Source organism: Streptomyces sp. NPDC032472 (assembly GCF_040636955.1).
GTDB lineage: Bacteria > Actinomycetota > Actinomycetes > Streptomycetales > Streptomycetaceae > Streptomyces.
This window is the reverse complement of sequence record NZ_JBEZVK010000017.1, coordinates 1-54627: the sequence shown is the minus strand read 5'-3', so window position 1 is coordinate 54627 and position 54627 is coordinate 1. Positions and strand designations below refer to the sequence as shown.

Below are 54627 nucleotides of genomic sequence, written 5' to 3'. Positions count from 1 at the left end.
GTGACCGTGACCTTGAGCGGATAGGCCGGCTTGCCGTCGGCGACGCGCTGTGCACGGCGCTCGTCGCTGTTGACCAGGAGGCGCGGGTTGTCCTTCCGCATGGTGTTCGCGCCGATCAGGATGGCGTCGGACTCCGCGCGGACCTGGTCGACACGGTCGAAGTCGGCGGCGTTGGACAGGAGCAGCCGGTTGGGGCTGGTGTCGTCGAGGTAGCCGTCGACCGACATGGCGGCGGAGAGGATGACGTACGGACGCGTGGTCATTGGGGTAGTGATCCGTTTCTCTCAGGCTTCGTGAGCGAGGATGGCGTCGAAGTTCTCGCGGAATGCGGACACCTCGGGCTGGCGCTGCCACGGGACCAGCGTCCTGTCGAGCCGGGCGAGTTCCCGCATGATTCGGCCGGAGCCGGTGTCCTTGGCAACGGTCAGAGCCTGAAGCCCAACGGTGGCGGCCTCTTCAGGCGAACCGGCGCCGGCGTGGGCAACCGCCGCGCGGGCGAGGTACACGCCTCGATCCCGGTGGTATCCCTCAGGCAGGGCCTTGATGGCGTTGGTGAAGATTTCCGCGGCTTGCGCGTGCTTCCCAAGCACCTCCAGGCCCTGAGCGCGGTGAACGTCGACGTACTGCTCGTTCAGCCACACGCCCCACGGGGTCGTGTCGCTGGAGACCCGATCGAGGGCGTTGCGGACGTCGTCGATCGCGCGCTCGCTGTCGGTGGAGTCTCCTCGCAGCGCGTGGCCGTACGACTCGTAGGTCCGGGCCACCGCCGCGAGGCGGCTACGCGGGCGCGCCATGCGCTCGGCTGCTTCAGCCAGGTCCACAACGTCGACCAGGTCCCTCTTCTCCCCGGCGAGTTGGGCCTTGCGTGCCATGACGTAGGAGGTCAGGTCACCGTCGCCGACGGTGTGGCTCCACTGGAAAGCCCGGTCGAGCCAGAACTCAGCGCTGTCGAAGTCGCCCAGGTCCTGGTAGAGCCATGAGGCGAACTCCGCGTACTGGGTCTGCAGCTCCATCAGCTCCTGTCGGTCGACGCCCTGAGCGTCGCGGCGCAGGTCCTTGATGGCGTCGATGTGCTCGCGCACGGCTGCGATGGCGTGCCGTGGTCCGAGCAGATTGTCGTTGTCGATCAGCAGTCGGCGGGCACGCTTGAGGTGCTCGATTGGCGTGCCGCTGTACGCCGAGGCAGACCGCGCGGGCTGCCTCAGGCCCTCCAGGACTTCCGAGTCCGCGACCGCCGGCGTACCCGTGCCGAATGCAGCTGCAGCACCGATACCCACCCCACCACGCAGCATTGCGCGTCGACCGAGCGCCACGAAAACCACCGATCCATCCCGTAGACGAGCGGGGACAAAGATCCCCTCATGCTCAGACGCTGCCTGCTGAGTGCCAGCGATGGCCAGCCCGAGCGACGCATCGGATACATGGGGAGCGGAATCGGATACATGGCCCCGCGCGGATACAGCCGGGGCAAGGCGCTCCCACAGGTCGACCAGCACGCCGCCGGCCTGGAGTAAGGAATCGATCAGCTCGACTTCCGCCGGGTCCTTCGGTGGGCGTGTCGCGTTTTCCCATTTCTGCAGCTTGGAGTGCGACATGAAGGACTTCGTAGCAAGCTCGCGAAGCGACATCTTCTGCGCCTGACGGAGCTTTCGAAGCGTGTAGCCGAAGCGGTGCAGAGGCGACTGCTCCGGCGTCAGCACCTTCGGCTGCTGCCCCACTTGGTGATCCCTCCATGTCTCCACTCGGCGTATCCAGCGGCTGGATACACGCCCGATCTAGAACTGGCTCCCGGGGCGGGCCTACAACTTTGCTAACGAAGTTGAACCCGCCGAGGAGGGACGAACATGCGCAACGAGACGCGAGAAGGGACGTCAGTCGCTGCGCCCTTTCTCGATCCGCTCAAGGCGTGCAGCGAGGTCGGCAACCTGCTCCTCAAGCGCCTTGAGGGCGCGGGCGGTCGAGTCCTCGCTGGAGTCGGAGGCCGTGTCCGTGATGAAGGATCCGCGGCCCTGGTGGGAGTAGATGAGCCCGGCTGTGCGCAGCTCGGTCAAGGCCCGCTGTACGGTGCCGGCCGCGACGCCGTACTGCTCAGCCAACTCCCGTGTGCTGGGCAGCTTCGTGCCGGCGGTCAGGCGACCGGATCGGATCTTGTCGCGGACATCCTGAACGATTCGCTGGTACGGCTGCACGGCCTCGTTGCTCATGAGCGACATCGTAGATCGACCCCCTCGCCTTAGCTAGCTTCCATAGCTTCCTCAATCAAGTGCTTGACACGCCCCCAACTGTATCAGCTAAGTTATGTGTGTCGACAAAGTGAGCGGGCGCGGCAAAGCCCCCACCTGCCACTTCTCGGGATCACGCAAAGCCACTCCGAAGGGAGCACACCCCATGAACGTCACCCGCCGCCCCGCCGCCAGTTTCGCCACTGAGCATTTCGACGCTGAGACGCTCGCGCTCCTGGAGGCGGTCGAGGTGCCGCTCCCCGCCTTCGCCGACCTGGACCTGGACGTCGCCTTCGGCACGCCGCTCGAGATGTACGCCGCCGGCCCCCTGGCCCACGAGCGGCTGGACGGCCTGGACATCACCGCCGCCGTCGCCGCGATCGAGGCCCGCGAGAACCGGATGCTCGCCGCCCGCGACATCGCCGCCGACCCGGCCGTCACCGACTTCGTTCGTGAGCGCCTGGTCGACGTGCTCCTCCCCTACGCCGCGCAGCTGCGCATTACGCGGCGGCCGGCCGCCGCGGCGCCCCTGCCGCTCGCGGCCTGATCCTCCCCGCCCCCACGCCGGGTCTTCGGACCCGGCTCCTTCACCCGGAACCGCCCCTGGCGGCGCCGGATGTGGGAGCCGAAAGCGGCCCCGACACCATCCGCCCGGACCTGAACGCGAAAGCGGGAGGGAAAGGCAGCGGCCGGTCCTTGAGAACTCAACAGCGTGATCCACCACCGCAGTCCCGGCCGTGACCACACCAGCCGGGGGTGAGTGGAAACCCGTCGTGTGGCGCCATTACCCCTGGTGATGGCAGTCGGCACGTGCGATGACCCGTCAGGCGCTTCAGTTCTGGCGACCTGGAGGCGGTAACACCCGCCAGGTGCTCATTACTGATGGAGAGCCCGGAGGGCTGACATCCACACGACGTAAAAGAACGACGCGACACGCTCCCAGACCCTCGGCACCCGGTCCCAGCCGAGGCGAGGAGTCGCGTCGGGACTGAGGGCACCTCGCCTCCCTCCAGCACGACAAGGCGAGCAGCGCGGCGGCAGAGGCCGCGCCCCTTGTTTTTGCAGCCCCGCGCTGCCCAGTCGCGCACTACCCGATCTTCGGGTCGGTCGGTGGGCGGTGGAGAGCGCGGAGGAGCAGTCCCACACCAGCCACTGACGAACGACCACGGCCGCCGCCACCCGCGAGATGCGGGTGGCGGCGGCCGTGGCTGCTCGTACAGCAGTCAGAAAGCGACGAACCCCCGGGGGCCTAAGCCCGGGGGTCGTCTTTGCAGTCACCCTCCGGAAAGGGAAGACGCACATGCACAGGATGACATCCACTCAGGCCCGCCGGATGCGGCGCCCGGTACTGCAGGCCGCGATCGACGCCGGTGCCCGTTGCAGCCAGGCTGACCCCGACCTCTTCTTCCGGGCCGACGGCGAGCCGCCGGCCACCTGGCAGGCGCAGCGCGCCCAGGCGATCCGCTTCTGCCACGGCTGCCCCGTCCGCACGGCCTGCGAGGAGCTGGCCCTGCGCGACGGCGACGGCAACGACCGCGTCGACGACCTCGTGCGTGGCGGCCGCTCCGGCAGCGAGCTCGTCGCCCTCCGAGAGCTCCAGGCCCAGCGCCTCGCCGCCGCGATCACCGCCGACGAGGCCAGCGACCAGGAATGGAACAAGCTCACGACCCTCGCCGTGAAGCTGAACCGCGAGGCCCGCAGGATGCCGACCAAGAGCGCCGGAGTGAGCCACCAGGCCGAGCTCCTGAGGCAGCAGAACGAGCGGATCGCCGAGTTCGCCGCCAAGCTGGCTGTGGTGCGCACCGCCCGCCGCGCCCGTACCGGCTGGGAGGTCACAGCATGACCACCACCCTGACCCCGCGCGCCGGAAAGATCGACGACATCGAGCGCAGGGACGACGAGCGCGGCTTCGAGCGGGACGAGACCGACTCCCTTCACCAGCTCGGCACCCTGCTGCTCACGATGGCCGAGCGGGACGACGCCCTGATTCCCGAAGGGCGCCGGGCCCGGCGCACCCTCGCCGAGATGGCCCCCGGCTACGTCCGGCCCCCGCTGCTCACCTTCAACCTGCCGGTCCGCGCGGCGGACGACGCCTGCGTCCTGTGCGGCTTCTGGACCTGCCGCTGCGGCCAGACCGCCGCCGTCCCGGCCCGGCCGCCGAGCGCGACGGGCACGGTCCGGTGAGTGGCTGCGGCCACCCGCCGACCCTGGTCACCGTGAACTCGGTCGGCGCGGACGGCAAGCCGTACCAGTCGATCCGGCACGATCCCTGCACCTGCGGAACGCCGCCGCAGCCGCAGCCCGAGAAGGAGTAGGACCGCTTGCACACACCGGCCGCCCGTACCGCCCAGCATCACGCGGTACGGGCCATCGCCGCGCGCGGCCTGACCCACCCCCTCACCCAGGCGCTTCTGGCGGCCGCCGTTCTCACCGCGGCGGCCGCCTGGGAGGCCGGCCACCGCGTCACCGACATCCACCCGCCCCTCACCAGGCGCGGCAAGAGCTGACCGACGCTGTCCCGCCTGGCGGGCCCGGAGGACAGGTTCTCGACCGCAGCCCTGGCCCGCCGCGTACCCGCCGCCCGCACCACGGGCGGCCGCCCTTTCACACGCCCTCGGTCCGGGAGAGTCTCGGGCCCGCCCCCTGCCAGGAGAGCTCATGCAGCGCAGCACCCAGCTCGACACCGCGACCACCACCGGCACGGCCCGGCGGATGCCGGAGTCCCTGTGCACGCACCGGCCGACGTGCCCGACCGCCGACAGCCCCGACCGCGAGGCCGCGCACACCATCGCCTCCCACCCCGAACAGGGCTGGAGCCTCCTCTGCAACTCCGTCCTGGTGTTCGAGGTTATGTCGATCTCTGTGATTTCTGGCGCCTGTGACCTGGTGGTTTGCGAGACGGACATGTCGATGTCAGGTGATCGAATCGTCTCCAGTGGCGCAGCTGGAAACGCTGCTCGCGATCGTCTGCGCAACTTGGGTGGGCGAGAGGTGAGTGGTGTCGATGACTTCGGCTTCTCGACGCAGCCAGGTCAGGGCGTCCTGGTAGCGAGGAATGTGGTCCAGGCGCCATTGCCGAGCGCCGGTTTCGACCATGTCGCTCTCGATGCGGTGGGCCAGCGTGTCTGGATCGGTGTGCAGCACGAAGTGCCGCACCGGAATGCCAGCCTTCGCCAACCCGGCGTGGATCTCTCCCCAGTACTGCTCGACCAGCACCGACTGGGGGATTACGAGTACTCCGCCGACGAAGTCGAGGACCTGCGACGCGGTCTCCACGACCAGACCTCGCCATGGTGGCCAGTCCTGGAAGTCGTTGACGGGAACGGAGTTGAGGACAGGCCTCAGCATGAAGCCGACGGTCTCGGAGTCGAAGACCCTTGCGTCTGGAAGCCGCGCGGCAAGTTCCTTCGAGGTCGTCGTCTTGCCGGCGCCGAAGGTCCCGTTCAGCCAAATAATCATGCCGGTGACCCTATCTGGGGGAACGGAGTCACTGCTGGCGTCCCGGACAGGACCGGTCTGCGCAGCACCCGCGCCGACGCGTCGCGAGAGTCAGCGGTGCTCAGCACCTCCATTCGATGGCGCGGCCGTCAGAGTGCGGAGGCGGCGAATCTCGCCGTGGGCGGTCTCGAGTTTTCGGGTGAGGTCGGCGACCTGATCACGGAGTTGCCGGTTGCGTTCGAGTGCGGTCTCCAGCCTGCGTTGCAGGGAGACGTCGCTGGCTGCGTGTCGAAGACTGCGGTGGGGAGCCGGGTCTCGCTGCTGGAGCTGGTTGATCGCGGTGATGAGGTCGGTCTGCGTGTATAGCCAGGACCGGGAGACACCAGCCGCGTTCGCGACGCCGACGACGGTGGGCCGTTCGCTGCGGCGGGCAGCCGTCCTGATGGCATCTTCGGCGCGCTCGCGTGCCTGCCGGCTGCGGGCCTTCGAGGCTTCGACGAGGAAGCGGGAGTTGTCAGCCGGCGGCATCGAGATCGGTCACCTTTCCGCCGGCCACGATCTGCTGCGGTCCGGCCTGTTCCAGGGCGTCGATGATGGTGTCGAGCTTGCCGAGCGTGCGGGTGTTCTTCTCCGCGATGCGGGAGAGTCCGGCCCTCGCCGCGTCGTCGATCAGCCTGCGTGTCTCCTCTCGCTGGCGCCGGTGCTGGTCGAGGAAGTCGCCGGTTGTGATGAAGAAACGGCAGTCCAGACAGGGGTTGGCGAATTCGCAATCGGTCTGGATGGGGGCTCCGCAGTAGCCGTTGGGGAGACTGACCTTGGCGCGCACGAGGGACAGTCGCATCCAGGTGGCGTCGGCAAGCGGGTGGTCGGTGGGCAGTGCGACTGGTTCGCCCTCGGCATTGACCTTGAGGGCTTTCTCCCAGTGCTCCCGCAGCGTCTTCTGGTGGAACCTCGCGTAGACGGCCGTCATTTCCGGCGACATGTGGTCGAGCAGTTGCTGGACGACATGCTGCGGGACGTCGGCGTTGATGAGCCGGGTGCCCAGGGTGTGCCGGAACTGGTGGAAGGTGACCCTGGCGGGGCGTCCATGCTCGTCGAGGAGCCGGATGCGGTGCAGCCAGATCTCCATGGTCCTGCGGCACCAGGTGTCCGAGACGGGCTTGCTGCCGTTGAGGTTTGCCTGCGAACCGGGGAACAGGAAGCGGCTCCCGGCCGGGAAGCGCGACCGGACGCGGCGCTGTTGCGCGGCGATCTCGTCCGCCAGGTCCTGACTGATCGGGAAGAACGCCGCACGTCCGTGGATCTTGTGGTTGATCCAGGCCAGGTAGGGGGCTCCGGTGTCGTCGCGGGTGACGCAGTCGAACCGCAGACGGCGGGCGTCCTTCATGCGCAGACCACAGGAGATCAGCAGCGGAACCATGAGGCGGAGATCATCAGCGGAGATCAACGCCAGGTTGGCGGGGTCTTCCAGCTGGCGCATGAGGTGCTCGGAAATCCAGCGCGGCTTGGCCGGCGGCAGGGCTGGGGCGTCGTTGTAGATGACGGCGTCACGGGGAAGGTCCGGCTGCCAGTCGTGAGCCCGGGCGTCAGCCAGAAAGCGGCCCAGCGCGTTGATGGCCGTCCGCCGGGTGAAGACGTCCGGGTAGTCGATGCTCAGGGCGGCAATCCACCCCTCGATCCGTGCGCGTGTCAGGTCAGCGGGTGCCGCGTCCGGACGAAGGTGCCGGGCCAAGTGGGTCAGGGCACGCAGGTTGTTCGCGACGGTGTTGACGCTGATGTCCGTGCTGATGCGCCAGCGGCACCACCGCTTGACCACCTCCCTGAACCACAGCTGAGGGATGCTCCCGAAGCGCAGGTAGCGCGACTCGCCCTCTGCCAGGGCCAGGTGGCGAAGGTCCCAGGTGTCGCGCGGATACTGGTCAGCCCACGGGTCATCGGCGATGAGCAGGTGCTCCAGGGCGAAGCGGGTGTCCGCGATGAAGCGGAAGGCCACGACGTTGTAGCCGTGGCGCCGTCCGCTGGGCCCGACGGGTGCTGCGTGATCACGCCAGTGGTCCTCGCTCCAGTCCAGAAGGCTGGTGACCGGCGCCTGACACACCCAGGTGACCGCGCGCCGGACATCCCGGGCGGGCGTGAAACGCAACCCTTCGTCGAGGCGATGCTGGAGTCCGAACTGGAACTCCAGACGGAGTCCGGCGTCGAGCTGGCCCAGGCGGATCTTCGGGTCGCCGCGGTGGACGAGGCCGTCGTACCAGCTGACGAGATCAGGGCGGCCGTGCTTGCGCCAGCGGCTGTAGTGCGTGTGACACAGCGGCGCGTTGGTGCTGTCGGTCCAGCGAGAGCAGTCCGGGAACTCGCAGGCCCGCTCCGCTGCCCCCGTCTGCGGCGGCTGGTAGGGGGTCCGTCCCACCCACTCGTCGAGGGGTGGCCGTCCCGCACGGTTCCACCGCCAGGCATGCCGGTGACACAGGCCGCGGGCTGCCCTCGCCCGGTTGCAGCCGGAGAGCAGGCAGTCCAGCACCTGGTTGCGCTGGTGCAGTCGCGTGTCCTCCTCCGCGGACCAAGTGTCCAGGTCGGCTGGGCGGTCCGCGGCCGCCCAGCGGTGATGGTGGGTGCGACACAGCAGCAGCCGGCCCATGGTCAGCGCGGACGGGCAGGACGGAACACGGCACTCGCCGGGAAAGAACGTCGGGCTGTCGCGAGGCGGACAGAACACTTCGGCCCGGAACTCCGGCCGCACCGTCGCCATCAGCTTCGCCAGAAGCCCCGTAGCGGCCTGCCGCTTCTGCGGTGCGGTCACTGGTCAGGCACCCCGTCCTTGATGATCCCAGCCGAGAGGAGCACCCTGCGATGATCTTCGACGTCGAGGTGGCTGTAGACCTCCGCGGTCGTCTGCGAGCTGGAATGACCGAGAAGCTCAGCCACGACCTCGATCGGAACCTTGGCCCGCAGCAGTCGTGTGGCGTAGGTGTGCCGGCAGGCGTGCGGCGAGAAGTGGGCAATGCCGGTTCGCTTCTGAAGGCGCTCCACCAGTTCGTTGACGTTCGCCCGGGTCATCGGGGAGCCGATCGGTGCTCGAAAGAGGTTGGCGAACACGAAGTCGCAGTCCAGGGCACCGTACTCGGTCTCCATGTAGGTGGCGTATCGGTCGAACAGTTCCGGGCTCACCGGGACGGTCCGGCCCTTCATGCCCTTGACCCGAGCGTGGTTGGCATTGTTCTCGCGCGGAACGACGTGGATCTCGCCCCTGCGGAGGTTGAGGTCGGCGTGACGCAGCCCCAGGGCTTCGCTGATCCGCAGACCCGAGTCGTCCAGCAGAGCGATGAGGAACCGGTCTCGTCGCCGGTTGCAGGCTGTCATCAGCCGCTGGACCTCGTCGTTGCTGAGGGTCTTCGGGGGTTTGCGGTGCGCGGGGATGCGGATCGGGCTGTGCTCGACTTCGCCGCCGCGCCGGGTGTGCGCCAGCATCGGCACGAAGCGGCCGGTCGGCTGCCTGGCCAGCAGGTTTCCCAGCAAGGCGGGCACACGCTCGTCCCGTCGGGCATGGAACCGGTAGAACGACGCGAGCGCGGCCCGCTTCCGTTGCAGGGTGGTGTTCTCCAGCGCCTGGCCGACATCCGGGAGCACGAACACTCCCGCCGCGCGGGCTGGCTTCGGTCGCCGCAGCCACTCGAAGAACTGAGCAAGGACCTCAAGCCGCACCCGCCGGAAGTCCAGGCGTACCTGCTCCAGCCAGACGAAGAAGTCCCGCAGGTCGTAGGCGTAGCCCTGCACCGTGTTCGGCGACGCGCCCGTCGCGGCCAGGTACGCAAGGAAGTCCTCCACCGCAGCGACGGGCAAGCCGTCGCCCCCCACCACGGTGTACGAGAGCGGACCGTCATCGGTCAGCCGCAGCCTCTGCACAGCGAACGACACACCACACCCCAGGCCGACATGGACACGCGAACAGAACCCGTCCATGAAGCACCGAAAGGCCATTCCATGACCGCGAGTTGGACATCAAAGACACCCGGAAGACGGATCGGCATAGTCGAGGACACCGGCAAGCTGCTCCCCGATGGCCGGATCGTCGCCCCGCACCGGCCCACCGGCGCCGTGGCCAGTCCGCTGCCTCTCCGGCTCGCGGATGCCCACGCGCTGATCGGGGGCACGGTCGGCAGCGGCAAGACCAACGCGGTCACGCTCCAGGAGGCGATGGCGACCCTGGCCAACTCCTCCGGCACTTCGCCGTCGGCCTGACGGCTGCCTGATCCGCCCGCACGGACCGCCGAATCCTGGCGGTCGGTGCGGGCGGTGTTGGGAGCCGGACAGCCCGGACGACCACGACCGAGGAGTTGCCGTGCGCGACACCGCCCAGAGCACCACCCCCGTGATCACCTACAAGCGGGGACAGTACGTCCTCTACCGCAACCCGGAGATGTTCTGGACCGGCCAGGAGGGCCACACCTTCGTCTGCCGCGTCGAGCGAATCTGTGTGGGCGGCGTCACCTACGACCTGACCCCGCTGCCGTCGGGCCGCCAGGTCAACGCCGCGAGCCCCGACTACATGCGGCCGCTGCCGGCCGTCGACGCGATGCGCGACATCGACACCGCCCCGCTGAACACCGCGGGCGCGGCGGACGAGATGACGGCGGCCGCGATGGCCTGGCTCACCCAGCAGCGCCAGATGGCCAACCGCCGCCCGGAGCTGCCCGCCAGCGACTGACCCACCAGCCCCCGCAGCACAGCGGTCCTCCGAGTCCTCGGCATTAGAGCTGCCGGGGCCTCGGAGGACCTGGTCCTGACCCTACCGACCGACGCTGCCCCGCGGTGCCCTTCCTCACGGAGGCGCCGGAACGTATGAGAGGACATCCCCCCGTGGCCACCAAGACCACTGCCCGTCGCCGGGGCCAGCCCAAGAGGCCCGCCAGGCCCCGCACCATCACCGCAAAGCCGCAGACGCCGCCGGCCCCCGCTGCGGATCAGGACGAGGCTCCGGTCGCCGAGGAAGCCGCGCCGCTGGTGCACGAGGAGGCCGACCCGGTTCTGGCCGACGCCGCCGACCGTGCCGCCGACCTCCGCGACCAGGCCGTCGCCGACGCCGCCCGGATCGTCGCCGCGGGCGAGGCCCGCGCCGCCGAACTGCTGGACGGCGCCCGCACGCAGGCGGCCACCCTCACCGAGGAGGCCGCCGCCGAGCAGTCCCGCATCCTGGCCGACGCCGCCACGGCTGCCGACCAGGCCCGCACGGACGCCGAGGCCAAGGCAGCGCAGCTGCTCGCCGACGCCCGGGAGCAGGTCGAGGCCCTCACCGCCGAGGCCACCGGCAAGGCCGACGAGCTCCTGGCCGACGCGGCCAAGGCCGCCGACCGGCTCCGCGAGGACGCCGCCAGTTCTGCGGCCGCCGACGCACAGCAGGTCCGCACCGACGCCGAGGCGACGGCGCAGCAGCTGCTCGCCGACGCGCGCGGCAAGGCCGACGCCCTCACAATGGCCGCGGCCGGGAAGGCCGAGGAGGTCCTGGCCGACGCGCGCCGCCAGGCGCAGGACGCCCTGACCGACGCGGCCGCCGATGCCGAGCGGGTCCGCACGGAGGCCGGCCGGGAGGCGGCGCAGGCCCTCGCCGACGCGACGGACAAGCGCACCGAGCTCCTCGCCGAGGCCGAGCGCACCGCCGCCGACACCCGCACGGGCGCGGCCAAGGACGCCGAGCAGGTCCTGGAGCGCGCCCGTGCCGACGCGCAGCAGACCCGCGAGAGCGCGGATAGGCAGGCCGCACAGGTGCGGGCCGGGGCGGAGAAGCTGGCTGCCGGCCTTCGCGCCGACGCCGACCGCGCCCTGGACGACGCCCGCACTGCGGCTGAGGAGCTGCGGGCGGCGGTCGACAAGGATGTCGCCCGGCTGCGCGAGCAGGCCGGGACGGACCAGACGTCGGCCCAGGAGGCGGCGGCCAAGGCCACGGCCGATCAGGCCGCCGCCGCCCTGGCTTTGGCCGAGGCCGAGCGGATCCTCGAGGCGGCAACGCAGCGCACCGTGCGGCGGGCGCGGCGCCGGGAGATCCGGGCCGAGTCCCGCGCCGAGCGGCGCAGGATCCGCGACGAGGCCCGGCCCGCCGGCGGTGTCCCGCCGCTGTCCGGGCAGGAGCTGCTCCTGGTCGTCGGGATCGTCCTGGCGGCCGCGGTCGTCTCCACCCTTGGCCTGCTCTCCTCCTACACCGCACTGGAGACCAAGGCGGCAGGATGGGGCTGGGAGTGGCCGTGGCTGCTGCCGGTCGGCATTGACGTCGCCATCCCGGCATTCACCGGCGCCAACCTGGTCCTGATCCGCATGGGGATGGAGCTGCGCTGGATCCGCTGGGTGCCCCGGGCGCTGACGGCGGTCACCGTGTACCTGAACTGGAACGCCTCGGACTCCGCGTCGGGCCGCATCGGGCACGCCGCCCTCACCCTGCTGTGGGTCGTCTTCTCCGAGATCGCCTCCCACGTGTACGCGACGAGGATCGGCGCGGTCACTGGCAAGGTCCGGATGGAGACGGTGCGGCGCAGCCGCTGGCTGCTCGCCCCGATCCCGACCGCCCGGCTGCGCCGCCGGATGATCCTGTGGGAGATCACCTCCTACGCGGAGGCGCTCACCCGTCTCCAGGAGCTCACCTACCTGCGAGCGCAGCTGAAGGAGGAGTACGGCTGGCTCTGGCGGTGGAAGGCGCCGCTGGACAAGCGGATGGCGCTCAAGCTCGACACCGCGCCCGCCGCGCTCGCCGACGCGCTCACCCCTGAGGACGCTCACACTGTGGAGCGCGCGGACGTGAGCGCCGACGCTCACCCCGAACAGGGCGACGCTCACCCCAAGGTGAGCGCGCTCACCTCCGGCAACGGGGAGGGCGAGCGCGAGCGCCCGGCGCTCACCATGGGCGCTCACCGAGGTGAGCGCGCGGTGGAGGACGACGACGCTCACCGAGCGGAGAGCGCTCGTACGCGCAGCGAGCAGGGTGCGCTTACCGAGCGCCGCCACGAACGGATTCGTCTTCTTTACACCGAGCTCGGGCGCCGTCCGCAGTGGACGGAGATCCGCGACGCGCTCACCAAGGCTGGTCTGTCCGATGAGCCGGTCTCCCGCCCGACCGCCCAGCGCCTGCGCGAGCAGGTCGAGGAGGGCACCCCGAGCGCCCCGGCGAGCGCGAGCGTGAGCGCCGAGGCGAGCGTCCCGGTCAACGCCTGAGCGCCCGCCCGGCGCTCACACTCCCTGCCGCTCATGGCCGCCCCCGGTCCGCGCCCACGCTCCCGAGGGTGAGCGCGGACCGGTGACGGCCACGGCCGGCAGGCCCGCGGTCCGTACCCGCCCCGAGCGGGGCGCGGACCGCCCGCCCGAACCGAGCACCACCCCGGCCCCGCACGCACGCCTCGGGGACACGGACCCACGAACCCTTCCCCCATCCCCACCCCCGAGACCTGGAGGTCTTCAGCCATGCCCGAGAACAGCAACCGGTGGACCTCGGACCACCTGATGAAGCCCGGCGGCACCGCCGTGTACGCCGCCCAGCAGCGCGAGCGGCTGCGGCAGATGGCCGACGAGGTCAGGGCCCTGCTCGGCGAGTACCGGTCCGACCTGGAGAACATCAAGTTCGACGGGGACAAGCCCTTCGAGGCCCGAATCCGGGCCTATCTCGCCTCCCGTCCGCTCGCGCAGCTCGAAAAGGACCTGCGGGACGCGGTAAACCACGCCGGAAAGCTCGACGCCGAATTCCAGCGGCGCTACGTCGAACTGCCCGCGAGGCGCGAGGAGAAGGCGGAGAAGAAGGAGCTGGAGAAGGTCCAGAAGAAGGGCTTGGCCACCGCCCGCGCGGTCAACACTGCCGGGCACCTCAACGGCCTCACCAGCGCGCTGGTCGAGCCGACCGGCGATGGGAAGGGAGTCGTGCAGAAGACCGGCACGGACGGCGGGCAGAACACCTTCCTGGACTTTCTGGAAAAGAGGGCCTGATAAGTGGCCCCGCACCTTTCCAAGGGTCAGACGGCGCGTTGGAATAAGCGCCTGGCGGAGACAACCACGAACAAGGCGCGGGCGACCGCGCTGTGGGACCTGGCCCGTCTCCTGGCGGGCACCGACGACCGGGCGTGGGCCGACTTGGTCCTGCTGCTCCAGGGCTGGACGACGGAGCAGCAGGGCCGGCCGCCGTCGCCGTAACGCTCCGCGCTCATCACGGCTCATCATCACCGCCTCACCCCGTGAATCCGGGGGGCCCATCATGCGCGCCTATACGCGCGCGTGAGGCCCCCCGGATTCGTGACCGGGAGTGACTGATCGAATGGAGACGGCCGATGGCCGACGACGACGCCGGGGGGACCGTCCTCGGCTTCCCCGGCGGGCTCACGATCCCGGGGCCGGTGGGCAGCGCCCCGCCGGCCCCCGGGGCCGACACCCCCACCCTGACCGCCCTGCCCACCCTGGCGCCCCCGCCCTCGCTGCTGGTCGCCGGGAATTCCGACGTCGGCGGAGGCGGCGACACCGCGGCCGCACACGCGGACCCTGGAATCCCGGACAGCCCGCAGGGGCAGGAAATCGCCGCCATGTCGGTGGTGATGATGGCCGGTATTACCGTCGCCGCAATGCGCGGCGCGTGGAATGCCGCCGCTTATCTGAAAGCCCGCCACGAACACCACCGGGCCATTGCGGATAAGCAGCAGGCGGCAGCCGATAAAGCCGCAATCGGTTTGGAAGCGGCCCGCCAGAAAGGCCGCTTGCAACCCGGCCCGGAATTCGGCCGAAGCACCCGCACGTCAGGCGGCGGAGGAGGCCGGACAAACTCCGGAAAGAATTCCCCGCCCAGCACGTTCCGCTCCCTCAGCGGTTCCAAGTCGCCGGGCGCCTCCGGATCCAAGGCGCCCACCAAGGGCCCTGGCGGGGCCTCTGGTGGCCGTACGCCCTCGCTGGGCACCGGCGGGCGTGGAGGCGGCGGCGGGGGCCGCAGGGGCGCGCTGGAGACCCCCGGGGCAAAGGGCAGTGGAAAGCCCGGAGTTGGGGGTGGAAAGACCCTGTCAACCGGCACGAGGAACAGCTCCGGAAGCCTCTCCGGAGCCGTCCGCGACCGGGCCGCCGACCGGATCCGCAACGGCCGCAAGCCGAAGAACGGCACCGGCACTTCCGGCTCCTCCGGCAAGTCGGGCGGGGGCGGCGGCGCCACACCGTCCTCCGGCTCGAAGCCGGGCCGCGGGCCCGGGTCGAAGACCAGCCCGTCCGGATCCAAGCCCGGCACGGGCTCGGGGACGAAGCCCAGCGCGGGCACGGGTACGAAGCCGGGCTCGTCCGGCACGAAGCCCGGGACGGGTTCGAAGCCGGGCAGCAAGCGGCCGTCCTCGCCCGCGCCCTCCAGGGGCCGCAAGGGCAAGGGCAAGAAGGGCGGGCGGAAGCCGGGCGCCGGCGGCCCCCCGAGGCGCACGGGCAAGGGGCGGGTCACCCTCCCGGCAGCCATCGCGGCGGAATCGGAGCGGCGGCTGAACAAGCGCCGCAAGCACCTGACGCCTGTCCTGACCACGGTCCCCAAGGGCAAGAAGAAGGGGAAGAAGAAGCCGGCCCCGGCCGGGACGGCGACGCCGGGCACGCCGAAGGTCGACCTGACCAAGAAGCCCAAGCCCCCCACGAGCACACCGGGCGGCACGGCGAAGCCGAAGGTCAGCCTCACGAAGAAGCCCAAGCCCACCACTGCGGCCGGTACGGCCCCGAAGGTGAACCTGCGCAAGAAGGTCAAGCTCACCAAGAAGCCCCGGAAGCCGGGGCCGGGCGCGCCCGCCGGTCCGGCGCCGACGTCGAAGGTGAACCTGCGCAAGAAGGTCCGCCTCACCAAGAAGCCGCGGAAGCCCGGACCGGGCCCGGCTGCCGGTCCCACCGGCAGCACGGGCACGACCGGGCCGACGCCGACCGGCCCGGCCTCCAAGGGGAAGGGCGACCGGCGCCGTTCACTGCGCGGCTGGTGGGAGCGGGCGGGTGCGCGCCGCTCCGGGAAGCCGGAGTCGGACTCGTCCAGCTCCACCAGCTCGGCGACGACTCCCGGCCCGGACCCGGCACCGGCCGGGGGGTTCGGGCCGCCCCCGGGCTGGGGCTACGCCGAGGGCACGACCATCACCGTCGAACAGGCCGGCGGCCAGGTCTGGGAGGCACGCCAGCGCGAGGCCCGCCGCCGCGCGGGGGTCGCGGCCGGAGCGATTCCCGCAGCACGAAAAGGAGGAACCGTAGTGACCGTGCCCGTCCCGACGAAGGCACCGAACACCCAGTACGCGGACAGCGACCTGACGATCTACGACGTCATCGACTCCGACGCCGACATGGCCGAGGAGATCATGGCGGGCGTCGACGAGGCCCGCGCCGCCGCGGACGGCTGCGAGACGATGATGACGCGGCTGGAGGCCCTGCACGAGAAGATCGTCGACCTCAAGGTGCCCGGCGTCCTGGAGGGCTGGGTCCTGATCCTCGCCGAGAAGGCGGTCAGCGTGAAGGCGAAGGCCGAGGCCCTGGCGGAGAAGCTGCCCGCCGCTTCCGAGGCCATCGCCTCCGCGGGTGAGAACGCGGAGCGCCGCCACAAGCCGCTCGCCGACGCCGTCCGCGACGCCGGACACGCCGCCCCCGCCGAGCGCGACTACCACGTCGAATAGGAGAACCACCGTGTCCGACCTCGTACCCGTCATCGGCGGCGCCCTCCAGAGGACCGGCTCCGCCATCGTCGGCGCTGTCCGCTTCGGCATCGTCGTCGCGCAGCTCACCGCCGCCAGCGCCACCATGGCGGGCCTGTCCAACCAGGTCCGCTCCACCTTCAAGTACGTGGAGGACTGCGCGAAGTCGGTCGACAGGCTCGCCGACCAGGCCGCCGCCCTCAGCGTCGACCAGTCCACCGTCAACGAACACCGCGAAGCGGCGACCGTGATGCGGTCCTGCAAGGACGAAGCCGAAGCCATGGCCGTGGAGTGCGAGGAGATGTCCACGCTCTTCCACGAGACCGCCGACGGGCACATCGCCGACTACGGCTCGGTCGCGGACGCCGCCAACAACATGCCCGACGGCATCGAGATGGCCGACCGCACCTTCTACAGCAACCGCTGACCACCCCCCGCACCGCACGAAGGGCGGCGAACCCCGAAAGGTTCGCCGCCCTTCCCTATGCCCTCGAAGGAGAGCCCACCGATGATCCGCCTCGGACCCCTGCGCAGCCGCTTCGCCCTGGCCCGCAACGCCGTCGGCCGCGTCGCCACCGTGGTCGGCACCGGCGCGCTCGCCACCGGCGCCTTCACCCACAACCTCTACGCCCCCTCCGTCCTGGCCGCCCTCGGCTGCGCCGGCTGGGGCGCCGCCTGGTCCCTCACCCTGCGCCGCGACGCCACGGGCAACACCGCCATGGGCCTCTACATGGCCCCCTCCGTCTCGATGACCGTCCTGCTCACCGCGCAGCGGATCATCCCCGGCATCGACTGGTACTGGGAGCTCCTCGCCGACGCCGGCTGGACCGCCGCCGTGCTGTACGTGCGCCCCGCCCGCGTGGCCCGCCTCCTGGTCGGCCGCGAAAAGTCCCTGACCCCCGAGGCGATCGAGCAGACCCGCGCGCTCCTGGTCCAGGACGACGTCCAGGCCGGTCCGCAGCACCCGATGGCCGCGTACTGGGCGCAGCAGGTCGCCATCGAGGGCGGCGCCGCCGCGAACACCCTGCTGGAGCAGATCGAACGCACCGGTGAGCACTCGATGACCGCCGTCATCCGCTCCACCCTGCCCGGCAAGCCGGTCCCGAAGATCGACCTGCTGGAGCTGTCCGCGGCCATCAACTGGCCCGAGGACGAGATCGCCATCACCCCCGTGCCCCGCCAGGGCGCCGGAGTCCGGCGCCTGACCGTCGGCCAGGCCCCCGAGGAGGCCCTGGACATCTACACGGCCTGGGAGAAGCTCATCGCCCCCAAGGGCATGCCCTCCACGGTCATCACCGCAATCCGCACCGTCGACATCCCCGACGAGGAGACCAAGGAGCTCCCCGCATGAGCAGGATCTACGAGCTCACCGTGGAAGCGGCCGAGCCCGGCGACATCATCACCTACCACCCGCAGCGCCTCGCCGCGGCGCTGCACATCGCGGACGTCAACCGACTCGCGGTCGAGACCAGCGTCATGGGCACCAAGGCCCTGGTCACCATCTACCCGCACGACCCGCTCGCCCGCGTCATCCTCGCCGACCCGCAGATGCTGGTCATGGACGCCCGCGGCCGCATCTGGATCGGCCGCTACCACAACGGCCGGCCCTCCCTGCTCCGGCTGTACGACCCGGCGTCCGGGTCCGCGCAGCGCCTGCTGCTGTTCGGCACCACCGGCGCGGGCAAGTCCACCGCCGGGCAGATCATCCTCGCCGCGATGAAGCGCTCCGGGATCGCCGTCCTCTACGCCGACCTCAAGGGAGGCCAGTCCGCGCCCGAGGCGTTCGGGCAGGCCGGGCCCGGCCTGGACGGAAACGTGGCCTGGCGGGTCACCACGCAGGAAGGGACCATGGCGCAGCTGCGCACGACGTGGCTGACCATGATGGACCGCCAAGAGCGCTACGCCCGCCTGGGCCGCTCCAAGTTCCTGCGCGACCGGCCCGACCCGCTGATCTACCAGATCATCGACGAGGCCAACAGGTTGCTCGAAAAGGGCGCCCCATACAGGGACGAGGCCACGTTCTACATCAAGGACATCGGCCGCACCGGCCGCTCCCTCGGCGTCGGCATCGGCCTGTTCGCCCAGGCCGGCCACCTCGAGGAGATGGGCGGCAGCGACACCCTCCGCGCGATGCTGAAGGAGGGCGAGGTCGTGTTGCTCCGTTGGACGTCCAGCATGATGAAGCAGCTGGTGACCGACGGCCTGCTGCCCGCCGGGCAGGTCCTCGCGCCAATCCCGAAGTACGCGGGCGAAGTAGACCTCGTCTCACAGTTCGACGAGGAGCACGACGACAGCGACCTGCCCGGCACCCAGGGCACCGCGTACAACGTCAACGGCCGCTACCCCACCAGCAAGATGCGGTTCTGGAACATCGGCTCCAACGAACCCACCGAGGGCCTGGACCCGGAGGTCCTCGACCTCTACGGACCCGGCGCCCCGCCCGAGGTCGAAGAGGACGCCTGGGGCCTGATCGGCGACGCCTACTGTCAGCGCCTGGACGGCATGGAGGCGTACCGGGCCGTCTTCCCCGAGCCTGAGGAAGACGAGGACGGCGAAGGCGGCGACAAGAAGAGGAGCGGCGGCGGCGCCAAGGCGGCACCCTCGCCGGTCCCGGCCGCCGCGGCCAAGCCGAAGGCCCGCACGCTGCGCGACCGCATCCAGGCCGTCCTGGACGCGCACGACGACCCGCTGGACGCCCTCCAGATCCTGGAGCTCGTCAACGCCGACGGCGGCCGCGAGGTCAAGCTCGGCAGCGTCCGCAACACCCTGACCGCGATCAGGAACTGACCTCCCCCACCGCCCGGCCGGGCCGGGCCCCGAGCCCGCCCGGCCGCCGGCCTTCCCGAAGGAGCTCCCCACCGTGGCGTTGACCATCTCCCTGGTCTTCTTCGCCGGAATCATCGTCGTGATCCTGGTCCGCACCGGCAACCTGCGCCTGTGGCCCGCGCTCGCCGCCATCCTCTTCGGCTTCTCCCTCGCCTCCACCGGCATCGCGCCCGCCATCAACAACGCGATCAGCGGCATCGCCGGATGGATCAGCACCCTCGGATAACCCGCCCCACGAACCGATCGGAGCCCGCCATGAACCGCCCCCTGTTCGTCGTCGACGAAGCCGCCACCGTCCTCGCCACCGACCCCGAGGCCCGCCGTCTGCTGAACCAGCTGCTGCTCGCCGGACGCAAGAACGGCGTCCAGGAGCAGCCCGAGCCGGAGACCGGCCCGCGGGCCACCCTGCGGTTGCAGTACCCGACGCTCGCCGAGTTCGAGGCCGCCGCCCACCGGCAGTAGCCCGCCCCGCTCCCCACCCTTCGCGCCCTCCCCGCCGCCCCGGCCGGGAGGGCGCGGCCGTACCCGAACGGAGAACACCGTGGACTTCCACCCCACCGCCGGCCGCCCGATGTCCGACTCCGAGGCCGCCGCCGAAGCCAAGCGGATCATGGACGCGAGCTTCCGGACCGACCAGCCGGGCCACTTCCCGACGTCGTACCGCGACCACTCTCCCGTGCCCGCCTACGGCGACACCCCGCCCGTGCCGCAGCCCGACCACCGGATCGTGCCCGCCTGGGCGGCCGGGATTGCGGTGGCCTCCATCGGCGTCGGCGCCGGGGTCACCGGCATCGGCTGCGGCGCCTGGCTGGTCCTGCAGGGCCTCGCCTCCGTCAGCCTCGCCGGAGTCCTGATGGTCACCCTGCCGGTCGTCGGCCTGGCCATGGCCGCCACCGCGATCGGCGGCGCGATCAACCGCGCCCGCTCCGCCGTCACCAAGAACGTCTTCGAGGGCCCGGTCACCATGCGGACCGAGATCACCAGCAAAAGCACCACGCGCGGCATGTTCTTCGCCCGCACCCGCAACGACATCCACCACTGACGGACACCCTGCGTCGTACTCGAACCCCGCTCAGCCGGTCGGGAGTCGAGTACGGGGCAGGCCGCCCAGGCAGCCCCCGCGCTCAGTCGTCGTCCAGGTAGATCAGCAGGCGGCCGTACTCATCGACCTCCGCCTCATAGATCACCCCGTCGACGATCGCGTGATCGACGACGACCTCGTAGTCGTCCTCGTCGTCGATCCACAGCACACCGTCGTCGTCCGTGAACGCCGGATAGATCACCCCGTCGGCGATCACCGATTCGAACTCCACCGCCATCGCGCCCCCTTGCTGCTCACTGACCTCGCCCCAGCCTGTCGCACCACCAGGCCCGGCAACAGAGCCATGCCCATCCGGTACGCGCCGTCACCGCTTGAAGGAGAAGCCGACCGTGGCTGACCACAACGACCGCACCCCGAACATCCCCGGCCCGCGCCAGGAGCACCCGGCCGCCACCCACGGCCAGGCAGCCGGCCTCCCCGCGGCCGCGCCCCTGCTCGAAGAACTCGAGGACAAGCCGACGCGCACGGAGGCCCTGCGCGCCTGGTGGGCCGACGCCTGGGACGCCGGCGGTGTCCTGCGCGACCGCTGGGAGGACCTGCGCCAGGCCCCCGACCTCGGCTGGCACGGCATGGCTACCTGGCTGAAGGCGGCGCTCGGCCTCGCCGGGATCTGCCTCGTCATCCTGCTCCTGGACGGCGCCACCGACGCCCTGGCCGCCATCCTGCACAGCCTGCTGACCGCCGCGCCCCGCGTCCAGGTCGGCACCGACACCTCCAGCGGCATCCTCGCCGTCATCGACCAGCCGATCCGCACGTACATCGCCGCACACTCCACCTCCCTGCCGATCACCGGCGCCACCGTCTACACCGTCTGGCAGCTGGTCGGACTCTTCGGTCTGATCGGCGGCTTCGCCCGCAGCAGCGGCGCCCGCATCACCTGGACCGCCTGGGGCGCGGCCAGCATCGCCATGGTCCACAGCGCAGCCCCCGCCGACGGCCGCACCATCGCCACCGGCCTCGCCGTCCTCGCCTGGACCGCCGCCTCGACCTTCGCCCTGCGCGGACTGACCCTGCGCCCGGCGTTCTTCACCCACATCCACAACGCCGGCCACCAGATCGAGCCCCACATCCACCTCCCGGCCCCGGCCGCCCCGGACGCCGACGACACCCCGGACAACGTGCACCCCCTTCAGAAGCGCTGACCGCCACCACCCAACCCGAGAGGAACGCGCCATGAAGCTGAACGAGAACGAGCTCTGGGCCGGCACCTTCCACGGACGCCACGACGGCGCCCCGGCCGAGGTCACCGCCACCCGCGACGACACCCGCCCCAAGCCGTACGCCTGGACCTGCACCTGCGGCGCCTCCCGTTCCTTTCCGACCGCGGACGGCGTGTGGCCCACCGCCTGGCGGCACACCCACCCCACCCGCCTCGACCGGCTGCGGTCGTGGGCCACCCGCCTGCTGCGCACCCGCACCGCCAGCTGACCCGTCGCCCTGCCTGGCCCTCGCCCACCCCGCCCCGCGGGAGCGGCGAGGACCGGACAGGCCGCCCGGCCGCACCCACCACCACAACCGCGAACGAGATCGACCGGCAGGAGTAAGGACGCGATGTACGAGCTCGACCACCACACGCCCTACCGGCACGCGCGCTATGAGTTCACCCCGCTCCCGCTGATCCAGCGCGGGCTCGCCTTCCACGAGGCCGGCCACACCGTGCTCGGGCAGCTGGTCGGCTTCACCTGCGAGCGCGTCCGGGTCCGCACCATCACCCGCGACGGCGTCACCGGCTGGACCGGCGCCACCACCTGGGCGAGGTCCTTCGGCACCTACCTGGACGTCGCCGTGGTCTGCGGAGCCGCCGGCCAGGCCGCCGACCTCCACCAGCTCGCCGAGGCCGGCCGCCTCACCCCGGAGACGGCCCGCCTCTGCGAGGCCGACCACGACAAGCAGATGGCGCTCAGCATCCTCGCCGCCGAGGGCATCCAGGTCAGCGACACCAACCCCGCCCCCGACAGCGGCCTGGCCTGGGACCACGTCATGGCCACCGCCCAGCACATCGTCGACCGCGAGTGGGACCGCATCACCGCCGTCGCCGAAGCGCTCCTCGCCGCACCCGACTTCACCCTCACCGGCACCCAGGCCGCGCAGATCGCCGGCATCACCACCGCCTGACCGACAAGGAGCAGCTCCCATGGCACTCACCTGGTTCATCCGCCGCCCCGAGCCCGTCGAAGCACCAGCCCCCGATCCGTGGCCGGAGACCGGCGAGACCTGGACGCCCGAGGGCGTCACCGTCATCGAGCGGTACTACAACCTCGGCCACGCGGTCGTGCTCGTCTATCGCAGCACCGGGTACCACGTCGTGGCCTGCCTCGGCTGTCACCACCAGACGACCCGGCGCACGTCGACGTACGGCACCCTGCTGACCCTGGAGCAGGCGGCCGAGCTCGCCAACACCCACGCGGCCCGATGCCGGGCGCTGCCGCGCGAGATCCCAGCCCGCCCCGACGAGGCGACCGCCCGCGAGCAGCTGCGCACCCTTGTGCACGGCCTGCGGAACCGGGACGAGAACGTGAGCCTGTACCTGTTCCACCTCGACCTTCACCGCCTGGTGCTCCAACGGACCAACGAATGGATCACGGCTGAGCTGATGCGCCTGGCCGACGCCGAACCCGAGGTTCTGAAGGTCTCGGTCAACGAGTGGGGCACCAATTTCCGCCTGCAGAGGCTCCCCGAGAGCTGATCGGCCGCGCTCTGTCCGGCCCCGCTCGCCGCATGCCGGCGGCCGGGGCCGGGCTGTGTCCGCCCGGTCAGCCGAGACCGGACGACCGCCCCTCCCCCGGAGGTCACCGTGTCCCCCACCCGCCGCACCCTGATGGAAGCCGCAGCCGCTCGCTTCGGATGGCGCCGCGCCTACGGCGACACCGCCGCCGTCGACGGCCTACTGACCGAGCAGACCGAGACCGTGTACGCCGAGGCCGCCAACCACGCGGCTCTCGCCACCGAGAAGAACACCGATGCCCTGCACGTCCAGCCCTGCGTCCTGGACATCCGGGGCCGGGTTCTCGCAGACGTCCTCTACCTCGAGGGCCTGCTGACCGGCGCCCGCAACCGCGGCCTCGCCCCCACGCTCATCGAGCACCTGGAGGACGCCGTCGACCACGGCCACGAGCTGGCCGTGCTGCTCGCCGACACCGTCCGGACCACCGCCCACTGAGCTCGCCCCCGAAAGCCGCAGACGCCGGGGCTGGCATAGCCGGTCACGACCGGAGCGCACCCAACGTCCACGGCCCACACCCTCGCTGCACAGCTGCCCCGCCGACACCAGCAGGCCGTCGGCGGGTGCGGCGCTGCCGCACCAACGACTGGAGGAACCGCCTGTGCTTACCCCCCGCCCGCGCCGCCGGATCGGCCGGCCCCGCCCGCAGCGCCCCGGCCCCCGCTACCCCCACCACCCCGCCCGGATCCCTGGCTCCTGGAGCCGGTGATGCCCCGCACGCGCAGGAAGCGGCGCCGCGAGATCAAGCGAGTGCCCCGCTCCAATGCGACGCTGCCGGAGCATGACCGCGGGGCCATCCCCAAGGGCCTCCTCACCCGCAGGCAATTACGGGACAAGGGACTCAGCCCCGGCGGGCACGACCCGGTCGCGGTCCTGCGCTGCAAGTACTGCGCGTTCAGGCCCGACCAGTCCTGCAACCACCCCACGAGGGGCTGGCTCTACGACGTGGAGCTCGCCCGGCCCAAGCGGGTGCCGACACTCGCGCAGGAACGGGCGCTGGACCGGGCAATGGCCGCCAGGTCCACCTGCCCCCGGTGCCAGCGCCGGTACTACTTCTGCCTCCCGCTGCGCACCCAGGGCTGCTGCGACCCGTGCCACCGCGGCTACGAGCCCAGCCCCGACACCTACTTCACCACCACGGCTCCGGTGCCCCACCGGCTGGCCGCCTGACCCGCAAAGGGACATCCCATGACCACCACGGTCCGCACCTCCGCCTTCACCGAGCCCGACCGGCCCAAGAACCTCCAGATCCGCTACGTCACCGTCGGCGGCACCTACCTCGACGTCACCGGGACCGGCTCCATCCACAAGAACCACCGGTGGCACTGCCACGGCTGCCAGGACGGGAACGACATCTACGACCAGCACCGGCTGTCCCAGGCCCGAGACCAGGCCAACACCCACGCCAACAACTGCCGCGCCATCCCGCTCACCTGATGCGCGCCCGAACCCTCCTGCTGCTGGCGGCCGTTCCTCTCGCAGCGGCCGTCACGCTCAAGGCCGGCTCCTGGCGTCTGCACGCCGACCGGTACCGCATCGAGGTCACTGCCCAACCCCGGACGGGCTGCCCACACTGCCACGGAATCGGCGGCCGGTGGACTGCCGGCGCCTTCCCGGAGATGGAAGCGTGCGGCTGCTGGTCCACCCGACGCGAGCTGCGCATCCGACTGCTGCCCGTCCCGGCCTGGCCGGACGAGCCCCCGTTTTGACATGCCTCGACCCCGGCCGGTGGCCGGCGCCGAGACCAGGATGCCGCCGCCCGAGCAAAGGCTGCTCCCCTCCTTCACCCTTTCGAGATCAGGAGAACCACAGGATGACCCACCGCCCCGCCGTCTTCGCCGCCCTCCTCGGACTGACCCGCGCCGGATCGGCGATCGGCGACTTCTGGGTCCAGAACGACTTCTGCGCCCGCGTAAAGGGCGCCTCCGACGACCACCCCGTCACCTACAAGAACCCCGTCACCGAGAAGGAGACCACCCACGGCACCGCCAGCGGCCGTGCCGCGTGCCTCCACCACTGCCTCACCTATGTGGCCACGCAGGCGATCGTCGCCGGGCTCGGCGCCCGCGCACTCGGCATCCGAGTCCACCCCGCCGCGGCCGCCGCCGCGCTCGCGGTCTCGTTCGGCACCCACTACGCCGCGGACCGACGCGTCCCGGGCAAGGGCTTGCTGGAGAAGCTCGCCGACAGGACCGGAAAGGGCGGCTTCTACCGCCTGGCCGACTTCGGCATCAACGGTGCGTTCCACCTCGACGGCGCCTTCCACCACGGCTGCGAGACCGTCGCCGCGCTCATCGCCACCACCAGGGCGACCACCCGGTGACCGGGCCGCGCACCGACCGCCTCGGCGCCTCCGCCGGGATCGCCCGGCTCCGAACCCGTCCTCTCGACCCGCAGGGAGAACCCCGCATGAAGCCGCTCCGCCTGGACCACGCGCTGCCCGTCGACACGACCATCCCCGAACCCTCGCTCGCGCTCCTGATCGGCGCGGCCGGATCGGGTAAGTCGACGTGGGCGAAGACCTGGTCCGACACACAGGTGCTGGAACTCGACCGGTTCCGGGCCCTGGTCAGCGATGACCCCGGCTGCCAGGAGGCGACCAGCGACGCCGTGCGCGCGCTCCAGGCTGTCCTGGAGGCGCGCCTGGCCCGCCGGAAGATGACGGTCGTCGACGCCACGAACTGCGAGCCGGCCGCACGCGCCAACCTGATCGCCACCGCCCGCCGCCACGGCGTGCCCACGGTCGCGCTGGTCGTCCCCACCCCGGCCTCGGTGTGCGTCGCCCGGCAGAAGGCCCGGCCTGCGAACCGGCGCGTGCCCGAGCATGCCGTCCTCGCCCAGCACGCCGCCATGGTCGCCGCCTGGCCCGGCCTGCCCGACGAGGGCTTCGACCACGTCGTCGTCGCGGACAACCTCTACCGCCTGGAGGCGCTGCTCCAGCCTCTCAGCGACACCCGGCGCGCGGAACTCGGCTGGGACGGCAGCGAGGGCCTGGGCGACCTGCTCCTGGTGCGCCGCTACTTCGGCCCCGAGATCCTGCCGCTGTGGCACTGGCGCGACGGCTCGCAGCTCGCCGGCGGCGACCGCGTCGCGGAGATCCGCCTCGGAGCGGACCGCATCGTCCTCGCCCAACGGACCGACGTCGACGGGGCGGGCGACGTCGGCTTCGACGCCTTGGTCGGCTGCCCCGCCGACGACGAATGCGAAGGCCCGGCGTGGGCGCCGGTCTACAACGTGACCGACCTCCTGCGCGCCCTGACCGGCGAGCTGATGAACGACCCGGACGTGCGCTGCACCGTCCACGGCCCGCACGAGAACGACGACCAGGCCGACGACCCCGAGGGCCGCGCCGACCTGGAAGCGCAGTACGCGGAAGCGGCCCGCGCGTGAGCCGCGCCGCCGACGGCCCGCACCCTCACCCGCTCACCCCGGCCGACCTCCCGGCCGGCGACGAGTGGCTGTACGGCTGCGTCGCGTGCCAGCTCCCCATCCAGGGCGGCGCCGCCGGCCTCGCCGCGCACCGCCGCACCGTCCACAACCCCCGCCGCGACTACGCGACCACCGCATCCCCATCACGGTCCACCTCGACCTCGGCTTCTGACCCGAAGGAGACCCGTCCATGCCCATGTCCGCGACCGCGAAGGCGTACTACGCCGCCCACACCCAGGCCCTGCGCGACCACGGCGCGATGAACGCCAGCCGCCTCTGGCCGCGCCAGGCCCTGCAGTACACCACCGTCAACGGCGCCAAGTTCCAGCCGTTCCCGTCCCGACTGCCCGACCGGTCCGTTGCCCCGGCCGTCCGCTCCGCCCTCAAGAAGCACACCGTCCACGAGTACGAGATCGCCGCCCGCGACGGCTCCCCGCTGCACATCGTCTACATCCGCCACGCCCCCGGCACCTGGTCCGGCGGCGAGGACGTCATCGACGTCTACGAGGTCCCGACCGCGCTCGGGTGATGGTCCTCCGTGCCGCCCCGCCCCCTGCCGCCACCGGCCGGGGCCGGGGCGGCCGCGGTGGTCCCTCACCACCGCGAGCACGAGAGGAGCTGGACGTCATGGCCAAAGAGTTTTTCGAGGTAGACGTCCCCATACGGAACACCGAATCACCGGGCCTGCGCGGCGTGCACGTCTTCACCGGCCGGGCCGACAGCGGCACCGCCGCCATCAAGGCTGCCCACGAGGTCTACGACGCCGCCCGCACCGCGGCGGAGGCCGGACGCGAGATCCCCCACGGACGCCCGGACGGATGGGGCGCCTGCGGATACCGGCCCGGCTGGGAGCTCGACTGGCCCGCCGCGAAGGCCGGCCCCTGGAAGAGCCCGTACAGCTGGCTCACCCGCCAGCCCTTCGAGCTGTAGCTCTGCCCCGGGACAGACGCACACGGTGTCCAATCCAGGCGCCTGCCCGGGCCTTCTATCCCGTACGAGACGAGACGGAGACCCAAGTATGTCGTCCCACCGCGACGTCGACCACACCCTCGCCTATCCGGAACCGCCAGCCTCGCCGCTGTGGCACCGCCGCGGCCCCAAGGCCCGCCCGATCACGCCCGGCCAGCAGCAGCGCAACTGCGAGCTGCTGCTCCGCGCGCAGTACACCCCCCGACCCCGCTCCCCCCGCACCGCCAAGGCCCGGACGGAGGCCCGAGGATGACCAGCCCCCAGACGCACCTCGCCATAGACGGTTACGTCGACGCGATCCCGGCCCCCGGCACCAGCTGGGGCACCGCCACGTTCGACCTCATCCACTCCCCCGCCGACGCGGACCGGATCGCCCCCGAAACCCCGGACACCGTGTACGCCTGCACCACCGCCGACCCACGCATCACCGGCGTGCTGCTGCGCGAGATCCAGCCCGGCGACCTCCTCCGCGTCACCGGCACCCTTGTCCAGCCCACCACCGAGGGCGCCCCGGCCCGACTCACCGTCGACGCCCTGGAGGTCTTGAACGCCGCGCCGGCCCCCGTGCTGTACGACCTCGTCCTCGAGCGCTGGGGCAACTACGCGACCGTCTTCAACGCCGACCGCGACAGCGTCCCGGTGTTCACCGTGGACGGGAAGTGGATCGGCGAGGCCCCCACCCCCGACGCCATCAGCGACCTGATCGACGCCTTCGAGAACGGCACCGCGCGATGACGACCACGTTCCCCGCGCAGCGCACCGTCCTGGAGCGGTTCCCCGCCGGCCACCCCCGCGGCTCCTGGCCCGCCGACGAATACGCCGCCGCCCAGCGCGCCCAGGGCACCGAAGCCCGCGTCGTCATGGACCTCGCCAGCGACCAGTTCCTCGTCGTCACCGACACCACCCACCCCTAACCGAGAGGCGAACATGACCGAGACCGAGACCATCCAGTACACCGCCGACGTGGTCGCCCTGACTCCCAGCGGCCACGTCCTGCTGATCGAGCGCGGCTGGCTGCCTTTCGAAGGCGCCTGGGCGCTGCCCGGAGGACACGTCGACTCCGGGGAAGCGCCGTTCGTGGCTGCGGCCCGCGAGCTCGCCGAGGAGACCGGCGTCTACGTGCCCGTCGGCAACCTGCACCAGATCGGCATCTGGGACGAGCCCGACCGTGACCCGCGCGGCAGGTACGTCACCTTCGCCTACATGGCGATCGTCCCCGACGGCACGCAGGCCATCGCCGGGGACGACGCCCGCGCTGCCCGATGGTGGCCCCTGAGCGACCTCCCCGAGCAGCTGGCGTTCGACCACGCCCAGATCATCAGCACGGCCATCACCCCCAACTCCTGAGAGCCCCCACCCGAGCGCCGCTCCCGCCTTCCCGGCCGGGGCGGCGCTCCGCCGTTCTGCTCCTCACTAGCGACCTGGAGGCACCTTCATGCGCCCGATCCGTCTGACCTCGTTCGGCTACCTGCACCTGCCCACCGGCCCGGACGGCTCCCCCGTCCCGCCCGCCGCCGACCGGATCGAAGACGTCCGAGACCGGCTCCGCGACCCCGCCGCCGCCCGCGACATCCTCGACCTCGACGGCCTCAACCCCCGCGTCCAGGACATCGTCCTGAACACCCCCGGCGCCCGAGAGCTCCTCGCCAACCTCGCCGCCTACGCCGACCTGCCCGCCGGCCCCCGCCACATCGCTATCGGCTGTGCAGGAGGTAAGCACAGGGCATCCGGACTCACCGAACTCCTTGCCCGCGAACTCCGAGCCCGCGGCCACGAAGTCGTGGTCGAACACCGCCACGTCCACCTCCCGCGCGTCCTCAAGACGCCCGCCCGCACCGCCCACCCCGAGCAGGAGACCGCCCGATGATCCGACGCCTCCGCCGCTGCGGTCACGCCCCCGGCGCCATCTCCGCCGAAGACCAGGCCGTCGTCGACCAATTCCGCGCGATGCTCGCCGCCGTACGCTCCCCGCAGCCCTGGACGCCTGGAAGCGGCCGCGACGTCGCTGTGCGCATCGGTCCGTACATCGAGCGAGCCCACACCCGGCCCGGCGACGACCACGGCACCGAGACCATCGCCGTCGCCCTGGTCCACCCCGACGCCCCGAACGCCGCCGCCCACCTCCACGGCCGCCAGCTCGGCTACACCGACCGCGGCTGGCTGCGCTGCGAGACGACCACGATCCTCGGCGCCTGGCAGCCGGCCTACGCGATGCTCACCCACGCCGCCGCGAACCTGCCCCTGCCCGACGACATCGGCATGGACCCCGCCCGCTACGGCGTCCATGTCGAAGCCCGCGGGGCCGACGGCACCACCCGCACGATGCTGCGCATCGGCCCGTACACCGAGACCTGGCTCGCTTCTCGCGACTCCGACCGTCTCAACGGCGAGCTGGAGGACAGGGCCGCCACTGTCATCCCCGGCTGGACGGTCATCGCGAAGGAGGCGCCGTTCGACGTGAGTGACCACGAGGGCTACAGAGACCCGTACGGGAACGATGCCGTCGCGCTCCTGCGAGCTGCCATCTGACCCCACCCGGGAAATCAGGGCGTGGGTTTCTCGTGACCGCCCCCGCCCCTCCTGCCCTCCTGTATGTGGCGGCGCCGCCATCCTTGATGGGCGCCAGATTTGCCTGTCACTGCACCGCACCAGCGGCAACCGTTACTCCATCCATGGCGGCCTCTTCCAGGTCGGTCTTGTGCCGGTGGTGTCAGAGATCAGAGCCAACCCATAACCGGGTTATGAGGCCCCGGCGATCCCGGCGGGGCGCGGGGAAGCTGCTCTGAGGGTGGCCATAACCCGGTTATGGGTGCGGGATAGGGAGCGGCGATGTCCTGGTAGAAGGCAGATGGCCGCCGCCCATGAGGGCGGCGGCCATCGCGGTGGGCAGACGTGAGGGTCAGCGTGTGCTGTTCATTTCGATGAGGAGCATGGTCAACGCCGCTCGGTTCTTGATGGTCATGTTGCGGGAGATGAGCTCAGACAGAGCTTGCGGATCCTGCCACGGCATCCCCGGCATCCCCATCTCCTCCCCACGTGCCTGCGAGGGGATTGCCGACTCGCCACCGGGCGTCGCGGCCTGCGAGACGTCCGGCTGCGCGGCGCCTTGCATCAGCGTTGTGGGCGCAGCCTGAGCCGTCCCGTCGGCCGACGGGCTGACCTCTCTGTCCGCCACAGGTGTGTCTGCCGCAGTCCGGCTCCCGGACGTACCCATAACCGGGTTATGGGTGGAGGCAGCGACGGCGAGTTCACTTACGCCGGAATCCCCGCCTTCAGGAGCGGGATGGGAAGACTGCACTGCCACGGGCGAAGCCTGCTGCGCAGTGCTGCCCGAGCCCGCCCCCACAGGTCTGGTCTCAGCTGCCTTCGGGGTAAGGCTGTGTTCGTAGGCGGTCAGCTGCTCATCGGCCGGCATGCGGGCGAATACCCGGGCATCTCGGGCCGAGAGTGTTCCCGCTGCCACAAGGTTCTGGAGGGCGGGCACCAGTCTGCGTAGAAGCAGGAGCTGGGAGATGTAGGGCTGAGTACGCCCGATGGCCTTGGCGACCCTTCCCTGGGACAGTCCCTTGCCGATGGGGGGCTTCTCCGTCAGCAGGTACAGAGCCTGTGCCTGCTTTATGGGGTCCAAGCCAACGCGCTGGCCGTTCTCGGCGAGTGCCCACAGCAGGGGGTCCTTGGCGCCCGAGTCGTCAACGATCCCAGGCACGCTGTCCCGGCCGGCTTTGCGGGCGGCGTGGACACGGCGGTGGCCGGCGAGCAGGACATAGCGAGCGCCGCCCACGGTGGCCTGGTGCTGAGGGTGCGATTTGACGAAGGCTTCGGCGTTACAGACCGCGATGGGGCTGGTGACACCGATCTCAGCAATGCTGGTAACGAGGCCGATGAACTCCTCGTCCGATTCATCGATGTGACCGCGAGGGTTTTCCGGGTTGTCCGCGATGTCCGCCAGCTGAAGCTGGATGTCCTGCTTGACCGGCGCCTCGGTTGCTTCCTCCAGAGGCTCACCGTCGAGCATGTCGGCGAGGTTGACGCGGCGGCTCACTTCTTCACTCCGTTCAGCGCGATCTCCAGAGCCAGCTTGTCGAAGTCCTGCCGCCCCTGCAGCGCTACCCGGTTGGCGGGGTATTGCGTGACCACTGTCCCTTCAGCAGACGCACGTGCATGCAGCTTGTAGTGCCTGATCACGGTACGAGCGAGGCTCCCGCAGCTCTTCTGGACGAACTCCTGAGTCTGCTTCAAGTCGACGTCACCGTCGCGTGGATCCCAGTTGTTGATCACAACGGTGTAAGGCAGGCCGCGAGGCTCCACGACCTTCTTGATGGTGCGCAGGGTGGGCTTGAAGCTGAGAGGCTCCGGCTCGATGGGGAGGATGACCGAGTCGGCGTTGTCCAGGACAGCGCGGAGGATCTCTGCTGCGCGTCCGTCGCCGAGCGGGTCGGCGGAGTCGTCGTCTTCGGACAGATCGAGCCAGCCAGGGGTGTCGACGAAGATGTGCCGTACGCCCTTGACCTGTCGTAGCTTGCTCAGGCCAGCGAGGTCCTTGTGCGCCTGGGTGAACAGGAACGGAAGGTCGTCTCCGACGCGGTCGGCCCACCAGGAGGTAGAGCCTTGGGGGTCGACAGAGACGGCGAGTACGGAGGGGGTGCCGTCAGGCTGGGTGCCGATCGCTTCGGCGGTGACGGCCGCGAGGTTCACGGTCAGCGTGGACTTTCCCACGCCGCCCTTCTGGTTCACGATCACATGTACGTGTGCCATGGAGTTCCGTTTACTTCCCGATGGTGCTGGTACTTCGGACGCGGACAGCATTCCAGATGATCACCAATGGGGCGAATCCCTGGGGCCTGGTGTCGCTGCACGCCCATAACCCGGTTATGAGTCTGAGAGCCAGAGCGAGCCGCTCTCACGAACCGAAGTGGGCATCGCAACGGCCAAAGCGCACGACGACTCTGGCCTCGGACGCCTTGGGCAGCGATCGGCGCCACACGACGTGCCGGGACCACGGCCAACTTCCGGCCGTACCGTCACGCCGCGGCACCTGCAGACTGACGCCGCTCCAAGGGTCGGGATTGAGCGCGGCGCCGATGGGGAGCTGTACTGGCTGACAGCGACGCAGGGGGAGGGCCAGAGAATGGGAACAGGCACGGTGGTGCTGGTGGTGTTAGCCGTCTTGGGTGTGGGTGCCCTGGCCGGGGTCCTAGTCCGGGTTGGACGTCGGGAGGCCGAGGCGGAGAAGGCTCGGCTGGCGGAGCAGGCACGGATCCAGGCCGTACGGTCAATGGAAGCGGTCTGGGCGATGAACCCCCTGGAGTTCGAGGAGTACGTCGCGGAACTCTGCCGCCGGGACGGCTGCACCGAGGTGCGCCGCGTGGGTGCCGCGAACGACCTCGGCGCCGACGTGACCGGCTGGCTCCCGGACGGCCGGAAGCTCGTGGTGCAGTGCAAGCGCTACGCGAAGCACCGCACCGTCGGAAGCCCGGACCTCCAGAAGTTCAACGGCACAGCGCGCAGCGAACATGGAGCGGACGTCCCGCTCTTCGTCGCCTCCTGCAAGTTCACCAAGCAGGCCCGGGCCTTCGCCGCCCGCCACGACCTGGTCCTCGTCGATGTCGACCTGCTCGGCTTCTGGAACAGCGGCACCGCCTTGACCGCGCTCCTCGACCTGGACATCAGCCGTTCCGGCACCAACCGGAAGCTGGCCCCGGACAACTGAACTCTCCTGCCGCTCAGCAGACAGCGTCGATGCCTTTCCAGCAGTTCCCGAGTCCGTCGGCGGCGCTGGGGCCGCGATGCCCGGACATCGGGCGTCGGGCGGCTGTCCAGTGCACCCGGTCTGTGCAGCCGCCGTCGAGGTGAGCCCGGCGGGCCCCCTGTCCGGAGTCGAGGACCCGGGCGTACGGCACGGTCCCCTAGGCGGCCAAGGCAACCGAGAGTGAGAGCACGCCCGTCGCGGCCGGCCCTGCGCCCCAGTGGAGAGTCGCCGTGGATCGGACGTTCCGGGGGAACCTGTCGCCCGCAGTCGGCAGGGCCGCTGGATCTCGTTGGACCGGCGGCGATCGGGCGTAGCACGTCCGCGTCGACCAGGAACCGTACACCCACCTCGCCACGCCGCGTTGTCAGTGGCCTGCGTTACGGTCATCTCCCCCTGCCGGGGGGCGCGTGCTGTCCTCGCCCGGCCTCTATCTCAGGCCGGGCGAGGACACGTGGCGTGCTCCCCATCTTCGGCACGGGGAGCACACCTCTTCCGGATGGAAGGGTCGACACCGAGGTGTCCTATCTCCATATGACGGGGTGCCGGGGTGAGATTGCAAGGAAAACCGGGAACTTCATGCGTCCGCTGCCTTCGGTGCGCTCTACGTGCAACGGAATGGTCATCTCCGGCCGTACGCCGACCGTCTCCGACTCCTAATGTTCCGTAATTCCTTGATCACGTCGCGTGATCCGCGTGTGCCGGTCCATGCTGATGCTCCTTCAACTGCGGTTCGGCACCCGTCTGTTGGAGGCCCCTCCGGACGAGGGGTCTTTCGGATGATCACGGACGACACCAAGGAACGGTGATGAACAGGAAACACATAGCGGCGGCAACGGCGCTGGCGCTGGTGCTGCTGGTGGTCTTCGGGTGGAGCGCGCTGATGGCTGCCATGGGACATGCAGGCCTGATCGCCGGGCTCGCGCCCGTTCTGGGCCTGACGGTCACCCAGGTCGTACGCGGTTCCCGCTCGCGGACCGCGGCGTCCGGGCACCGGGTCGCGGCGGTGCCCGACAAAGAGGACGGCGCTTCGTGACGACGTCGTTCAACACGCCGGGGCCGGCTTCCGAGCCGGCCCCGGGCCGCCCCGGCCGCAAGCTCGGCCCCATCGCGGACACGGTCAGCAGCTCGCACCGCGCCTGGCTGGAGCCGACCCGTGACCGATACCTGGCCAGCGGCCGCACCCTCAGCGACCTGAGCCTGAAGGTCCTGGCCAAATCGAAGCTGTCGGAGCTGTTACGCGGCGTCGGGCACTACCCGCGCTGGGAGGTCATCCACCGCCTGGCCGGCGAGCTGGATATCCCCGGCTGGCCCCTGTATCGGCTGTGGAAGCAAGCGGCCATGGACGCCGGCAAAAGCAGGGACTGGGTCGAACGGTCCACCGAGGGCTCCACCGCCGTGGCCACCGCCCGCTCCGGCCGGCCACTCGAACACGGGGCCCTGTGCCAGATGGTCATGGACGGCTACCTCGCCTATGCAGGAGTCTTCCTCGCCGCCGACACGTGCAAGAACGCGGTCGACGACACCTTCGCGATCCTCTGGCTCTGCTTCGACGAAGCCCTCGCCAGCCCCGACATCCGCCGCTACGCCTGGAACATCCTGCGCGCCACCGTCAAAGCCAAAGCCGACTACCGCGACCAGCGCCCCGTGCTGGCCGAAGCCGCCTTCGACACCGTCGCCCTGCGCGACGCCAGCCCGCACGACCAGCCCGACCAGCTGGCCGAGAGCCTGGAGCTGTTCACCGCGATCAGCAAGCTGCCCGACGCCCAACTCGACGTCATGGTGCTTCGGCGCCTGTGCGGCTTCCCGCCCAAACAGGTCTCCGACCTCCTGGGCATCCCCCTGGCCGCCGTCCGGTCCGACGAACGCCACGCCAACCGCTTCTTGGACGACACCATCGAGCTGCCGCCCCGAACCGGAGGACCCACTCCATGACCACGCTCGAACACCTGCTGTCCAGGGCGCTACTCGCCCCCGACCGAGCCGTGCCTCGCGACACCATCCCACCCCGAAAGACCAGTCCCCGCAATCGCCCCGTCGCGGTCGAGACGTCGCACACGACCGCCGCGGAAGAACTACGCGCACTGTGCGAGACCCTGGTCCACCACGCCCCAGCAACCACGGTCGCTGCCTTCGTCACCGACCAAGTTCCCGAACCCCGCAGCGCCCTGATCCTGGCCTGCGTGCTCCAGCTGACCGACGCCGACGACGGCGCCCGGTTCTGGTGGCAATACGCCGCGGGAGCCGGCCACCCGGCCGCCGCCTACTGCCTCTACCTGCACCACCTAGCCCTCGGCGAGACCCACACCGCCCGCTGGTGGCGTACCCAGACCGACGAGACGCCCACCGAGAAGGCCGACGCCGACGCACCCGCAGTGCACACCACCATCCACTTCGACGGAGCCCCCTTCGTTCTCCACCACGACGACGGCGCCTCCAGCACCACACTTCTGCGCGTTATGCGCCGCCTGGCCCGACACGCCAGCCGCCCCCGGTCCGCCGTGGTCACCAGGCTGATGACCTACATGCCCACCGCGGTGGCCGTCGGCTACCTTCGCGAACCCGAAAGCGAGCTGCCCCTGCCCGGCCCCGACTTCGCCCACAAGATCCGCACGCTGCTGGCCGCAGCCGCCGACCAACCCGAGCGCACCAGCGACCTCCCGGCCCGCCCCCAGGCCGACCACACCCTGCGGCCAGACGCCGACCGGGCCACTCGACGGGCCCACCGCAAGGTCGATGAAGCTGCGGCCCACTGAAGCACCTCATAGTCCGCTCCTCCGGTACAGGCGGGGGAGCGGACCTGTGCGGAAACCGGGCACTGGCCGGACCGAGCCTGCGCCAGGCCATGCGGCGCCCAGCTACTCTCCTATGGCTCGCCGGTGCCGAGAAGCTGTCCGGCCCCGGGCAGCGCCCGCACGCTTCGACCTGTGGGGTGGCGCACGGCGTCGAGGACTTGGGGGCGTGCGGCTGTCCGGACCCGGCCGGAGGTGACGCGGCAGTCGCCGGAGCATCGGCGTGCAGTCGGTGTCGATCCCGTACTGGATCAGCCAGGCCGACGCTGGCGGTAGGCCGTACGGTCGATGGAAGCGGTCTGGGCGATGAACCCCTGGGGTTCGAGGACTACGTTGCGGAACTCTGCCGCCGGGAGGGCTGCACCGAGGTGCGCCGCGAGGGTGCCGCGAACGACCTGGGCGCCGACGTGACCGGTCGGCTTCCGGACGGCCGGAAGCTCGTGGTGCAGTGCAAGCGTTACGCGAACACCGGACCGTCGGCAGCCCGGACCTGCAGAAGTTCAACGGCACCGCGCGCAGCGAACACGGAGCGGACGTCCCGCTCCTCGTCGCCGCCTGCAAGTTCACCACACAGGCCCGGGCCTTCGCCGCCCGCCACAACTTGGTCCTCGTCGATGTCGGCCTGCTCGGTTTCTGGAACAGCGGCACCACCTTGACCGCGCTTCTCGCTCTGGACATCGGCTGGTCCGGCACCAACCGGCAGTGCGAGGGCGACGCAGGTGGCGTCCTGGCTGGGCAGGGTGAGGAAGAGCGCCGCGAAACACGTTCTGTTCGGAGTACTCCGGGAGGTCGAACTCAAGGGCGTTTGGGCCGTGACGGTCGAGCTTGTCGAAGAGGACGGCGGGGATTGGTGACGGTGCGCGGGGTCAGCGGTGCCGGCTCGTACCGGGAGAGGTGCTCCATCCGGCCGTCGAGGTCGAGATCGGCGAGGTGTGCCTTGCCGACTGCGCTGGCGTGTCGGGTGTCGGTGAACGGCGCCCCGGGACCCACCGTGGCCCGACCCGTGCCACAGCCCGGGATACCTTGCCCAGGTCCGGCGAGGCCGTCTGCAGTGGACACCACTGGCACGCGGCGCAACGATGGAAGTCGGCTGCCTGCCGCTCGTCTGACGCTTACCGGCTGGTTGAGGGGCAGGCCGGAGATGCTGCCGCGCCGCCGGGCTGCGTTGGTTTGCCACCGCTACAGCACCGGGCGTCGTGCCCGGAGGGCTTACGGGATGACCCGGCGGCCAGCGGTACGGGTGGTCGGGCTTTTGGCGGTGACCCCGTTCCGTGTGGGCCTGAGGGTCCCTCGTCCTGATTCCGCGGAGAAGGATCACATGAACCGCTACCGCTTCACCCTGGTCAGCGCCATCATGGCGTCGTCGCTGACGATGCCGGCGGCGGCACTGTCGCCAGAGGAAGGCGCCAGTGTCTCCTCACGGGCTCCCTCGGCTTCGTGCGCCCTGGTCAAGGGACAGCCGGGTGGCGACGGAAAGCCAACGTACGACCTGACCGGGTCCGGCTTCAAAGAAGGCCCGGTGCAGATCAAGTCGAAGTACGGCCGGAGCACGACGTCCGCCTCCGCCTCCGGCGCCTTCACCAAGAAGGACCAAGGTTACGCCGACTACCAGGTCAGACAGGGGAATCGGAACTGGGTGCAGTGCACCAAGGTGGCCAAAACGGGCGACGAGGATGCGACGAAGAACAAGAACGCCACCGTCGCCTCAGTGGAGGCAAGCATCCACAACGTGAACAAGGCTTCTTTCGTGAACGACGACTATCCCTGCGGTGCCGCACCGAAACCGATCGACATCCTTGCCTTCGCGACCATCGTGACGTCGGACGCGGGTACGGTGAAATACCGTTGGATCGGCACCGGCAAAATTGCCGACACGGACGTCCACACGATCAACTTCACCGACTCCGATGTTCAACAGGTGGCCACACGGATCGACCTCGGAGTCGACAAGAAGGGCGACGTGGGCCTTGGCTGGGCCCAGCTGGTGATCCTCGGCGACAAGGCCAAGACATCCAACCGCATCGACTGGCACATCACCTGCACCTCGTGAGGGGTCGCAGCCGGCAGATCAACCACGACTACATGCCCCTGCCGGTGCCGCGGCGGCAAGCGCGCGCCCAGCGAAGGTGGTCCCTGAAGACGGGTCACCAGATGCGCGCCGGTTGCCGGAGAAGAAGCGGCTCTCAACGCCCCCGCAGCTGGAGAGGGCGTCGCGGGTGTTCGCGCGGGCGGCCGAAACAGCGCCAACCGGCCCCCATGGACCAGGTGAGTTCGTAGATGCCGGTCGCGCGCTGGACGCGCTTGGCGGAGGCTGGCGCGGAAGCGGCCGGTGCGCAGGTCGTCGACGAAGGCGGCCACGGTCTGGTGGAAGCGGCGTTGCTGCTCGGGGGTGAGACGGTCCAGGTCGGCGGTGAAGCGGGGCACGGCCTCGTAGGTGGGCACGGTGAACTCCTTCAGGAAGCACGAAGCCCCCGGCCGGTGGCCAGGGGGCGAGGGTGGCTGTTCGTTGTGAAGGGCGTCGGTGACGCGGTGTTCAGCGGCGGCGTTCGGTGGGGGCAGTCGCACGCTGGTGCGTGCTCGATGGTGGTGGAGTCGGTTGGAGTGCGACTAGTGCGACTTCGGGGTGGGTGGTGCTCGTGGGGGCGAGCGCAGTATTCGCACGGCGCTGTCACACGGCGTCGTAGTGGTCCTGCATCACCTCCACCCACTGCTCGAACCGGGCCGTCTGGCAGCCGGGCAGTGGCGCCCGGTGACGCGTTCAGCGGTGGGGAAGTCGGACTGCCCGGAGCGCACCTGGAGGACCTCCAGGAGCAGCGGGGTGTGGCAGAGGGGGCAGGGGTCTCGGTAGCTGGTGATGTTCATGCGGGGGAGAGTGCACGCACGCGCGGCTTACCGTCTCGGGCTGCTGTGACGGTCCGCCTGACGGGGCGCTGCGGCACAGATTTGGTGAGGGCTTCCCGCCCGGCGGGACAGACCTCAGTTCGCGCTTTCTCGCAGGTCACGGGCCACGTTCCATGGCCCGATGATGAGCGAGTCGAAGGTTGGCCCGGGTAGCGGGTGGCGCTATCTCTTCCGCGGTGTGATGGTCGGCGACGGCCGGCGCCCTGCGGGTACGCCGCTGCGGGCAGCCCAGGATGAGGCCGGTGTCCCACCGGGGGTGTGGAAGGGCCGGGGCCTGGCCGCGGTCGGCCTGACAGCCGGGGACGTGGTGACCGAACGGCAGGCCGAACTCCTTCTCGGGGAGGGCCGGCACCCGGGCGCCGACCGGATCGAGCACGAGCGCCTGGCGGCCGGCGACGATCCGGCACGGGCCCGGCGGGCGACGGTGTTGGGCAGGCCCATCGAGCACAACCAGTCGCCCAAGACCGAGAAAGCCAAGGAGCGCAAGCCCTGGCTGGCCATGGACCTGGTGTTCCGGCCCCCGTCGACGGCACACATCGCGTGGGCACTCGGGGACTACGAGACGCGCCTGGTGCTGGAGCTGTGCCAGGACATCGCCCGCGACAAGGCACTGGCCTGGCTCGAGGACGCGGTCGCACAGATCCGCTGGAAGAGCGGCGGCAAGCAGCGCCAGCCGGTCCGGGACGGGCTGATCGTCGCGGTGTTCCGGCACTACGAGTCCCGGGCTGCCAAGACGAAGCCGCTCCTTCACGACCACGCGGTGGTGTCCATCCGCGCCCGGCGGCCAGACGAGGCGGGGACGTGGGGCAACCTGTCGGCCGATTCGATGCTCGCCAACATCGTCGCGGCCGACACCCTTTACACCCTCCACTTCATGGAGGAGGTCTCCGCCCGGCTCGGGTGGGTGTGGGAGCCGCGCGAGGTGACGCCCGGCCGCCGCCCGGTCATGGAGATCGCCGGGATCGACCAGCGGCTCATCGGCTGGCAGTCCACCCGCCGCCAGCAGATCGAGGACGCGCTCCCCGTCCTGGTGGCCAAGTACGAGGAGCGGCAGGGACACGCGCCGGGGGAGCGGGCCGCCTACGCGCTGGCCTGCGAGGCCGCCAACCAGACCCGCTCACCCAAGCGCACGGAGCTGCTGTCGCTGACCGAGCTGCGCGCACGGTGGCGGGCCTCAGCCGTCGCCGCGTTCGGCGCGTGCACCGTCTACCGGCTCGCCGAGCGGGCCCGGGCGGCGGCCGCAGCGGTGTGGGCCCGGGTCCGCCCGGTCGTCGACGTCGCCCTGGCCGCCGTCGACGTCACCGCCGTCGTGTACGTGATGCGCGGCGCGTTCAAGCACCACCACCTCCTCGCCGAAGCCCGCCGCCACCTCGCCTACGTCCTGCGCGGCCGCCGGCACCGGCCCGGTCTGGACGAGCAGATCGTGCAGGCGGCCGTCGACGACTACACCCGCCCCGTGGGCCGGGGCCGGATGATGACCGCCGACCTGCGCGCCCTGTACCCGCGAGACACCGGGGACCAGGCCGTGCTGCGCGCGCTGACCCGGAAGCGGTCCGCCGCCCCGTACGAGCGGGCCCGTCTCGCAGCCGGAGCCCTGACCGCCCGCGTCCATGCAGCACGCCGAGCGGCCCGCCTGAACTCCCGGTCCCGGCCGCACACCGTCGCGGTGCCGACCACCCCGAGACCCAACCTGCGCACGGGGCGGGCGGAACGGAGAGCCGGCCGGGACCTTGAGCCGACGACGGACGTCGCCGCGGTGGAGCAGACCGGCCGGACGCTGGAGGCCGCAGCCGCCGAGATGGCCGCCCGGCTCCAGGCGGGAATCCGGGAACGAGCCGCCGCCCGCCGCCCCACACCTCAGCCCGCCCCGGCCCCGCCGCCGGGAGCCCATCAGCCTGTCCAGCCCGTGCCGGGCCGGACCCCATCCCACGGAGGAGTCGCATGACCACCACACCGCCCGCGGACCCGAGGATCGAAGCCGTCGCCGCCCGGCTGAAGGCAGCTGCCCAGGAACGCGCCGCCGCCTACGGTCCGGCGCCGGGCTGGACTCCGATCTGGAAGCGGCCCCGGAAGCCGAAGTCCGTCAAGGCGCGGAAGGCGGAGCTGGCCAAGCAGCGCAAGCGGCTCAAGGCGGCCGGGGTACGACGGTTCTACGGCGCCCAAGCGCGCCGACCCCGGCCCCGGCAGAACCGCATCGGCAGTGCCGCCGCGCGTCGTGACGCCCGCGCCTTGTCCCGGATGCGGCACTCGAATGCCTGGCTGTGGTGACCACAACCGGGCATCGTCCACCGAGTGGACCGCCCGATGCCGAGCGGGTGGAGCGCATGGCTCCACCCGGTGGGCGCCACTCCACTCGGTGGACTCCGCGGAGTGGAGTCCACTGCGGTGCGCACCGCATGGGGGTGCGCACCATCCGGCGATGCGCGGCACCGTCGTCTGCACCCGGTGCGCCGCATCTGCACCGCTTGGGCCGCGCATCGACCCCCTTGACCAGGTCCGCACCACCCCCTTGACCACGTTCGAACTCGACCCCTTGACCAGGTTCGCCACCCGCAGGTTTCTCCTTGACGTGTGTCCTGAACATGGAAGGAAGTTGCATGTAGGAGCGATTTCTAGAAGTGATGCTGTGCGAGAGATGAAGGTTTGTGGCCCTTCGAAGCCGCCCTGCGGGGGGAGGCTTCAAACCGCCTCATGCTGCGTTAGCTGAAGACTGTCGTGGTGAGCGATGAGGAAAAGGCGTCGTAAGAGGCGTCAGGTGGGGACCGGAAAGACGAACGCAAGTGAATCGCTGCTGACGTGTCGTAAAGAAACCAGACGACATCGAAACCGGGGTGTGTCAAGAGCTCCGGGATGAGCCTGGCGGGTGCCCGTCTATTGGCCAGGTGGTGTCCGGCATGGAGGCGACGTGAGTCCGGTCTGCGGCTCTCGCATGGAACAGGAGAAGGCAGGCGCCGATACACCCCGACGTTCGTCGGGGGAGAGGGAGTGCCCCAAGCGGCGGACACCGCAAGGGGTTGAGTACCGACGCGGTGCCTGCTGGCAGACCGGCCCGTAGTAGTGATGAAGCCCCTGTAATGGGGGTGGAGCGAAGGGGCCGGGTCGTTCGTGACTGAGTTGATCACATCAACCAGGCGTCAGCCCGGGAGGAGTGCGATGGGCCAGTTGAAGTCTCAGATCAAGCCGTTTGATATCTCGAAGTGGGAAGTCAAGGAGGCGTGGGAGGAAGTCAAGGCCAACAAGGGCGCACCCGGCGTGGGTGGGCAGAGCATCGACGACTTCGAGAAAGACCTGAGGAACAACCTCTACAAGGTCTGGAATCGGATGTCCTCGGGCTCGTACTTCCCGCCGCCAGTGCGCGCGGTGGAGATCCCCAAGCCAAACGGAGGCGGCACGAGAATGCTCGGCATTCCCGCTGTCGCCGACCGTGTGGCCCAGACCGTTGTGGCCCGGCATCTGATGCGGCGGGTGGACCCTGTGTTCCATCCGGACAGCTATGGATATCGGCCCGGACGGTCCGCTTTGGACGCGGTGGAAAGGTGCCGGGAGCGCTGCTGGAAGCGGGACTGGGTGGTGGAGTTCGACATCACCAAGTTCTTCGACAGCGTGCCCTGGGACCTGCTGGTCAAGGCGGTGGAGGCTCACACCGATGCCGTTTGGGTGAACCTGTACGTGCGGCGGTGGCTTGCTGCCCCGCTCGTCATGCCCGACGGCTCCCTGCTGGAACGGGAACGTGGGACCCCGCAAGGGGCACCGGTGTCTCCCGTCCTGGCGAACTTGTTCCTGCACTACGCGTTCGACATCTGGATGGCGCGGGAGTTTCCGACCATCTGGTTCGAACGCTATGCGGACGATGCGGTGCTGCACTGCGTCACCGAGCGCCAGGCCCGCCAGGTGCTGGACGCGCTCAGGGACAGGCTGGTCGAAGTCGGGTTGCAGCTGCACCCGGACAAGACCCGGATCATCTACTGCAAGGACGACAAGCGACGAGGCTCCTACGAGCACACGTCGTTCACGTTCCTCGGGTACACGTTCCGGCCCAGGAAGAACCGGACTCGGCACGGCAGACAGTTCCTGTCGTTCGAGCCGGCCATCAGCAGGCAGGCCCTGACCCGGATCGGTCGCGAGGTGCGTTCCTGGCAACTGCACTACCGCACCGAAATCTCCTTCGCGGACCTCGCCCGCAGAATCAACCCTGTGGTCCGGGGCTGGATCAACTACTACGGCCGCTTCCGGCCGTGGGAGTTGCTGCCCTTCTTGATGCGCATCAACGCCTACCTGGTGCGCTGGATCCGCCGGAAGTACAAGCGGCTCGACGGCACGAAGAGGGCCCACGCCAAGCTCGTGGAGATCGCCAAGCGGTACCCACGGATGTTCGCTCACTGGAGCCTCTCCACCGACGCCTGCACGATCTGAAGATCAGAACGACAAGAGCCGTGTAACGGGAGACTTTTACGCACGGTTCTGTGAGAGCCGAGGGGTGAGATCCCCCTCGGCTACTCGATCAGGCTCGCTACATGCGACATACCGCCCATTCCGGCAGGGGAGAAATCTCTGTCCCAGCACGCTGAGAGACGACCCCGGGAAAATCCACTGCCGGACGAGGTACGCCGCTGGGAGACTTCGGGGATGACCACGCAGCGGCTTCCGTTCCCGGTCCCGGACGAAGGCGCCCACCACTTCGTCGGCCAGTACGCCGACATGCACAACCTCGTTGAGGACCTGGTCGTGCCCGCCGGTGTTCCCGAGTTCGCGGCGACGGTCCTGCGCACGGCCCGGGAGCTGCTGTGCCAGTCGTACTACTGCTGCGAGTTCTCCACCGTGGCGGTCATGCACTCCCTGATCGCGGTGGAGATCGTGCTGCGCGACCGCGTCCCGGGCGCGGGCAAGAAGCCGCTGCAGCAGCTCATCAAGCAGGGCGCCGAGACTGGCATCCTGACCGCCCGGCAGGCGGAGTACCTCGACTATGGTCGACAGATCCGCAACGGCATGGCGCACGGCAAGACCACGCACGCGGCGATGCCGCCGGCCATGGCGGTGCCGATGGTGACGACCTCGTTCGCGATCGTCTCCGAGCTTTGCGCCGCACCTGCCGAATGATCACGGCTCGGTAACGGCATTCAGGGGAGCGTCACACCGTCGACTTCCGCGACACCTCTAGCAAGTGACGGCGGGATTCCATCCGGTATCCCGCGACACCTGCGTGAGGAGCCTCGTCATGACGTACGCCAGCAGTGCCCGGCAGCCCGAGCCGGAGCCGCGCCCGACCTCAAGGGGTGCCGAGCGCCCTGCAGACGCTCCGGATTCCAGTGCCGCGTCCAGTGCCGTGAACGATTCCAACGTCGTGCCCATCACCGCAGATCACACCACCCGCCAGGGGGTCTCGCGGCGAGCCGACACCTCTCTCCCTTCCCCTGAGACACCAGCGAAGGGGAAGAAGTCCACTCCCACGGCCGGGAAGGTACGGGCCGATGCGCTGCGGATGCTGGGGTGCGTGCGGATAGCCACGGTCCGGCAGATGGCTCTGGTGATCACGGGGGAGGGGTCGGACGGCCGGTCGTACGTGCGCAGGGCGATGAAGGAACTGGCGGAGCTGGGGCTGGTGGAGACGAACGGCAAGGACGGCAAGCACCAGATCTGGAACCTCACCGTGGCGGGACAGAAGGCTCTGGCCGACGGCAACGAGCTGCCGGCACGCCCGAAGGCCGGCACCGGAGCGAAGGCCGTACGTGCCGGGTTCGGTCCGCACGCCGTCGCGGTGACCGACACGATCCTCGCCTACACCGACACCGTCCTCGGTGGGCGCCGGGAGTACCTGACCGACTGGCAGGTGGAGGTCAACCACGCCATCAAGGAGACCGGCCTGTCCTTCAACACTGACGCCGTCCTCGCCGTGCCGACCAAGACGAGCGAGGTCCGCCTCTTCGAACTCGACAACGGCACCATGTCCCAGGCCCGCCTCGCCAAGGAGGTCTGGGACTACGAGCGCTACGCCGGGCACCGCGTCTGGGAAGGAGCCCGCGGCACCATCGGCGGGACGTACCCGTTCTGGCAGCGCCACCGCTACACCCGCTCCACAAGCTTCCCACGGCTGCACGTCGTCCTGGCGGGCAAGGCGGAGCACCTGCTCGACAACCGCCTCCAGGCGCTCACCTCCGCCGTGCACGGCATCACCATCGCGGTGTGGGTGAACACCCTGCCCCGGCTCCAGCGCGGAGAGCCCTGGTACGAGATCGGCGTCGACGACCCGCACCGGCGCCGGGCCCGCTACCCCGAACCGGTCGGCCGCTGACCGGCGCTGGGCAAGCCCAAGGGGAGCCTGGGCAAGCCATCCCGAACACCGGCTTGCCCACCCCGGCCGGGGCTCGTCGGCAGGGCGGCATCGGTCACGGCCAGGGCGCGGCTGACCGATGACGGGTGACCGATGACCTATGACCGGTCACCGCCTCGGCCGGGAGTTGCATGGACCGGTCACGGCGCTGACGTGCTGTTTGACCGATCGCGGGAGACGGATCGGTCACGCCCGGCCCGCCGATCGGTCACGGGTTCCGCTGGGCAAGCCCTCGCCACGGAGGGCTTGCCCAGCGTCCGGGCCGCAGGGCGGGACGGTTCCCGAGCTCGTGGCGTCACCGTCTGGGAGGCGGTGGCCCGAGGCCGGCCGACGCCACCTCGCTGGCCGTAGACCAGAGCCATGAGCGAAGACAAGCAGGAAAGCCCATCCGACCCTGAGTTCCACGATCCCAGCGCCATGTGGCGCGCACTGACCCGACTTCACGCCACCCACCCCGAAGCGCCCGACCGCTTCCTTCCCTATGTGACGCCGGAGGTGCTGCTGTCTCTCACACGGCCGGAAGTCCTCTGGAGGGTTCGGGTGGAGCTGGCCGGCGGAGAGACCATGGCAGACCTGCACAACCTGGTAGCGGATTTGGTCCCTGCCCTGGAAACGGACGACAGGCGTGCTCTCTCCGGGGAGACGCTGGAAATCGTGGTGGGCACCCGGCACGAACTCACGCTGCACCCGGCCCACGTCCACGGCCTCACCCAGCTCCTGCGCCAGGCCGTCGGCACCATCGGGGCCCGCAGCACGCCCGGGGGCGGCCGGTGCTTCCACTGCGACGGCACCGGCCGTGCCCGCCCGCTGTGGGAGCCGGCAGTCGGGCAAGCCTGAGGAGACCCTGGGCAAGCCCTCCACGAAGAGGCTTGCCCAGGGACGGGGTTACGCCATCGCGGCGGCTACGGTCTCCAGGACGACGAGCTGCTCCGGGTCGACGGGGACGCCGTCGGACTGGCGCAGCGAGCGGAGCGTGGTGCCGTCGGCGCACAGCCTGCACAACCCGGCCAGAGGGAACGGGGTGGCGCCGATGAGGGTGTGCGAGGAGGAGCTGTCGTAGACGGGCCGGTAGCAGCCGGGGCACGGCAGGCAGTCATCGACTTCGTCCCCGGGCGGGGCGTCCGGGCCGAGTAGCGGCACGATCCGCCGGAGGTTCTCCCCGGCCTCGGCCCACTGTGCCATCGGCCGTTCCGCGGACCGCTCGAAGACGACGTCGTCGCTGTCCGGGCCTTCGCTGGTGCTGACCCGGGCCAGGGTGCCGACGCCTTCCTCGGGGTGGTTCGGGAGGAACGCCAGGACGGTCTTGGCGCCGGGCTCCTCGGTGACGCTGTAGATGTGTCCGCGCCCGGCCTTCATGGCCGTGCCCACCTCGGTCAGGCCCTGGCCGTCGTCGTCGTTGCGCAGGCGCAGCTGCCACGACGCCGGGGCGCCGTCGATGTCGGCGGGGGAGGAGGTGATCAGGATGCCGTTGCCGGACTGGCGGACGTCCAGGTGCACCATCCCCAGGACGGAGTGGAACGTTGTGCTGGACCACTCCGTGGACGGCCGGATGCTCTCGCGGCGCGGCTTGTGCTGCTTGTGACGTCCCATGCCCTGCCTCGCTGACGTGACCTTGTGCACGGGCCGGTCGGTCCGCTCCACCCCCAACCGGTCACCCGGCTGCCCAGGTACGCCGCAGGGCCGGCCTTCACCCGCCCGGCCCACCTGGGCAAGCCTCTCCGGCTGGAGGCCGCGTCGGCCCGCTGGAGGGTTGCACCGGAAGGGGGCTGGAGGGTTGTCTGCACGGTTGCACTAGGCGGGGGACCGAAGGTGTGACCGGGAGTGGGACCCCCCGAATCTGGTGATCTTGCATTCGTGCAGGTCAGAGGTCATGGGCAAGCCCCCTTCGCAGAACGACACCTCTTTGTCCGCGATAGCCGGACGAAGAGGTCTGTCCCGAGTCCGGGGGCCGGCGGCGGCAGGGGTAGATAGCAGACGGCCTGGCGGGTCAGCGGCTCCTGATGGTGCCGCGGACGAGGGCGTAGGGCATGACGCAGAAGGCGCCGAGGGTGACGGCGACGATCGCGGTGAGGAACAGCCAGTAGGAGAAGCCGTGGCCGTCGGAGGAGGCGAGGAGGTACCCGTACGTGAGGTGTCTGTAAGCACTTCTTTGGGCTCCACCGTGGCAGTGGTTTCTGGCCCCACTGATGTACCAAGTTGATTTGGCTCCACCCGGGGTGTTCCAGTGGCACCCACGAAAGGGAGGACCCACCCGCATGATGAACCCGCCGTCTGAGCGCACCCTCAACTACGCTGCCGACCTCACGCGCGAGGACGTCTGCGCCCTGGAGGCGTTCCTCAACGCACAGCTGGCGCGGATGTACGAGGAGGTCGGCGAGACCGGCGAGACCTCCTTCGCGATGGGGTCCCTGCTCATCCTGGTCAGCGACTCCGCCGGGCTCCTGGATGTGCTCCTCCGAGTGGAGGGCCCAGAGCCGTGGCAGCGGGCCGCAATCGTGCGCGAGTGGCAGCGGCTGCGCAGCACCGCCCACGCCTTCAACCACTGCGACGGCTACGACCACGACCGCTGGTGGAAGCAGGTGCCGCACTATGACACCGACGACGAGACCGCCGAGCAGGAGCGGATCCGCCGGTTCGCCGACGATGGGCCGTCCACCGAGACGACCGACGAAGACTCCGAGATCTGGTGCAGGACCAACCCGGGCCTGAGGCCCGCCGACCACCGCGGAAGGAACGGCGCCAAGGAGGCGCAGATTTAGCTGGCCATCAGGCTGGCTCTAGGCCGACCTTTTCAGTGCCTGGGTGATGGACTCATGGTCGCCTCGATACTCAGTTCTGCGTGATCGTTGCTTCGGGCAGCCTGCTCAATGCTGAAGATCTGGATGCATGCTGAGCGCCCCCAGCGCGGCAGCGAGGACTGTGGTCACGTTTGTAGCCGAAACGGATGCACCACCCTTCGAGGGATCTAGGAACCAACCACCGATCGCCCCACTAGGAAGCTGCTGGCGGGTCAGGAAGCGTGCGGCTGTGGCGACCGTGGGAGTCAGGGGAAGTTCGCCGACTGCTACGGTCCGCAACAGTTCCGCCAGCATCATGAGATCGTAGGAACGCGCGGCACAGGTTAGAAGTCCGTCGATAAGCGATGACGCCACTACAGCGCAAGGAAGCCCTGTGTCATTGAAGATATCTGCGACGATACCGACGGGCTCACGGCCCCGCTCGCTCCGGAGAGACATCAGGCGTTGTGCGGCTTGCAGGGGTGATTCACCTGCATCCTGACGCGCCGTTGCCGCGAGATGCTGAAGGTCTTCCGCGGGTACATGTGTGCCGACGACGAATTCCAGGGCTGCCGTGAACGCGCCTTGGCACTCTTGGTGCAAAGCAACTGCCTCTTCTCTTCCAATGGCGCAGGTTCCCATTATTTGCTGCGGAGGAAAAGAGGCTCTGCCGAGCATGATGGCGGACAGCATGCCGGCGACGTAGGTTGTATGGTATGTATGCAGAAATGCATATGACGCCTTCTCGATGGTTGGAAGATCGTCAAGTTGCTTGATTGAAAAACTCGGTGAGGTCAAGAAGCCAAGATGGTCCCAGGCATGCTCAAGTATCTTCCATGCCAAAACATGAGACGCAGTCCATGGGGCACCGAGGAGCTCGCGAGCCAGAACCAGCTCGCCCATCAAGTCGAAATTTTCTGTTTGTAGAACCCAAGCGGCAGCCGCATCGAGCGAGTTGCCGTAGGTCGCATGCGGGAAGTCCGCGGGTGCTGGATTACTGCCGAAATCAGTCACGAACATGGGAACATGCGTGAGTGCATAAACATCTGTTGCGAGCATGTGGATCGGATGTGCCTGACGTGTTGCTATAGACATGGGCATCAGATCGTCGAATGACAGCTCGGCTTCTGGGTGCAGAACCCCTGTCATCCAGCGCCGCTCCATTGCCCTGAAGTTGAGCCTCTCACTGCAGTCCAAGATGTTGCACGCGAGTGTGCTTTTCACGAGATGATCGAATTTTGGGTCGGGCAGTCCCAAGGCGTTAACGACGGCATGGCCAACGGCGAGGGTGAGTGCACCGTTTGGGTAGCGACGGATCAGCGCCTCGTTTCGAATGCTCCGCACTAGAGGACTCAGTGATCGAGAAAGCTCATCGATCAGAAACCGGACCCGCGGCCGTTCGCTGGCGTGCCGACCGGCGACGAGGGCGAGAATAGCCGTTTCGGCAATGACTTTGTCTGCGAGACTAACGAAGCTGTCGTCGTTGTCGCCCCAATATGAGCGATACCCTTCAATGCGGGCTAGGCTTTCATTCGCACACCGAAGTACCTCGACGAGACGGCCCTCCAGCACTTCTTCTGTTCGCCCGGTGACCTGCTCTCTCGGGCCGCCCCAAATCTCTGAAAGGGGCATGGAGTCCTGCGGAAAATCTTGGACGCGGTCCTGCGTCAGCCCGAGTATATGCAGCCTCTGAGGGTCGCTCACCGAGTCTGGGAACAAGTCTCGCTCTGAGTTCCAGACTGCGGTTAGATATCCTTCTTTGAACTCCTCACCGGGCATTCTCGCTCCTCCTAATTCCAACGCAGGTGGTCAATGAGGGCTGGGGCCGATTGCCCACCAGTGGTCCCAGACGTAAATTTCTCCTTGTATTGTGAGGTCCGCTTCTCCGGCGAGTGTGTCCTTCAGCGGACTAGTAAGGTCCTTGAGAGGTGCGTCGAGGTTGATGACACCCTTTTCACTGAGGCCTTCGACCATCTTCAAAACCTGCTCGATTGTCAGCTTCCCGTCGTCGGTCATATCTGGTTCGGCGTCAGACATACCGGCTTCGCTTTGACTGCGATATGCATCATCAGTCATGACTCACTCCAACTTGAATTGGCGTCAGACTGCACCCACTACTACTGGAGCCAACCAGCGAGGTGCGGCCAGATTGGCAAAATTCTGGGATAGCAAATTGACGAACAACCTGCTGGAACGTCAGCTTCCCGTCACGTGGGCTTCGGTTTGGCTGCCATGTACCTCGTCACTCACGGCTTCCGCCGGACTTTGGTGTACGGGGCCGCTGTGGAGCATGAAACCGCTTGCGCATCGAGCGCTGCAAAGTCAGGAGCGAAGCTCGATGTCTCCGGCGCTCCTCGACTTACATGACCTAAGGCAGCCAAACTGAGCGTTTAAGCCGTCGACACGCCTGTGTCACTACTTCTTTAGGGTACTTCCAGTGCCACGTCGTCGCATCTGCCCGGCCCGCAGCGTGGTCGCGTTAGGGCGGGAACGGACCGGCGAGACTCTGGAGCCGCACACAGAACGGTGTAGTGCGCAGGCCAGAGGCCCCGGACGCCGCACCTTCGACCCCGTTCGGCCCCGGGATAACGCCATGGCGACGTGCCCACGTTGGAGTGAATGCTGTGGGCCGTCCGCCTCGCGACGACAGGGTGTGGTCCGTCGTTCACGGTCATGTCGGGGCCGTGTCGTTCGGGTGCACGGTCATGTCGGGAGGCCGGGGTGGGTTCGTCGCGGGTCGAACTGTTTGCGAATATCCGCAGGGACAGGCGTCTTGATCCCTCGCTGTCGCAGCGCGCGTTGGCGGAGAGGTACAGCACTCACCGGCGGACGGTGAGGCAGGCGCTGCAGTCGGCGGTGCCGCCGCCGCGGAAGACGCCCAAGCGAGAACACCGGCCGAAGGCCGGTCTGGGGCCCGCGTTGCAGCTCCGTGTTGCACCGCCATCCGGTGCCAGGAGCGAGACGAAGGCCCCGGGGGTCACGACGCCCCGGGGCCTCCACTTCGCTGACCTCCCCGCTCAACGACGAGCCGGGCAACCTGTCACGCCCAGTCGACCCCCAGCTTCGCGAGGGCAGCGAGCTGGTCGGCGGTGAGCTTGTCGCGCCTGCTCTTGGTGTTGGAGACCCACACCCCCAGCTTCACGATCACAGGCTCCGCTTCGCCCTCGACCGCAACCTCCTCCCCGTGGGCGCGTGGGACCGGCCGGTGGGCGCCTTCCCGTTCCACCCACTGCGCAAGGGCCGCCAGGCCCCGCTGGAACGCCTGCTGTGCCTTGCTCGGCCCCTTCGCCGTACGCGCGGCCGCCGGGGCCGGAGGCGGCGCCTGAGCGGGCTCCACGCCCAGTGCGGTCAACCGCGCCTGCTGTTCGGGCAACAGCCGCGCCCAGGTGGCCGGCTGCTTCTGCTGCTGGAGCCACCGGCCGATGTCGTCGCCGTCCATCAGCACACCCGGGGCGATGTCGGGCAGCTGACCGTCGGCGTCGACCAGGTCCGTCAGGACCCGGAAGTGCCGCTGCCAGTCCAGCGGCCAGGGGCAGTTCCAGTCTTTGTCGATCGCGGTGAGCTGCGCGCCCCGGGTCGCTGCGGTGTTCTCGTCTTTCCCGAGTCCGTTCTTGGCGCCCTTGCGGCGGAGGTTGGCCATGTACTGGCCGATGGGCACCATCTCGTCGTCCTCGCCCCACATGGCGTCCTGCCGGGGCGCGAGGTGGCCGGTGGCCCGCCGGTAGGACCGGAGCACGGCGAGCTTGGCCTCCCACGCCTCCTCACCGGGCTCCCACACCATCCCGGCCTCCGGCGCGTCCAGCAGCGTCTTGCGATGCTCCTCGAGCTCCCCGGTGCGCAGGGCCTTGCGCTGCTGGTGCACCCACCTGCCGAGTGGGAACGCCTTGGTGACGCCGACTTCGACCTCGGTGTCGTACGGGACGGCGTGAAGTCCGGTGATCTCGTTCTCGGCCCGCCACCGGATGAGGGCCTGGTAGCCCTCCAGCCACACCAGCGACTCGGGCCGGTAGACGCGGGTGCGCAGGAACGCGGCGATGGTGGCGGCGTCCCGGGGGCTGGAGAAGTGCAGCAGCGCCGACTCGGCCGCCGCGTCGGTGCCGTCCTCCTGGTCCTCGCCCTCCCCGCCGGCCCCGACGATCCGCCCGTCCTCGTCCCGCCGGAGATGAACCTTGCGCTTGCCGCTCGTCAGAGCCCGGGAGGCGAGCTGCTCGACCAGACGGTCGTCATGAGAGCGCAGGCCCTGGAGGACCGCTACAAGAGGGCGGAAGCTGGCGCTGGCGACCATGTCGGTGGGGTCCTCGCCCGGCTCCAGAAACACGGGAACGATGATCCGCGCGATCTTCGTGGAGCCGTCCTTGTTGAGCCGCAGGGCCCGGCCGATGTTCTGGACGATCTCGACCTGGGAGCCGCGGGTGTCGGCGAAGCAGATCGCTTCCACGCCCCGCTCACCCGTGATGTCGACGCCTTCCCCGAGGACACGGACGGAGGCGAGGAACGCGCGGTGTACGCGCCGGTTGTTGACGTCGATGCCGTTGGCGAACTGTCGCAGGACCTCGCGGCGCTCGGTGACGAGGTGGTCGCCGCACAGCCATGCCGACCACACCCGGTCGGGCGGGACGTGACGGCCGGCTTCCAGCTCGTAGAACTCCGCCTCGATCGACGACTTCGGCAGCCTCTCCGCGGCCGCCAGATCGGCGTCGGAGGCGTCGTTGACGTACAGCTCGGCGGCAGTCTCGGGCAGCTTCTCCGCGAACGCGGCCGCCTCCTCGACTTTCTGGTGGAAGGTCATGACCGTACGCAGGTTGTACGCCGCGGCGTGCTCCAGGAGCGCGGCCTGCAGCAGCGCCAGGCGCCGGCCCCGCTGCGCTTCCTCGGACTCGCCGAGGACGGGGGAGGGGTCGCGGATCTCCAGGACGTCGATCTCGAACCCGGCGAGGATCCCCCGCTCGATCGCCTCGCTCAGCCCGAGCTCGGCCAGCCACGCCCCGTAGGTGCCCTCCGGGTCGTCGGCCATGCTCGCGATCTCCGGCTCCTGCCCCTCCGCGCCCTTCTGAGGCGCGGCCGCGGCCAGGATGCGCGGTGTCGCAGTCAGGTAGAGCCGGAAGTCCGCCGGGATCCTGCCGTTGTCGTGGATGGCGGCCCAGGGGCGTCCGAGGTCGCCGGCAGTGCCGTGGGCCTCGTCGACGATCGCGAGGTCGAAGCCCGCCATCTGCTGCCCGTAGAGCCGCTCCCCGCCCGCCAGAGCGGCCTCCAGCGGCCCGCGAACCTTCCGCTGTCCCTCGGGTGCTTCGAGGTCCTCGCGGTCCACCAGGGAGGCGTACGTGGCGAACACGACGACCGGCCCCGACCCGGCCCACAGCGCCAGCTGGATGGGGTTGGTGGTGGTGCGGACCCTGAGCTCGTTCAGCACCGGGTCGTTCTCCAGCGAGCACACTGCGACCATCGGGGCCCGGTGGCCCACCAGGCGCCACGCCTGGGCGGTCTGGGCGAGCAGGTCCAGGGTCGGGACCGTCACCAGGATTCGGCCCCCGGGGAGGCATTCCAGCGCGCTCGCGGCGGCTGTGATCGTCTTCCCGGACCCGGTCGCTGACACGATGGTGCCTCGGGCACCTTGCAGGGGCACGGATGATCTTGCAGGGAATCCGACCCATTTCCGGAATGCAGATTTCTGGTCCATCTGGTGTTCTCGGAGCTGGATCAAAAGAATTCTCCCGGCTGGGGAAGGACCTGCTCGACGGAGACGATCCGGTATTCGCCGCTCTCGTTGGATCCGCCCTGGCGGCTGAACCAGCGCTGGGCGTGCTCGACTGCGGCGGCTTCCGAGCCGGCGAAATAGTGGCGGACCAGGTGCTGCTCTCCCGCGGGGGCGGCAGCCGGGCGTGCTGTGATCCGGTAGACGCGGTGCCGCAGCATCTCGATGGGGGCCCGACCGTCGGGCTGCCCGGCATCGGCACAGTCCTTCTCAACGCGCTGCAGCCGCTCTTCGTCGTAGCGGACTGCGCGCCGGTCTTCCGTGGGCTTGTACACGGACATCCGCTGCTCAGCCATCACACGGGCGATCCGCCGCCATTGGTTGTGCTGGAAGGAGGCGATCCACGCCTCGCTCAGGACGTGTGGTTCATCCGGCCCAGCGCTCGCGAGAGCCTCGCGCCTCGCAGCGAGACGTACGCGCTCCATGACCTGGATCAGGTCCAGGCCCGCCGCTTGGCCCAGGACATCGAGGCGAGCCAGTTCATAGGGAAGATATTCGTAGACAAGCATCCGCGAAGCCTCACTCGGAGCACCTGGATGGTGTGGCTCTATTTCTCCAATAGTACATGCTGCATCAGCTGATGCAGCTGCCCCGCCAGAGCCAGCTAGGACGAGACGCGAACATCCCCACCCGCACCCTTCCACTCCAACGGCGACCGTGCGCGCCAGTGGAGGACACTGTCACCCGGTCACATAGACTGCGGGTACCGCGGCGGGGGCTGTAGCGCAGAGGTTGACGCGACCTTCTCGACAAGAGGGGATGACGCCGGTTCGAATCCGGCCTGTTCCCCGCCGTGCGTATGCAACTTACTACCCACCACCCAGCCCCACTCTTCCGCCGCTGGCCGCCCGCGGAGCGGGCTGGCCCTGGAGGCAGAGCCGAAAGGGCAGCGCCCCGCGCGCCCCCTTCGCGGGCCCGGTCGGCGGCCCGCCGGGCACCCTCGACGAGGGCCACGACGCCGTCGTCACCGTCCATCTGCC

62 protein-coding genes and 3 pseudogenes (1 of these 65 only partly in view) are annotated in these 54627 nt (G+C 69.7%); 49 read left to right on the top strand and 16 right to left on the bottom strand.

Annotation, left to right across the window (positions count from 1 at the left end; translation table 11 throughout):
* The 3 genes from AB0F11_RS13825 to AB0F11_RS13815 form a co-directional block, all read right to left on the bottom strand.
* Window positions 1-263, bottom strand: the 5' portion of a protein-coding gene (locus AB0F11_RS13825; protein WP_362172100.1) for a dihydrofolate reductase family protein. Its footprint begins 418 nt before the window's first position; the window shows 263 of its 681 coding nt (coding positions 1-263); its start codon is at window positions 261-263; its stop codon lies off the left edge, out of view.
* A 21-nt stretch (window positions 264-284) separates the two neighbouring features.
* The gene (locus tag AB0F11_RS13820) at window positions 285-1718 is read right to left on the bottom strand and encodes a helix-turn-helix transcriptional regulator (RefSeq protein WP_362172097.1); all 1434 of its coding nucleotides are present in this window, start codon (window positions 1716-1718) and stop codon (window positions 285-287) included.
* A gap of 153 nt (window positions 1719-1871) precedes the next feature.
* Window positions 1872-2204 (bottom strand): GntR family transcriptional regulator, encoded by a 333-nt coding sequence (locus AB0F11_RS13815; RefSeq protein ID WP_362172094.1) that lies wholly within the window; start codon window positions 2202-2204, stop codon window positions 1872-1874.
* 184 nt (window positions 2205-2388) lie between these two features.
* On the opposite strand from AB0F11_RS13815, the gene AB0F11_RS13810 reads away from it, so the two are divergent.
* The 5 genes and pseudogenes from AB0F11_RS13810 to AB0F11_RS13790 form a co-directional block, all read left to right on the top strand.
* A complete protein-coding gene (locus AB0F11_RS13810; RefSeq protein ID WP_362172091.1) occupies window positions 2389-2769 on the top strand; it encodes a hypothetical protein in 381 nt (126 codons plus the stop codon).
* A gap of 762 nt (window positions 2770-3531) precedes the next feature.
* Complete coding sequence (locus tag AB0F11_RS13805; protein WP_362172088.1) at window positions 3532-4065, top strand: WhiB family transcriptional regulator; 534 nt, start codon at window positions 3532-3534, stop codon at window positions 4063-4065.
* Window positions 4062-4406, top strand: coding sequence for a hypothetical protein (locus AB0F11_RS13800; protein WP_362172085.1), 345 nt, complete (start codon window positions 4062-4064; stop codon window positions 4404-4406). The genes AB0F11_RS13805 and AB0F11_RS13800 overlap by 4 nt, the downstream gene beginning before the upstream one ends.
* 137 nt (window positions 4407-4543) lie before the next feature.
* Window positions 4544-4729 carry a hypothetical protein gene (locus tag AB0F11_RS13795; protein ID WP_362172082.1) on the top strand — a complete coding sequence of 62 codons (186 nt, stop codon included), beginning with the start codon at window positions 4544-4546 and terminating at the stop codon, window positions 4727-4729.
* A 217-nt stretch (window positions 4730-4946) separates the two neighbouring features.
* Window positions 4947-5069: pseudogene (locus AB0F11_RS13790) on the top strand (DUF5999 family protein); the annotation flags it as partial.
* Window positions 5070-5135: 66 nt separating this feature from the next.
* Here the strand turns inward: AB0F11_RS13790 and AB0F11_RS13785 are convergent.
* The 4 genes from AB0F11_RS13785 to AB0F11_RS13770 form a co-directional block, all read right to left on the bottom strand.
* Window positions 5136-5681 (bottom strand): AAA family ATPase, encoded by a 546-nt coding sequence (locus tag AB0F11_RS13785; protein WP_362172079.1) that lies wholly within the window; start codon window positions 5679-5681, stop codon window positions 5136-5138.
* A gap of 90 nt (window positions 5682-5771) precedes the next feature.
* Window positions 5772-6188 carry a DUF6262 family protein gene (locus tag AB0F11_RS13780; RefSeq protein WP_362172076.1) on the bottom strand — a complete coding sequence of 139 codons (417 nt, stop codon included), beginning with the start codon at window positions 6186-6188 and terminating at the stop codon, window positions 5772-5774.
* Window positions 6175-8460, bottom strand: a complete 2286-nt coding sequence (locus AB0F11_RS13775; protein ID WP_362172073.1) for a tyrosine-type recombinase/integrase — start codon at window positions 8458-8460, stop codon at window positions 6175-6177. The genes AB0F11_RS13780 and AB0F11_RS13775 overlap by 14 nt, the downstream gene beginning before the upstream one ends.
* Window positions 8457-9575 carry a tyrosine-type recombinase/integrase gene (locus AB0F11_RS13770; RefSeq protein ID WP_362172070.1) on the bottom strand — a complete coding sequence of 373 codons (1119 nt, stop codon included), beginning with the start codon at window positions 9573-9575 and terminating at the stop codon, window positions 8457-8459. Before AB0F11_RS13770 ends, AB0F11_RS13775 begins: the two co-directional genes overlap by 4 nt.
* A gap of 66 nt (window positions 9576-9641) precedes the next feature.
* On the opposite strand from AB0F11_RS13770, the gene AB0F11_RS13765 reads away from it, so the two are divergent.
* From AB0F11_RS13765 to AB0F11_RS13710, 12 genes are all read left to right on the top strand, one after another.
* Complete coding sequence (locus AB0F11_RS13765; protein WP_362172067.1) at window positions 9642-9899, top strand: hypothetical protein; 258 nt, start codon at window positions 9642-9644, stop codon at window positions 9897-9899.
* Window positions 9900-9999: 100 nt separating this feature from the next.
* The gene (locus tag AB0F11_RS13760; RefSeq protein ID WP_362172064.1) at window positions 10000-10365 is read left to right on the top strand and encodes a hypothetical protein; all 366 of its coding nucleotides are present in this window, start codon (window positions 10000-10002) and stop codon (window positions 10363-10365) included.
* Between the two features lie 152 nt (window positions 10366-10517).
* Complete coding sequence (locus tag AB0F11_RS13755; protein WP_362172061.1) at window positions 10518-12857, top strand: DUF2637 domain-containing protein; 2340 nt, start codon at window positions 10518-10520, stop codon at window positions 12855-12857.
* A gap of 246 nt (window positions 12858-13103) precedes the next feature.
* A complete protein-coding gene (locus AB0F11_RS13750; protein ID WP_362172058.1) occupies window positions 13104-13619 on the top strand; it encodes a hypothetical protein in 516 nt (171 codons plus the stop codon).
* 3 nt (window positions 13620-13622) lie between these two features.
* Window positions 13623-13823 (top strand): hypothetical protein, encoded by a 201-nt coding sequence (locus AB0F11_RS13745; protein WP_362172056.1) that lies wholly within the window; start codon window positions 13623-13625, stop codon window positions 13821-13823.
* A 134-nt stretch (window positions 13824-13957) separates the two neighbouring features.
* Window positions 13958-16285: a hypothetical protein gene (locus AB0F11_RS13740; RefSeq protein ID WP_362172053.1), complete on the top strand. Its 2328-nt coding sequence runs from the start codon at window positions 13958-13960 to the stop codon at window positions 16283-16285.
* A 10-nt stretch (window positions 16286-16295) separates the two neighbouring features.
* On the top strand, window positions 16296-16730 hold the full coding sequence (locus AB0F11_RS13735; RefSeq protein WP_362172050.1) for a hypothetical protein: 435 nt from the start codon (window positions 16296-16298) through the stop codon (window positions 16728-16730).
* Window positions 16731-16811: 81 nt separating this feature from the next.
* The gene (locus AB0F11_RS13730) at window positions 16812-17654 is read left to right on the top strand and encodes a hypothetical protein (RefSeq protein WP_362172047.1); all 843 of its coding nucleotides are present in this window, start codon (window positions 16812-16814) and stop codon (window positions 17652-17654) included.
* Window positions 17651-19090 carry a transfer protein gene (locus tag AB0F11_RS13725; protein ID WP_362172045.1) on the top strand — a complete coding sequence of 480 codons (1440 nt, stop codon included), beginning with the start codon at window positions 17651-17653 and terminating at the stop codon, window positions 19088-19090. Before AB0F11_RS13730 ends, AB0F11_RS13725 begins: the two co-directional genes overlap by 4 nt.
* Before the next feature lie 73 nt (window positions 19091-19163).
* Entirely contained in the window at window positions 19164-19355 is a 192-nt protein-coding gene (locus AB0F11_RS13720) for a hypothetical protein (protein WP_359236813.1), read from the top strand.
* 29 nt (window positions 19356-19384) lie between these two features.
* A complete protein-coding gene (locus AB0F11_RS13715) occupies window positions 19385-19591 on the top strand; it encodes a hypothetical protein (protein WP_362172042.1) in 207 nt (68 codons plus the stop codon).
* 109 nt (window positions 19592-19700) lie between these two features.
* Window positions 19701-20171, top strand: a complete 471-nt coding sequence (locus AB0F11_RS13710; RefSeq protein ID WP_362172328.1) for a hypothetical protein — start codon at window positions 19701-19703, stop codon at window positions 20169-20171.
* Window positions 20172-20253: 82 nt separating this feature from the next.
* Here the strand turns inward: AB0F11_RS13710 and AB0F11_RS13705 are convergent, their stop codons facing one another.
* Entirely contained in the window at window positions 20254-20448 is a 195-nt protein-coding gene (locus AB0F11_RS13705) for a hypothetical protein (protein ID WP_362172039.1), read from the bottom strand.
* 112 nt (window positions 20449-20560) lie between these two features.
* On the opposite strand from AB0F11_RS13705, the gene AB0F11_RS13700 reads away from it, so the two are divergent.
* The 18 genes from AB0F11_RS13700 (at window position 20561) to AB0F11_RS13615 (ending at window position 29880) form a co-directional block, all read left to right on the top strand.
* The gene (locus AB0F11_RS13700) at window positions 20561-21373 is read left to right on the top strand and encodes a hypothetical protein (RefSeq protein ID WP_362172036.1); all 813 of its coding nucleotides are present in this window, start codon (window positions 20561-20563) and stop codon (window positions 21371-21373) included.
* A gap of 31 nt (window positions 21374-21404) precedes the next feature.
* Window positions 21405-21659, top strand: coding sequence for a hypothetical protein (locus tag AB0F11_RS13695; RefSeq protein WP_362172033.1), 255 nt, complete (start codon window positions 21405-21407; stop codon window positions 21657-21659).
* Between the two features lie 123 nt (window positions 21660-21782).
* Window positions 21783-22346: a hypothetical protein gene (locus AB0F11_RS13690; protein ID WP_362172030.1), complete on the top strand. Its 564-nt coding sequence runs from the start codon at window positions 21783-21785 to the stop codon at window positions 22344-22346.
* Window positions 22347-22365: 19 nt separating this feature from the next.
* Window positions 22366-22917 carry a hypothetical protein gene (locus tag AB0F11_RS13685; RefSeq protein WP_362172028.1) on the top strand — a complete coding sequence of 184 codons (552 nt, stop codon included), beginning with the start codon at window positions 22366-22368 and terminating at the stop codon, window positions 22915-22917.
* A 108-nt stretch (window positions 22918-23025) separates the two neighbouring features.
* The gene (locus AB0F11_RS13680; protein ID WP_362172025.1) at window positions 23026-23391 is read left to right on the top strand and encodes a hypothetical protein; all 366 of its coding nucleotides are present in this window, start codon (window positions 23026-23028) and stop codon (window positions 23389-23391) included.
* Between the two features lie 270 nt (window positions 23392-23661).
* A complete protein-coding gene (locus tag AB0F11_RS13675; RefSeq protein ID WP_362172022.1) occupies window positions 23662-24123 on the top strand; it encodes an RRQRL motif-containing zinc-binding protein in 462 nt (153 codons plus the stop codon).
* 18 nt (window positions 24124-24141) lie between these two features.
* Window positions 24142-24390, top strand: a complete 249-nt coding sequence (locus AB0F11_RS13670; protein WP_362172019.1) for a hypothetical protein — start codon at window positions 24142-24144, stop codon at window positions 24388-24390.
* Window positions 24390-24662, top strand: coding sequence for a hypothetical protein (locus tag AB0F11_RS13665; RefSeq protein ID WP_362172016.1), 273 nt, complete (start codon window positions 24390-24392; stop codon window positions 24660-24662). Before AB0F11_RS13670 ends, AB0F11_RS13665 begins: the two co-directional genes overlap by 1 nt.
* 104 nt (window positions 24663-24766) lie before the next feature.
* Window positions 24767-25276 carry a hypothetical protein gene (locus AB0F11_RS13660; protein WP_362172013.1) on the top strand — a complete coding sequence of 170 codons (510 nt, stop codon included), beginning with the start codon at window positions 24767-24769 and terminating at the stop codon, window positions 25274-25276.
* An 86-nt stretch (window positions 25277-25362) separates the two neighbouring features.
* Window positions 25363-26343: an ATP-binding protein gene (locus AB0F11_RS13655; protein ID WP_362172010.1), complete on the top strand. Its 981-nt coding sequence runs from the start codon at window positions 25363-25365 to the stop codon at window positions 26341-26343.
* Window positions 26344-26572: 229 nt separating this feature from the next.
* The gene (locus AB0F11_RS13650; RefSeq protein ID WP_362172007.1) at window positions 26573-26911 is read left to right on the top strand and encodes a hypothetical protein; all 339 of its coding nucleotides are present in this window, start codon (window positions 26573-26575) and stop codon (window positions 26909-26911) included.
* 98 nt (window positions 26912-27009) lie between these two features.
* Window positions 27010-27312, top strand: a complete 303-nt coding sequence (locus AB0F11_RS13645) for a hypothetical protein (protein WP_362172004.1) — start codon at window positions 27010-27012, stop codon at window positions 27310-27312.
* Between the two features lie 88 nt (window positions 27313-27400).
* The gene (locus AB0F11_RS13640; RefSeq protein ID WP_362172002.1) at window positions 27401-27604 is read left to right on the top strand and encodes a hypothetical protein; all 204 of its coding nucleotides are present in this window, start codon (window positions 27401-27403) and stop codon (window positions 27602-27604) included.
* Window positions 27601-28086: a hypothetical protein gene (locus AB0F11_RS13635; protein ID WP_362171999.1), complete on the top strand. Its 486-nt coding sequence runs from the start codon at window positions 27601-27603 to the stop codon at window positions 28084-28086. Before AB0F11_RS13640 ends, AB0F11_RS13635 begins: the two co-directional genes overlap by 4 nt.
* Window positions 28083-28265 carry a hypothetical protein gene (locus AB0F11_RS13630; RefSeq protein ID WP_362171997.1) on the top strand — a complete coding sequence of 61 codons (183 nt, stop codon included), beginning with the start codon at window positions 28083-28085 and terminating at the stop codon, window positions 28263-28265. The genes AB0F11_RS13635 and AB0F11_RS13630 overlap by 4 nt, the downstream gene beginning before the upstream one ends.
* 13 nt (window positions 28266-28278) lie before the next feature.
* Window positions 28279-28698 (top strand): NUDIX hydrolase, encoded by a 420-nt coding sequence (locus AB0F11_RS13625; protein ID WP_362171994.1) that lies wholly within the window; start codon window positions 28279-28281, stop codon window positions 28696-28698.
* Window positions 28699-28786: 88 nt separating this feature from the next.
* On the top strand, window positions 28787-29218 hold the full coding sequence (locus AB0F11_RS13620; protein WP_362171991.1) for an RNase adapter RapZ: 432 nt from the start codon (window positions 28787-28789) through the stop codon (window positions 29216-29218).
* Window positions 29215-29880, top strand: a complete 666-nt coding sequence (locus tag AB0F11_RS13615) for a hypothetical protein (RefSeq protein ID WP_362171988.1) — start codon at window positions 29215-29217, stop codon at window positions 29878-29880. Before AB0F11_RS13620 ends, AB0F11_RS13615 begins: the two co-directional genes overlap by 4 nt.
* A gap of 370 nt (window positions 29881-30250) precedes the next feature.
* Here AB0F11_RS13615 and AB0F11_RS13610 read toward each other — a convergent pair whose 3' ends face one another.
* Complete coding sequence (locus AB0F11_RS13610; RefSeq protein WP_362171985.1) at window positions 30251-31393, bottom strand: ParB/RepB/Spo0J family partition protein; 1143 nt, start codon at window positions 31391-31393, stop codon at window positions 30251-30253.
* The gene (locus tag AB0F11_RS13605; protein WP_362171982.1) at window positions 31390-32106 is read right to left on the bottom strand and encodes a ParA family protein; all 717 of its coding nucleotides are present in this window, start codon (window positions 32104-32106) and stop codon (window positions 31390-31392) included. The genes AB0F11_RS13610 and AB0F11_RS13605 overlap by 4 nt, the downstream gene beginning before the upstream one ends.
* 373 nt (window positions 32107-32479) lie before the next feature.
* Between AB0F11_RS13605 and AB0F11_RS13600 the strand changes: the two genes are divergently transcribed.
* The 13 genes and pseudogenes from AB0F11_RS13600 to AB0F11_RS13540 all read left to right on the top strand — a co-directional run bounded on the left by AB0F11_RS13600 (window position 32480) and on the right by AB0F11_RS13540 (window position 45955).
* Window positions 32480-33061 carry a restriction endonuclease gene (locus AB0F11_RS13600; RefSeq protein WP_362171979.1) on the top strand — a complete coding sequence of 194 codons (582 nt, stop codon included), beginning with the start codon at window positions 32480-32482 and terminating at the stop codon, window positions 33059-33061.
* 844 nt (window positions 33062-33905) lie between these two features.
* Window positions 33906-34133 (top strand): hypothetical protein, encoded by a 228-nt coding sequence (locus AB0F11_RS13595; protein ID WP_362171976.1) that lies wholly within the window; start codon window positions 33906-33908, stop codon window positions 34131-34133.
* Window positions 34130-35032 (top strand): sigma-70 family RNA polymerase sigma factor, encoded by a 903-nt coding sequence (locus AB0F11_RS13590; protein ID WP_362171975.1) that lies wholly within the window; start codon window positions 34130-34132, stop codon window positions 35030-35032. The genes AB0F11_RS13595 and AB0F11_RS13590 overlap by 4 nt, the downstream gene beginning before the upstream one ends.
* Complete coding sequence (locus AB0F11_RS13585) at window positions 35029-35853, top strand: hypothetical protein (RefSeq protein WP_362171972.1); 825 nt, start codon at window positions 35029-35031, stop codon at window positions 35851-35853. The genes AB0F11_RS13590 and AB0F11_RS13585 overlap by 4 nt, the downstream gene beginning before the upstream one ends.
* Window positions 35854-35942: 89 nt before the next feature.
* Window positions 35943-36299, top strand: a pseudogene (locus tag AB0F11_RS13580) (hypothetical protein); the annotation flags it as partial.
* 38 nt (window positions 36300-36337) lie between these two features.
* A pseudogene (locus AB0F11_RS13575) lies at window positions 36338-36445 on the top strand (restriction endonuclease); the annotation flags it as partial.
* A 762-nt stretch (window positions 36446-37207) separates the two neighbouring features.
* Window positions 37208-37939: a hypothetical protein gene (locus AB0F11_RS13570; protein WP_362172340.1), complete on the top strand. Its 732-nt coding sequence runs from the start codon at window positions 37208-37210 to the stop codon at window positions 37937-37939.
* 1032 nt (window positions 37940-38971) lie between these two features.
* Window positions 38972-40735 (top strand): MobF family relaxase, encoded by a 1764-nt coding sequence (gene mobF / locus AB0F11_RS13565; protein ID WP_362172325.1) that lies wholly within the window; start codon window positions 38972-38974, stop codon window positions 40733-40735.
* Window positions 40732-41058, top strand: a complete 327-nt coding sequence (locus tag AB0F11_RS13560) for a hypothetical protein (RefSeq protein ID WP_362171969.1) — start codon at window positions 40732-40734, stop codon at window positions 41056-41058. Before mobF ends, AB0F11_RS13560 begins: the two co-directional genes overlap by 4 nt.
* A gap of 885 nt (window positions 41059-41943) precedes the next feature.
* Window positions 41944-43203, top strand: coding sequence for a group II intron reverse transcriptase/maturase (gene ltrA / locus AB0F11_RS13555; RefSeq protein ID WP_362171966.1), 1260 nt, complete (start codon window positions 41944-41946; stop codon window positions 43201-43203).
* Window positions 43204-43416: 213 nt separating this feature from the next.
* Window positions 43417-43887 carry a hypothetical protein gene (locus tag AB0F11_RS13550; RefSeq protein ID WP_362171963.1) on the top strand — a complete coding sequence of 157 codons (471 nt, stop codon included), beginning with the start codon at window positions 43417-43419 and terminating at the stop codon, window positions 43885-43887.
* Window positions 43888-44005: 118 nt separating this feature from the next.
* The gene (locus tag AB0F11_RS13545; RefSeq protein WP_362171960.1) at window positions 44006-45079 is read left to right on the top strand and encodes a replication-relaxation family protein; all 1074 of its coding nucleotides are present in this window, start codon (window positions 44006-44008) and stop codon (window positions 45077-45079) included.
* Window positions 45080-45478: 399 nt separating this feature from the next.
* Complete coding sequence (locus AB0F11_RS13540; protein ID WP_359230715.1) at window positions 45479-45955, top strand: hypothetical protein; 477 nt, start codon at window positions 45479-45481, stop codon at window positions 45953-45955.
* A gap of 48 nt (window positions 45956-46003) precedes the next feature.
* Here the strand turns inward: AB0F11_RS13540 and AB0F11_RS13535 are convergent, their stop codons facing one another.
* Together AB0F11_RS13535 and AB0F11_RS13530 are read right to left on the bottom strand one after the other, a co-directional pair.
* A complete protein-coding gene (locus AB0F11_RS13535; protein ID WP_362171957.1) occupies window positions 46004-46708 on the bottom strand; it encodes a hypothetical protein in 705 nt (234 codons plus the stop codon).
* A gap of 397 nt (window positions 46709-47105) precedes the next feature.
* Window positions 47106-47369, bottom strand: coding sequence for a hypothetical protein (locus AB0F11_RS13530; RefSeq protein ID WP_362171954.1), 264 nt, complete (start codon window positions 47367-47369; stop codon window positions 47106-47108).
* Between the two features lie 4 nt (window positions 47370-47373).
* Here AB0F11_RS13530 and AB0F11_RS13525 point away from each other — a divergent pair, with 4 nt between their 5' ends.
* Entirely contained in the window at window positions 47374-47877 is a 504-nt protein-coding gene (locus AB0F11_RS13525) for a hypothetical protein (RefSeq protein ID WP_362171951.1), read from the top strand.
* A 105-nt stretch (window positions 47878-47982) separates the two neighbouring features.
* On the opposite strand, the gene AB0F11_RS13520 is transcribed toward AB0F11_RS13525, so the two are convergent.
* The 4 genes from AB0F11_RS13520 to AB0F11_RS13505 all read right to left on the bottom strand — a co-directional run bounded on the left by AB0F11_RS13520 (window position 47983) and on the right by AB0F11_RS13505 (window position 54156).
* On the bottom strand, window positions 47983-49674 hold the full coding sequence (locus AB0F11_RS13520) for a hypothetical protein (protein WP_362171949.1): 1692 nt from the start codon (window positions 49672-49674) through the stop codon (window positions 47983-47985).
* A 30-nt stretch (window positions 49675-49704) separates the two neighbouring features.
* Window positions 49705-49971: a hypothetical protein gene (locus AB0F11_RS13515; protein WP_362171946.1), complete on the bottom strand. Its 267-nt coding sequence runs from the start codon at window positions 49969-49971 to the stop codon at window positions 49705-49707.
* Between the two features lie 964 nt (window positions 49972-50935).
* Window positions 50936-53572: a Helicase associated domain protein gene (locus AB0F11_RS13510; RefSeq protein ID WP_362171943.1), complete on the bottom strand. Its 2637-nt coding sequence runs from the start codon at window positions 53570-53572 to the stop codon at window positions 50936-50938.
* Window positions 53573-53592: 20 nt separating this feature from the next.
* Window positions 53593-54156: a hypothetical protein gene (locus AB0F11_RS13505; RefSeq protein WP_362171940.1), complete on the bottom strand. Its 564-nt coding sequence runs from the start codon at window positions 54154-54156 to the stop codon at window positions 53593-53595.
* Window positions 54157-54627: the final 471 nt, after the last annotated feature.

Excerpts from the sequence above, each read along its gene's own strand:
- AB0F11_RS13660 (WP_362172013.1), top strand. The coding sequence starts at position 24,767 with ATGACCCACCGCCCCGCCGTCTTCGCCGCCCTCCTCGGACTGACCCGC.
- AB0F11_RS13560 (WP_362171969.1), top strand. The coding sequence starts at position 40,732 with ATGACCACCACACCGCCCGCGGACCCGAGGATCGAAGCCGTCGCCGCC.
- AB0F11_RS13645 (WP_362172004.1), top strand. The coding sequence starts at position 27,010 with ATGGCCAAAGAGTTTTTCGAGGTAGACGTCCCCATACGGAACACCGAA.
- AB0F11_RS13765 (WP_362172067.1), top strand. The coding sequence starts at position 9,642 with ATGACCGCGAGTTGGACATCAAAGACACCCGGAAGACGGATCGGCATA.
- AB0F11_RS13810 (WP_362172091.1), top strand. The coding sequence starts at position 2,389 with ATGAACGTCACCCGCCGCCCCGCCGCCAGTTTCGCCACTGAGCATTTC.
- AB0F11_RS13750 (WP_362172058.1), top strand. The coding sequence starts at position 13,104 with ATGCCCGAGAACAGCAACCGGTGGACCTCGGACCACCTGATGAAGCCC.
- AB0F11_RS13635 (WP_362171999.1), top strand. The coding sequence starts at position 27,601 with ATGACCAGCCCCCAGACGCACCTCGCCATAGACGGTTACGTCGACGCG.
- AB0F11_RS13505 (WP_362171940.1), bottom strand. The coding sequence starts at position 54,156 with ATGCTTGTCTACGAATATCTTCCCTATGAACTGGCTCGCCTCGATGTC.
- ltrA (WP_362171966.1), top strand. The coding sequence starts at position 41,944 with ATGGGCCAGTTGAAGTCTCAGATCAAGCCGTTTGATATCTCGAAGTGG.
- AB0F11_RS13715 (WP_362172042.1), top strand. The coding sequence starts at position 19,385 with ATGAACCGCCCCCTGTTCGTCGTCGACGAAGCCGCCACCGTCCTCGCC.
- AB0F11_RS13685 (WP_362172028.1), top strand. The coding sequence starts at position 22,366 with ATGGCACTCACCTGGTTCATCCGCCGCCCCGAGCCCGTCGAAGCACCA.
- AB0F11_RS13800 (WP_362172085.1), top strand. The coding sequence starts at position 4,062 with ATGACCACCACCCTGACCCCGCGCGCCGGAAAGATCGACGACATCGAG.
- AB0F11_RS13620 (WP_362171991.1), top strand. The coding sequence starts at position 28,787 with ATGCGCCCGATCCGTCTGACCTCGTTCGGCTACCTGCACCTGCCCACC.
- AB0F11_RS13520 (WP_362171949.1), bottom strand. The coding sequence starts at position 49,674 with ATGCCCGGTGAGGAGTTCAAAGAAGGATATCTAACCGCAGTCTGGAAC.
- AB0F11_RS13535 (WP_362171957.1), bottom strand. The coding sequence starts at position 46,708 with ATGGGACGTCACAAGCAGCACAAGCCGCGCCGCGAGAGCATCCGGCCG.
- AB0F11_RS13655 (WP_362172010.1), top strand. The coding sequence starts at position 25,363 with ATGAAGCCGCTCCGCCTGGACCACGCGCTGCCCGTCGACACGACCATC.
- AB0F11_RS13515 (WP_362171946.1), bottom strand. The coding sequence starts at position 49,971 with ATGACTGATGATGCATATCGCAGTCAAAGCGAAGCCGGTATGTCTGAC.
- AB0F11_RS13740 (WP_362172053.1), top strand. The coding sequence starts at position 13,958 with ATGGCCGACGACGACGCCGGGGGGACCGTCCTCGGCTTCCCCGGCGGG.
- AB0F11_RS13705 (WP_362172039.1), bottom strand. The coding sequence starts at position 20,448 with ATGGCGGTGGAGTTCGAATCGGTGATCGCCGACGGGGTGATCTATCCG.
- AB0F11_RS13550 (WP_362171963.1), top strand. The coding sequence starts at position 43,417 with ATGACCACGCAGCGGCTTCCGTTCCCGGTCCCGGACGAAGGCGCCCAC.
- AB0F11_RS13670 (WP_362172019.1), top strand. The coding sequence starts at position 24,142 with ATGACCACCACGGTCCGCACCTCCGCCTTCACCGAGCCCGACCGGCCC.
- AB0F11_RS13570 (WP_362172340.1), top strand. The coding sequence starts at position 37,208 with ATGAACCGCTACCGCTTCACCCTGGTCAGCGCCATCATGGCGTCGTCG.
- AB0F11_RS13525 (WP_362171951.1), top strand. The coding sequence starts at position 47,374 with ATGATGAACCCGCCGTCTGAGCGCACCCTCAACTACGCTGCCGACCTC.
- AB0F11_RS13690 (WP_362172030.1), top strand. The coding sequence starts at position 21,783 with ATGTACGAGCTCGACCACCACACGCCCTACCGGCACGCGCGCTATGAG.
- AB0F11_RS13650 (WP_362172007.1), top strand. The coding sequence starts at position 26,573 with ATGCCCATGTCCGCGACCGCGAAGGCGTACTACGCCGCCCACACCCAG.
- AB0F11_RS13730 (WP_362172047.1), top strand. The coding sequence starts at position 16,812 with ATGATCCGCCTCGGACCCCTGCGCAGCCGCTTCGCCCTGGCCCGCAAC.
- AB0F11_RS13805 (WP_362172088.1), top strand. The coding sequence starts at position 3,532 with ATGACATCCACTCAGGCCCGCCGGATGCGGCGCCCGGTACTGCAGGCC.
- AB0F11_RS13595 (WP_362171976.1), top strand. The coding sequence starts at position 33,906 with ATGAACAGGAAACACATAGCGGCGGCAACGGCGCTGGCGCTGGTGCTG.
- AB0F11_RS13545 (WP_362171960.1), top strand. The coding sequence starts at position 44,006 with ATGACGTACGCCAGCAGTGCCCGGCAGCCCGAGCCGGAGCCGCGCCCG.
- AB0F11_RS13675 (WP_362172022.1), top strand. The coding sequence starts at position 23,662 with ATGCCCCGCACGCGCAGGAAGCGGCGCCGCGAGATCAAGCGAGTGCCC.
- AB0F11_RS13785 (WP_362172079.1), bottom strand. The coding sequence starts at position 5,681 with ATGATTATTTGGCTGAACGGGACCTTCGGCGCCGGCAAGACGACGACC.
- AB0F11_RS13585 (WP_362171972.1), top strand. The coding sequence starts at position 35,029 with ATGACCACGCTCGAACACCTGCTGTCCAGGGCGCTACTCGCCCCCGAC.
- AB0F11_RS13625 (WP_362171994.1), top strand. The coding sequence starts at position 28,279 with ATGACCGAGACCGAGACCATCCAGTACACCGCCGACGTGGTCGCCCTG.
- AB0F11_RS13600 (WP_362171979.1), top strand. The coding sequence starts at position 32,480 with ATGGGAACAGGCACGGTGGTGCTGGTGGTGTTAGCCGTCTTGGGTGTG.
- AB0F11_RS13630 (WP_362171997.1), top strand. The coding sequence starts at position 28,083 with ATGACGACCACGTTCCCCGCGCAGCGCACCGTCCTGGAGCGGTTCCCC.
- AB0F11_RS13510 (WP_362171943.1), bottom strand. The coding sequence starts at position 53,572 with ATGGACCAGAAATCTGCATTCCGGAAATGGGTCGGATTCCCTGCAAGA.
- AB0F11_RS13665 (WP_362172016.1), top strand. The coding sequence starts at position 24,390 with ATGCGCGCCCGAACCCTCCTGCTGCTGGCGGCCGTTCCTCTCGCAGCG.
- mobF (WP_362172325.1), top strand. The coding sequence starts at position 38,972 with ATGGTCGGCGACGGCCGGCGCCCTGCGGGTACGCCGCTGCGGGCAGCC.
- AB0F11_RS13815 (WP_362172094.1), bottom strand. The coding sequence starts at position 2,204 with ATGAGCAACGAGGCCGTGCAGCCGTACCAGCGAATCGTTCAGGATGTC.
- AB0F11_RS13605 (WP_362171982.1), bottom strand. The coding sequence starts at position 32,106 with ATGGCACACGTACATGTGATCGTGAACCAGAAGGGCGGCGTGGGAAAG.
- AB0F11_RS13540 (WP_359230715.1), top strand. The coding sequence starts at position 45,479 with ATGAGCGAAGACAAGCAGGAAAGCCCATCCGACCCTGAGTTCCACGAT.
- AB0F11_RS13615 (WP_362171988.1), top strand. The coding sequence starts at position 29,215 with ATGATCCGACGCCTCCGCCGCTGCGGTCACGCCCCCGGCGCCATCTCC.
- AB0F11_RS13640 (WP_362172002.1), top strand. The coding sequence starts at position 27,401 with ATGTCGTCCCACCGCGACGTCGACCACACCCTCGCCTATCCGGAACCG.
- AB0F11_RS13695 (WP_362172033.1), top strand. The coding sequence starts at position 21,405 with ATGAAGCTGAACGAGAACGAGCTCTGGGCCGGCACCTTCCACGGACGC.
- AB0F11_RS13710 (WP_362172328.1), top strand. The coding sequence starts at position 19,701 with ATGTCCGACTCCGAGGCCGCCGCCGAAGCCAAGCGGATCATGGACGCG.
- AB0F11_RS13780 (WP_362172076.1), bottom strand. The coding sequence starts at position 6,188 with ATGCCGCCGGCTGACAACTCCCGCTTCCTCGTCGAAGCCTCGAAGGCC.
- AB0F11_RS13725 (WP_362172045.1), top strand. The coding sequence starts at position 17,651 with ATGAGCAGGATCTACGAGCTCACCGTGGAAGCGGCCGAGCCCGGCGAC.